This window comes from Pseudomonadota bacterium, assembly GCA_016711215.1.
Lineage (GTDB): Bacteria > Myxococcota_A > Polyangia.
Map to the genome: position 1 here is coordinate 172,494 of JADJTL010000004.1, position 57,671 is coordinate 230,164.

Sequence of the window (57,671 nt, forward strand, 5' to 3'; positions counted from 1 at the left end):
CTGGCAGCCGCGCTCAGATCTCCAGCTCGACCTGACGCTCCGTGGCCGCCTCATCGGCGATATGCCTGATCTCGGCGGTGCGCTGGGGGTCAGCTTCAAGCTCTAGCTCCGGCCCCACGTAGATCCAGTCGCGCAGCCGCGCCGTGTCGCTTCCCGAGCCCCCCGCCATCCCCTCCTGATCCACCGCGACGAAGGCGATCAGCGCCAGCTCGCGCAGGATGCGTTCGGTTTGCGCCGGGCCGCTGCCGGCGGGCACCTCCACGGTATGGCTGACGAGGGCCAGCGGATGGCCCCGCGCGCCATAATGCGTCGCGAGCGAGGCGGCGCGACTGACCGCCCTTTCCTGCAGCGCGTCGTTGGCCACGTTGGCCGGCAGCAGCCGCCGATTGTCGAGGAAGACGGTGATGCGTCGCGCGCGTGGGCTCTCATGCTCGCGCACGACGGCTCGGCCCAGCCCGGCGCTCTTGCGCCAGGCGATGTCGCGCGGGTCGTCGCCGGCGCGGTACTCACGCAGCGCATGGAACTCGCCCGCGCGGTCGCGGTGGGCCGCAGCGCCCTCGCCGCGCTCGCGCAGCGGGCGTTCGTTCGCGACAATCGGCGTGACCGCCGGGTAGACGAGCACCTCCTGCGCCGCGCCGACCTGCCGTGCCTTATCGAAGAGGCCAAAGGGGAAGCGCGTGCGCGCGACGAGACTGGGCAGCGTTTGGCGGCCGCGCCGGGGAAAAACGCGCCGATAGGCCGCCTGGCGAGCGGCGCCGGGCTCGAGCTTGAGAAAGTAGCAGCGCTGCGCTGCCGCGCGCTCCGCCGCTGCCGGCTCGGCGACGCTGAGCGCGTAGGAGGCGAAGCGGTGCTTGCCGTTCTGCGCGACCAGCTCGATCAGCGCCGGTTGGCCGGCGTGCAGCCGCTGCGGCAACTGGCGTCGAACCTGAACCCGGCGCAGCGTCAGCTCGGAGAGCACGCCGCTGGCGACGATCAACGCCAGCAGCAGGCCGAGCACGAGGAAGAGCAGGTTGTTGGCGGTGTTGATCGCGGCGAAGCCCACGCCCAGCGTGATCGCTACGAAGTAGGCGCCGTCGCGGGTGAAGCGCAGGCGGCGTAGCCCTGGCGCTGGCGCGGGCGCTGGTGCGGGGCGCGCGGTGCCCTCGGTCATAGCGGGACGGGGACGCGCTGCACGAGCTCGAGGATCACCCGCTCGGCCTCGCCGCGGCTCGAGGCGCCGCCCTCGGGTTGGCCGGCCAGGACGACGCGATGCGCCAGCGCCGGCACGGCGAGCCCTTTGAGGTCATCGGGCACGCAGTAGTCGCGTCCGTCGGTCAGCGCATGGGCCTGCGCGGCACGATACCAGGCGATCGCGCCGCGCGTGCTGACGCCGAGCGCCAAGAAGGGCGTCAGGCGTGTCTGGGCGACCACGGCCATCAAATAGTCGAGCAGCGCCTCGTCGACGCGCACGCCGTCGACCTGGCGCTGAAGCTGGCGAATCCACCCCGTGTCGACGACCGGTGCGAGCTGGGCGATCGGGTCGAAGCCGCCGCGCTCGGCGACCACGCGCCGCTCGTCGTCGGCCTCGGGGTAGCCGACCTGGAGCCGAAGCAGGAAGCGGTCCATCTGCGATTCGGGCAGTGGGTAGGTGCCGAAGTGCTCGACCGGGTTCTGCGTGGCGATGACGAGGAAGGGATCGTCGAGCGGGTAGGTCTGCGCGTCCACCGTGACCTGACCCTCGTTGAGGGCCTCCATCAGCGCGCTCTGCGTGCGCGGCGCGGTGCGGTTGATTTCGTCGGCGAGCACGACGTTGGCGAAGATCGCGCCGGGCTTGAAGGTCAGCGCACCGTCCTGCTGGTTGAGGACGGAGAGGCCGAGGATGTCCGAGGGCAGCATGTCCGAGGTGAACTGGATGCGCCGGAACGAGCCGCCGAGGCTGGCGGCGAGCGCCCGCGCCAACGTCGTCTTGCCGACGCCCGGCACGTCCTCGACGAGCACGTGCCCCCGCGCCAGCAGCGCCGTGACCAGCAGCCGCGTGACGTGGTCCTTGCCGCGGATGGCGCGCGCCACCGCTTGCTCGAGCTGCCGTACGACGGCCGCTGCGTCGGCCGCTGTGGCGCTGCGCGGCTCGGTGGCGGCGCGGGCAGCAGCGCCAGCCGCAGCGGCGCAGCCAGTGTCGGAGCTGTTGGGCACGATGAACCTGCTTTGGTGCAATGAAGAAGCTCGGCACTATAGCACGCGCTCGGCCGCGCTATTCGCGGTCTATCGGCGCTGATATAGTGCCGTGCCGTCGGCGGGCGCTTCGCGACCCGCGCGCAAGGGATCGATCGAGGCGATGGGCACGCGCGGCGACGGAGCAGGGAGAGGGCGACCATGAGGCGGATGCGTCGAGGTTCGGGGGCGTTGGCCGCGCTGGGGCTCCTGCTGGCCAGCGCATGCTCAGATAACGTGTCGCCGGTCGACGCGACGGTGCGCCACGATGCTGGCGTCGACGCAGCGCGCACCTGCGCGCTCGCGATCACGCACATCAATGGAGCCGCCGCCGCGTCGGTGGCGGTGATCGGGCCCGAGGACGATCGGGATCCGGCTCGGAGCGGCATCCAGCTCGACCTCGACCTGCAGGTCATCGGTAGCGCCATGCCGCGGCAGGCGCGCCTAGCCGTCACTGAGCTCACCCCCGAGCTCGTCGGCGACGTCGTGGGCGGGGGCGTGGCCTGGCGTGGCGTGACGGTGTCCAGCACGCTGACTCAGGTCCTGCTGGTCGCGCGCGCGGATGGCTGCAGCCCCGACCAACGCACGATCAGCGTCCAGCCGCTCGCCGAGTGCGTCTTCGAGAGCCCCGTCGACGGCGCCAGGCTCGGCCCGGAGGACGATCGCGATCCGGCGGCGGAGCGCTACGCGATCGATGTCGTCGTGCGCACGACCCATGCGCTCGGCGGTCGCGTCGTCTTCCGCGTGGATGGCTTCGCTCAGCCCGAGCAAGGCGTGGGCGACGACGGTCGTGCGCGCATCGCGGGCCTGGTGGTCCCGACCTCGCAGTCCGTGCAGCTCGCCGCCGATCTCACGGTGGCCGGCGTGAAGCGCACCTGTCGCGCGGGGATCGCGGTGATCACGGATGCGCCGAGCTGCGCGATCCGGCTGACCCCGGCCCCCGTGACGACGCTCGCAAACGGCGATGGTCTGGGGCTGGCGCAGGACGCCGACACCGAGGCGGCCGGCGTGCAGACGACGGTGCTGGTGCAGACGGAGGCGCGCGCCGATCGCGTCGACTTGTTGGTCGATGGCGCGCTGCGGGCGGTGGCCTTTCCCGCGGCTGGCGTGGCGACCTTCGCGCGCGAGACGTTGCTGGACGGCGGGGCGCGCAGCCTGCAGGCGATCTGCACCGACACTGACACCAAGAGCAGCGGCAGCAGCCTGGAGGTGACCGTCGAGGTCGACGGCGTGGCGCCGGGCCCGGTGGAGGGGTTCCAATGCAGCCCGCTCCGCACGCGCGCCGGTGATCTGCGCTGCGGCTGGACCGCGGCAGCGAGCGGGGTCGCCCGCTACGAAGTGCGCTTTCGCGCCGACGGCGCGCTGAGTGGCGGCGAGTGGGCTTCCGGCACCGCGCGTCCCGCGGCAGGGGTGGCCTGGCCGTCTGCACAGGCCGACCTCCTCGGTCTGCCGCTCGGGCAGGTCTACAGCCTCGGCGTGCGCGCACGCGATGGCGTCGGCAACCAGTCGCCCACCGCGCTCGCACTGCCGCAGACGCTCGACTACCGCCAGCAGGTGCTCGATCCGGTCGCTGGTGGCCCCGTCCTCTCCGGGGCGCTCGCAGCGGGCGACTTCGATTGCGACGGCTTGACCGACCTGGCCGTCGGCGACCCCGCCTTCAACGGCGGTCGCGGCCTCGTCGGAATCTTTCTCGGCACCGGCAACGGCTACACACGGGCGCCGGTGAAGACGCTGACCGGCACCGTCGTCGGTGGCGGCTTCGGCGCGCGGCTGGTCGCGCTGACCAACTTCGACGGCGATGCGGGGCACTGCGCCGACCTCGCCGTGCAGGCGTCCTTCGCGGATTCCCCGCTGAGCAAGGTCTACATTTTCCTCGGCCGCTCTCCCTTCGCCGATCGCGTCGATATCGGAAGGTCCGGCGACGCGCGGCCGGGCGCTGAGCTCGTGCTGCAGCTCGGTGCCGGCGCTGGGGCCGATGAACGCGTGGTGGCGCTGGCGGACGCGGGCTCGTTCACGGGCAGCGGCCTCAGCGATCTGGCGCTCACGCATCAGGACCTCGCCGCGTCCGCTGACGCGGCGGCGATCTGGGTCGTGCGCGGCGACGCTGCGTTGCGGCCGCTGGCGGCCGGGCTGCCGCCGAGCGCGCGCACCTTGCCCGACGCGGCCAGTGTGCGGATCACGGGGGGGCATGCCAGCGAGGGCTTTGGTCTCGGCCTGAGCGGCGGCGTGTCGCTCGATCAGGACGCGTACACCGAGCTGCTGGTTGGCGCGGCGGGCGCGCCGGGCGGTGGTCGCGTCTTCGTCATCCGCGGCGCGGTGGCCCCGCAGGCTCCCGCCCAGGCCTTCGAGCTCGACGACCCCCGGGTCGGATCCATCGCTGGCCGCGCGCCAGGCGGGCGGTTTGGCCAGCAGGTCGCGGTCGTCGGTGATCTCGACGGCGACGGGCTGGTGGAGTTCGCGGCCTCCGATCCGACCCTTGCGGGCGATAGTGGGGCCGTCTACGTCTTCAACCTGGCCGCGGACGTCGTCCCCGAGAGTGTCGCGGCGGCCCGGCTGGTCTGGGGCAATGATGCGGCCGGAGCGGCCGGCGATCGCTTCGGTGTGGCGCTGGCGCGCGTCGGGACGCTCGGCGCTGCCGGCGGCGATCTCGATGGCGATGGCCTCGCCGATCTGGTGGCCACCGTGGAGTCCTCCGGGGCGAACCTACCGGGGGTCGCGTATCGCCTGGCCGGGCGGCGCGACTGGCCGCAGCCGGCGAGCCTGGTCGTCTCGGGGGCCGACTACGTCTTTCGCGGTCCCGCGACGGGGTCGGTGCTCTTCGGCAGCCGGGCCCTCTGGCTCGCCGACGTCAACGGCGACCAGTTCAACGAGATCGTGATTGCCGATCCGCAGGCCAACCAGGGCAGCGGCCGGTTGGTCCTCTTCTACTGATTCTGCTGAGCGAAGCGATGCGAGGCTCACGCCGGGTGGGGCGCGCCGTCGGGGTCACCGCGGCGCTGCTGCTGGTGGCGGCGGGGTCGTTGTCCTGTTCTCGGGCCGACGGGGCGCCGGTCGATGGGGTCGCGTCGCAGTGGCCCGACGACGAGCCCCTGACCAAGGTCCTCGAGGCCACACGCCTGCGCGGCGGTCGTTTGCTGGTCCTCCTCGTCGAGGACGAGTGGCAGCGCTGCGCCACCCTGGCGCGGTGGCGCCGTGCTGGTGCGCGCCTGGCGACGACGGTCGGGCGCTTTGACCGCTTGCTCTATCGCGCTGACAGCCGCGAGGGGGCCCACGTCGCCGAGCGCTTCCACGTCGTCTCGCGCCCCACTGTGTTGATCCTCGACGGTGCTGCGCAGGAGCTCGGTCGCGTGGGGCCGCCCTTGGCCGCGGCCACGCTCCTGCTGGAGCTCGAGGGTGTCGAGGACGGGACGAGCGCCGAGCACGCGCTCGAGGGCCAGCTCAGCGCCACGCCCGGGGATCTTTCGTTGCAGCTACGGGCGGCGGCGCTGTGGGCGCAGCGTGGGGCGTTCACCCGCGCCACGCCGCTGCTCGAGGTCGCGCTCGCGGCCGACCCGGACGATGCGCAGGGTTGGGCCAGCCAGGCGCTGCTGCTTCGCGGCGATCTGCTGTTGCTGCGCGGCCTCCATGATGCTACGGGGGCCCTGCGCTGGTTGTCGGAGCTGCGGCGGCGCTTCCCTCGGGCTGCGGCGGCGCACCGGGCGGGCTATCCGCTGGCGCGAGCGCTGCACCGGCTCGGTCGCCGGCAGGAGGCGCGGGCGTTGCTCGACGGTTGGGCCAAGAGCGCTGTCGAGCACCATCAGGCCGCGCGGCTGGTCCTCGACGAGCCGGGCTGCCCCGCGCCGTGGGCCCTGCGCCACGCCCGTCGGGCGTTGGCGCTGGACGCCCAGCAGGCCCGCTATTGGGCCCGCTTGGCCGCCGTGCAGCGCCTGGCGAGGGATGCGGCGGGCGCCAGGGCGAGCGAGGCGCGCGCCTTCGCGCTCTCGGGATGTGGCGCGCAGGTCCGCGGGTCGCTACAGCCCGGGCATTAGCTGGAGAGGGCAGGCATGCGGGTGGACTGCGGGCAGGGGTGCGGCTGATGGAAGCGCAGCTGTTGGAACTGATCCACCAGAGCCCCGCCTGGGCCTATCTGGGCGTCTTCTTCGTGCTCTTGGCCTGCGGTCTGGGCCTGCCGATGCCCGAGGACATCACCCTCGTCGCCGGCGGGTACACCGTCTACCTCGCCGAGCGCAACGGGCTCACGCAGCCGATGCTGCTGCCGATGATCGCCGTCGGCCTGGTCGGTGTGCTTACCGGCGACATGATCCTCTTCGGGGTCGGCCGCTGGTTGGGGCCGCGCGCCGCGCGCATCTGGCCGCTGCGCTGGCTCGTGCCGCCGCGGCGGATGGAGCGCGTCTACCGCTTCTTCGCGCGCTACGGTACCTGGACCGCGTTCATCGCGCGCTTCGCCCCCGGCCTGCGTTCGCCGACCTTTCTCCTGGCTGGAACCGCGAAGATGTCCTTTCGGCGTTTTGCGCTGGCTGACGGCGCGGCGGCGCTGATCAGCGCGCCGCTGTGGGTCTGGCTCGCGTATCACTTCGGCGCCGAAATCGACCAGGTCAAGCTGTGGTTGGCACGCAGCCGCTATGCGCTCTTTGCCGTGGCGGCCGGGCTCTTGGTGCTCTTGGCGGTGCAGCTCGTTCGCGGTCGGCTCGAGGCCCGCCAGCGCGACCGCTGAGCCACGAGGCGCCTGCGCGCCGCCCTCGCGCGCGCTGTCCTGGAAATTGGGTCGGTGCTCGAGCCGAGTGCTAGCATCCCAGCATCCGTGGCGACGGGAGGGCCCGTCACTCGCCCTCGCCGGAGCTGCCGATGCCAACAGCCGCAACGCAACCCGCCCTTTGCAAGCGCCCGATGGCGGTGGTGCGCCAGGTCAGCCTCTTCGCGCGTGAGGTGATCGAGCGCCTCAGCACGACGGGCACCGAGCTGCTGCTCGCCGATCTCTCGCGCCTAAGCGAGGGCCAGCGTGTCGACGGGCGCTACTTTGGCAGCACGATGCTGACACTCGATCTGCGCCGCCTGGAAGGGCGCATGCGTGATAGTGGGGATGTGGGCACGGCGCTGCGCTTGGCGCGGCAATGGGCGACCAGCGAGCTGGTGATCGGGCGCCTGAGGACGCTGGCCTTGGCCGAGGCGGAGCGCATCGCCGGCCAGCCGCTGCAGGCCGATGGCATCGACGTGCGCGTGCGAGCGGAGGGCAGCTGGCTCTTCGTTGACATCGACCTCGAAGCCGAGGCAGACGAGGATGCTCAGCGCGTGGCCGACTGCGCGCATGGCTGACGGCGCCGCGTTGGAGTGAGCGATTCGGTGAAGCGATGACAGTGGGCGGAGTCACTATCGAGACGACGCGCGAGCGGGCGGCGACCGGCGACGAGGGCTGCTTCTCGCTGCGGGATGCGGCGCGCATCTTCGGGCTCAAGGAGGCGCGGCTGCGCTACTGGGCGCAGACCGGCTTCGTCAACCCGAGCCGGCGCTCGGCGGGCAAGCCCGTCTACAGCTTCGCCGATCTGGTGGAGCTCAAAGCGGCGAAGGAGCTGCTCGAGCGGGGCATTCCGCTGCAGCGCGTGCGAAGACACCTGCAGGCGCTGCGACAGGCGCTGCCGGGCCAGGCGAGCCCCTTGGCGCGGCTGCGTGTGCTCAGCGATGGCGACCGACTGGTGGTGGTCGAGGGCCAGGCGCTCGCCGACCCGCTCTCCGGCCAGCTCTTGCTCGATTTCGCGATCGGCGAGCTGACTCAGCACGTCGCTCAGGTGCTGCGCCTCCCGCTCGGGGGATCCCTGCCGTCTGGGGCTGGCGACCGGCGCCCGGCGTCCGGAGGGTCGCGCGCCTTCAGGGTCTCGTCGGGCGCACCGAGCTTGGCCGCGGAGGCGCGGCCTGCTTCGGCGCAGTCGACGACCACGCGTTGCGCGGCGTCGCTCGCAGAGGCGGGCGCGGCGGCAGCGCCACGCAGCGCCTACGACTGGTTTATGCGCGGTCTGGCGTGCGAGAGCGAAGGTGATGAGGGGCTCGCCGCGGCGGCGGCCTACGAGCAAGCGATCGCGCTCGACCCCGGCCTCGCGGCCGCGCAGACGAATCTCGGCACCGTGCTCTATCGCCGCGGCGATAAAGTAGGTGCCCTGCGCTGCTATGCCACGGCGCTGGCGCTCGATCCCGATCAGCCGGAGTCGCACTACAACCTCGCCAACCTCTATGAGGAGGACGGTGAGGTTGAGTTGGCCTTGGCGGAGTACCGCTGCGCGCTCAAGCTGAACGCCGACTTCGCCGACGCGCACTTCAATCTCGCCCTGACGCTGGAGCGGTTGGGGAGCCGGTTGCAGGCGACCGAGCACTGGCGGCGCTTCCTGGCGCTGACGGAGGCCGAGGCGGCCGAGCACGCCACCTGGCGCGCGGTGGCCCAGGAGCACCTGCGTCGGCTCCAGGTCAGCTAGAACCTCGCCGAGGCGCCGCGCCGGTCCTTGGGCGCGTGTCTAACCCAGGACCTCCTCTGGCAGCTCACCGGCAAAGAACTGGCGCTCCATCTCCTCGACCAGCTCGCCGAAGCGCGTGCGCTCCGCGGCGGCTGGGAAGCTGAGGCTGATTCCCATCCCGCGATCCGGCCCCTCCTCGATCAGCCGGCAGACGCGCCCCAGCAGGTAGACGGGTGGCTGCTTGGTCGGCGGGGCAAGCACGAGATCGATCGGCGTGCCCACCGGCAGCAGCTCATGGGAGCGAATGAAGACGCCCTCCTCGTTGAGGTCGCGGGTGAAGTTGACCCGTCGGCCGGTGCGCCCGCTGTAGGTCACGCGCAGGCGCAGCGGCAGCCGTCGGAGCTGGCGCTGGTCGGACGCTGTGCCGCTAACCCAACGGTTGAGGTAGCTGACCTTGGCGCGTTGCGTCGGATGGAGCTGGATCCCGACGCCCGCGCGCGCGCGCGCATCGTTGCGCCCCGTCCGCCGCCAGGTGGCCACGCCATCGAGGAAGCAGCGTGGGCCGCCGATGAAGGTCACCTCCAGCCGCACCGGCGTGCCCACCTGGGGCGGGACGCCGACCGGACAGAAGATGCCGCCGCCGGCGAGATTGGCATCGTAGTAGCGCGCCCAATCCTCGCGCGCGGGAATGCGCAGGCGCAGGCGCACGACCTCGCCGCCGCGCCGAGGGAGCTCCGGATCGGGGTCGGAGCTCCGTTCCGGTGGCGAGCTCTGGAGCTCGTGGAGCAAGGCCGAGCTGACGGGGCGCGCGCTGCTGCTGCGACGTGCTCGGGGCAAGGAGTGGCCCGCCGCCCCCAGCCCGCGACCCATCGACGGGGGTGCCAGCGCTTGCGACACGGCCGGCCCGTACTCGCCGCTCGGCGACGGCGTCGGCGTGGCACCGACGACGGATCCCCGTGTCGGCTCTCGCTGTGGCGCAGACGTGGGGGTGTGCGGCTGCGGCGGCGCCCGGTCGAAGGGGCCACCGAGGTCGCCCTCGAGCTCGAGGTCGGTGAAGGCGGGCAAGGTGCCGGTCGGACCATGCCGAGCCCGCTCGAAGGACCCGCTGCTGGGCCGCGCGGTCCGGGCGCCCGCCGCCTTCGCCGCGGCCAGGGAGTCGTGCTCGGCGGTCGTCCGCGCTACAGGCACGGCCGCCAGCGCGCGCGCCATCTCGCTGACGTGGGCGAAGCGGTCGTCGGGGTCCTTCTCCAGCGCGCGCAGAATCAACGCCGCGAGCTCGTCGGGCAGGCTGGGCTCGAGCTCCTGCGGCGGCGTGGGCGGCAGCTGGACGTGCGCCAACATGATGTCGAAGGCGCTCTCGGCGAAGAAGGGGACCATGCCGGTCGCGAGCTGATAGAGCGTGACGCCGAGCGAATAGACGTCCGCGCGCCGATCGACGGTGCGCAGCGCCTTGCACTGCTCGGGCGACATGAACAGGAGGGTGCCCAGCATCGCCCCGGGCGCCGTCATCGTGTCACCCTCGGCGACGACCTTGGCGATGCCGAAATCGACCACCTTGGGCAGCTCGCGATTGCCCATTTGCGCGATCAGAATGTTCGAGGGCTTGAGGTCGCGATGCACGATGTCGTGTTGGTGCGCGTAGTCGACCGCGTCGAGCACGGGGAGCATCAGCGCCTTGATGCGCTCGACCGACATCGGCCCGCCGAGCTCGTACATCACCTGGTCGAGTCCCGGTCCCTCGACGTACTCCATCGCGATGGCATGCAGCTCGCCCTCGCGGATGAAGTCGTAGATCGTGACGATATGTGGGTGATGGAGCTGCGCCTGCACCCGGGCCTCGGCGGCGAAGCGCGCCAGTTGGGCGCTGTTGGCGAGCAGCGGGCCAGCGAGGATCTTGATCGCGAGCGGTTGGCCGAGACGGAGGTGAGTTCCGCGGTAGACGAGGGCGGTGGAGCCGGAGGCCAGCAACCGGTCGATCCGGTAGAGGCCGCCGAGCACCTGTCCAATCAGGCCTTCGCTGGTTGTCATCGACGAGCTCCCCCCGCGGATCCCACTGGCCGCGTCGCCTCGGCTGGTACCGTCGCTCAGTCGGTGAGCGCGACGACCTGCCAGAAGCGTCCCTTGCGCGAGAGCACCGCAACCGCGCCCATTCGGTTGAAGCGCGCCACGGCCAGCAGATCCCGCCGCCCGACGCTGGCCCGCAGGCGGGCCGGCGGTGGCCCATAGCGGCCGACCATTTCAGCGTAGCTCAGGAGCTGCAGCCCGCGCAGGATCAGTGTCTCCGAGCGGGCGCGCTGGATCAAGGCGTCGAGTGCCCGCTGCAGCTCCGGGCCCGCGGCGACCCGCTGGCCGTCGAGGTTGAGCTGCTCGCCGCAGAGCGGCAGCAGATCGCTGACGCGTCCGTCCAAGAGCGCCCGAAAGAAACCCCGAGCCACCAGGGCGGCCGTCTCGTCGCCGGCGGCATCCCCAGGCGCTGCGTTAGCGACGGGGGCGGCGGCGATGGCGCCCAGCAGCGCTGCCGTGCCGATCAGGAGCAGCCCTACGCGTCGTCGCTGGTGGTGGGCGCGCGCGCTCAACCCATCCACTTGCCGACCTGGACCTTGGCTGCGCGCACGACGCGGCCGTCCAGGGTGAAGCCCGCGCTCAGCTCGGCCTCCACGCAGTTATGACGTGTTTGCTCGCGCACCGGGATCACGGCGACGGCCTCATGGACGCGCGGGTCAAAGGGCTGGTCGACCGTGTTGATGCGCTCGAGGCCGAGCAGGCCGAGGCGCTGAACGAGCATGCTGCGCACCAGCTCGACGCCGTCGTAGATTGTCTTGACGTCGGAGTGCGTCTGGCTCGCCGCCAGTGAGCGCTCGAGTGCGTCGAGCACCTCGACCATCGGTTCGGCGATCTGGGCGCGCAGCGCCTTGGTCTGCTGCTCGGCGTCTCGCGCGAGGCGCTGCTTGGTCTGCTCGAGGTTCTCGACCACTTCCTTCTTGTAGGCGGCGATGTACTCGCGGAGCTGCGTGTCCTTCTCGTTGAGTTGTTGCCGTAGCTGCTCGACGTAGGACGGGTATTGGACGGGCTCCGTGCCCCTCGCTAGATCATCGGAGGACGCCTGCGCCGAGCAGCGACGGTCGAAGACCTTGAAGCCGGCCTCCTCATCCTCGTCCTGCGGCGCGCGGCCGCCGCCATCGCGGTTGCTGCCGCTGGTCCCCCATGGTGTGTCGGTCTGCATCGCTCTCCCCCCAACGCAACGGTCCACCCGGGCGAGGCTCGCAAGAAGCGGGCTTCAGCACAGTATTTTGCCGCTGAGCCTGGCCTGCCCTGTCGCCGTGGCGCCACATTATAGGTTCGCTCGCCGCGCCGGCAAGGGCCCTCATCGCCCCTCGCCTCCCCAATGGGGCCTGTGATGCGCCCCGTCGGCCACCTCGTGAGTGTGTCCGCGATGCTGTACACTGCGGGCCCAGACGATGCTGCCGCTCGCTTTGCTTTCCGGGGCCCTCGCGCTCGCCGCCTATGTGGTGACGGCGGGGCCGACGATTTACTGGCTCGACTCGAGCGAGTTCGTCGCAGCGTCGTGGTGGCTCGGCAACGCGCACCCACCCGGGCATCCGCTGGTGGCGCTGCTCGGGCGGCTCTTCTGTTACCTGCCGGTCGGGACGATCGCCTTTCGCGTGACCCTGGCGTCCGCCGTGCAGAGCGCGGCCGCCGTCGGGCTGCTCGTCGTGATCGCCGGCGAGCTGGGCGCGCGCTTGCGTCAGGGGAGCGCGGTGGCCCGCGGCCTGCCGGGAAGGCCAACGCCGCCGGCGCTCACCCTGGCAGCGACCGAGGAGTTTGCGCTGCTGGCCACCGCGCTGACGAGCGGCTGGGCCTACGCCCTCTGGTTTCAGGCCGTGCGCGCCGAGGTCTACGCCCTGCACCTGTTGCTGGTGCTGGCCGCCAGCGCCGGGTTGCTGCGCTGGGAGCGGACGCGCGATCTGCGTTTGCTGCTGGTCGGCGTCTTCTGCGGCGCGCTCGCGCTCTGCAACCATCACTTCCTCGCCCTGCTGGCGGCCCTGCCGGCGGCGATCTTCATCGCCGTCGTTTGGCGTCAACGCGCAGGCGCCTTTGGGCGCGTGCATGGTCGGCGCGTGCTCGTCGCGGCCGTGCTCGTCGCCTCGGTGGCGATGGCCGCCTGGGCATACCTGCCGCTGCGCTCGCAGCGCGCACCGCTGGTCAACTGGGGGGCGCCGCATAGCTGGCAACGCTTCGGCTGGGTCGTCTCGGCGCGCGCCTTTCAGAAGGCGCTGCCGCGCGCCGCGCAGCAGAGCCGAGAGGAGCGGGGACTCGGCGCCGTCTTCGCCGTGCTCGGCGGACCGCCCACGGGCCTCGCGCCCGCCCTGGTAGGTAGCCTGCTCCTGGCGCTGGCGCTCGGCGGGCTCTATCGGCTCTGGCGCGAGGCGCCGACCCGGCCAGCGGCGCTCTTGGTGACGGCGCTCTTGCTCGGCAACCTCGCCAGTCCGCTGCTCATCGGCATCGATCCCTTCAACGCGGACGCCCACGGCTATCTGGCGCTGAGCGTGGCCCTGCTGGGGCCGCTGGCGGCGTTGCCGCTCCTGGCGTCCTTTCCCCGGCTGCTCGCCGGCGCTGGGCGGCGCCGGACCGTGATGGTCAGCGCGGGGCTGCTGGTGCTGCCAGCCCTGCAACTGGCGGTCAACGAGCCGCGCTGCAGCCTGTCGCAGCATTGGGCGGCCGAAGAAACCGGGCGCGCAGTGCTCGACCAGCCGGCTGGATCGGTGTTGATCACCTCCTACTTCCAGACCGTCTTTCAGGTCTGGTCGCTCCAGGCGATGGCCGATCTGCGACCGGAGCTCGAGCTGCTACACCGCAACTTCCTCACCCAGCCGGGCTACCTGGTGACGCTGCGGGCGAACGCGCCGGAGCTTGCCCGCTGGGGTGCGCGGTGGCGGCGCAGCGGAGGCGAGCGCGTCGCCGATCTGGACTGGCTAGCGCGCCGCCGTCCGGTGTTCGTCGAGTACGACCTCAATCTCGGCGCCGACGTCGTCCAGCGCTTGTGGCCGGCGGGCATGCTCCTGGCCTATCGCCCACCGCGCGCGGCGCTGCCGGACGCTAGCGCCCACGAGCGGCGCATCGCGCGCTGGCTGCGGCAGGTCGGAGAACCTGACGAGCTGGAGACGCGGCGTGCCCTGAGCTGGTGGCAGTACCTGCTCGCACGCTTCGCCTGCCGTCGAGGCCTGGTGCCCTTGGCTCGTTTTCACCTGGCGCAGGCGCTGACGCTGGCGCCGCAGGCGCGCACGCTCTTGGCCCTGCGGGCGCGCTGCCTGCCGCTGCTGCGCTGAGGGCGCGGTGCCGACCGGCGCGGCGCGGGGCGCGGCCCTCGAAGGGGGCAGCGAGCAGCCCGTGACTTTCGCGGTGCTCGCGCCTTGGTTGCGGTGTGAACGGCGTGCGTGACGCGACCTTGTGGTGGGTGATGGCGAGGTGGAGGCGGGCGCCTCGGCGCTGCGCTCCACGGTTCCCGGGCGCCCAGCTCGCGGCCCCCAGGGCCACGCTGTTGTGGTCGCCAGCCCTGCCGGTTCTCCCCCAATTTGAGGCTATCGTGAGGCTATCGTGAGCCGTCGCGTGCCGTCGTCAATCTTCAGACCATTGACCGGCAAGGAAGAGCCGCTTGATTGACCTGCTTGGTCCTCTAGAGCCCGAAGCGGGTGAGCTTCTTGTGGAGGCCTTCGCGGGTGATGCCGAGCGTGGCCGCGGTGCGCGTCTTGTTATGGCCATGGGCGGCCAGTGCGGCGACGAGCAGATCGCGCTCGAGGTGCTCCATCATCTCCTTCAAGGTGCCGCTCGTCGGCAGCTCGGACGTTGGGAGGAGCGCGCCGCCCTGGAGGGCGGGTGAGAGCTGCTCGGGCTCGACGCATGCGCCATCGTCGACGAGGATCGCCAGCCGCTGCATCTCGTTTTCCAGCTCGCGAATATTGCCCGGCCAGCGATAGGCGCGCAGCAGCGCGAGCGCTCGTGCCGAGATCGTCGGCGCCGGCTTGCGCAGCTCCGCCGCATAGCGTTCGAGGAAGCGCTCGGCGAGCAATGGAATGTCGTCGCCGCGCTCGCGCAGCGGCGGCAGCGTGACGGGGAAGACCACCAGGCGATAGTAGAGGTCCTGGCGGAAGCGACCGCTCTTGACCTCCTCCTCCAGGTTGCGGTGGGTGGCGCAGACGATGCGCGCGTCGACCTTGCGGCTGCGCGTCGCGCCGAGCGGGCGAACCTCACCGTCCTGCAACACCCGGAGCAGCTTGGCCTGGAGCGCCGCCGGCATCTCGCCGATCTCGTCGAGCAGGAGCGTGCCGCCGTCGGCCAGCTCGAAGAGGCCCTTCTTCTCCTGCTCAGCGCCGGTGAACGCGCCCTTCTTATGACCGAAGAGCTCACTCTCGAGCAGCGTCTCGGGCAAGGCCGCGCAGTTCTGGGCGACGAAGAGCTTGTCGCGCCGGCGGCTCTGCTCGTGAATGGCGCGGGCGACGAGCTCCTTGCCGGTGCCCGTCTCACCGCCGATGCAAACGGTGACGCGCGTGTCGATCACGCGCGTGAGCTGCTGCAACACCTGCTGCAGGGCGGCCGACTGACCGAACATCTGCTCGAAGGTCGGCCGCGGCTCGCGCGTACGCAGATAGTGATTCTCCTGCTCGGCGCGCTCGCGGGCCAGGCGCAGCTGCTCGTAGAGTCGCGCATTCTCCAGCGCCAGGGCGGCCGGCTCGCCGAGCAAGAGCAACAACTCGAGGTCGCGCTCGCTGAAGATGCCGCCGCCGCCGCCGCCGCGGTTGTCCGCCGCGATCACGCCCATCAGCTGCTCGCCGCGCCACAGCGGCGCCGCGAGGGTCGAGCGGATCTGGGCGCCCATGATGCTCTCGCTGCGACCGAGGTCATCGGCCGCATGCGCTGCCAGCACGGCGCTGCGTTGCTCGAGCACACGCTGCAGCAGCGCGCGGCTCGTCGCGACGACCTCGGTCGCGGGCTCCGCGCCGCGTGTCCGAGCGCAGGCGGGGACCAGTCGCCCTTCGCCGGGGCGCCCCTCCTCGAGCAAGATCGCGATGTGCGTGGCGCGAGGCAGCAACGCGAGCGTTGCCTGCGCGGTGGCCTCGAGTACGGCGCTGAGCTGTGGTTGGCTGTCGAGCAGCCGCACGGCCCGATAGAGCGTCGCGAGGTCGCTGCTGCGTGCGACCTCGCCGGTGAGGCGCCCGAGCTCCGACAGCGCGCGGGTGGCGTGCACGCGTACGGTGTGGTCGGGCCCAGGCGCGGCGGCCGCGGCGATCGTGCAGCGCAGGATCACCGGCGCGCTGGGGTCACCGAGCAGCAGCTCGTCGCCATTCTGGAGCAGCACCTCGCGCTGGCCGGTCCCGTCGAGCGCGATGCGTTCGCTGCCGCGCGCCAGCGACGAGCCGTTGGTCGAGCGCAGATCACGGTAGATGTAGCGATCCTGCTCGCGGAAGATCAGCCCGTGCTCGGCAGAGAGGTGCGCGTCCTCCAGGCGAAGATCGGCCTCCGGCGCGCGCCCGATCAAGAGCTGCCTGGTGTCGGCCTCGTGTACCCGGCCGCGTTCCGCGCCGTCCAGCACCTCGAGGCGGATCATCGGATCATCGCAGCCGCCAGACCAGCTCGGTGTCGCCGAGCGGGCCAGACATGCTGAGTTTCAAAGCCCATGTCTCGGCGGCGACCAGTGGGCGCCCATCGGGCAGCGTCCGGGGGAACTCGACGCGATAGAGCTGGTAGAAGGCGCCGAGGTGCGGAAGCATGGCGCGCTCCGTGCTGAGGATGCGCCGCTCAGCAACGATTCGGTCGGCGTTGACCTGCTCGCCGCGATCGTTGCTCAACGCCAGGCGCCACTGCGAACGTGGGCGGTCGAAGTCGTTCCACGTGCGGTCGTGGGTAGCGGCGACGACGAAGAGGCTGTAGCCGCGCGCGCGCTGCGCCGCGAACTCCCGCTCGAGTGCTCGGCGTGCTGATGCGGGGAGGCGAAAGAGCGCCGTCCATCGGGCGAGATAGGCGGCGTCGAAGTCCTTGGATCGCAGCGTCGCGTAGACGCGCAGGGTCGTTCCCAACTCCTGCAGCACGGTGATCGCCTGATATCGTGTCCAGCGCTTCAGCACCGCGCGGTACTCCGCCGCGGTGTAGGGTTTGTCGGGGCCGCTGCGCAGCGAGACGATCGGACTGGGCGCTGCGCAGGAGCTGAGGGCGCTGAGGCTCGCCAGCAGCCAGAGCGTGCGCAGCGCGGCCGACGAGCGCCGGGGCTGCCGCACGAGCTTGAGCGGGTGCGTCAACGGCGCTTGACGCGGCTCTTCTTGCCGGCCGCGGTCGGGGGACGCGGGACCTTGACCTGGGTGGCGCTCGCGCCCGTGCTGCGGCCGGCCTCGACGGCGGGGGCCGGCGTTGCGGGCGCGGCTGGGCTCGGTGCCGCCGTGCGGCTCGGCGCCGCCGTGCGCTCGGGCTCGGCATTGCGCTCGCGTCGCAGCGCGGTCGGCGTGACGGGCACTGTGGCGATACCGACACGGTGCCGCGGCGGCGGGCTCGGCTGCGGCGCCAGTGGCGCCGCACGGCTGCTCCCGAGCCCCGGTCGTGCGCGGCTGTCGCTGCCCGTGGTCGCGCCGGGGCCGGCCGTCACGTTGCCGCGCAGCGCCGCACCATCGGCCATCACGAGCTGCGGACAGCTCACGTCGCCGAGCAGCTTGCCCTGCTCTCCGATGCGGACGGACTCGCTGGCGCTGACGTTGCCCACCAGCGTACCGCCGACCAGCACACGAGCAGCCTGCACGTCTGCGACCACGACCCCCCCGGGTTCGATCACCAGCTCGTCACCGAGCCGGACCGCACCCTCGAGGTGTCCGGCCACGATGAGGCTGTCCTGGCACTCGACCTCACCCTTGATCCGCGTCTGGGCGCCGATCACCGTTGCCTGTGCTTGGTTGTTCATTGGGCTGCTTCCCCTGTACCCGCGCGTGGTGAGGCCCTTGAGCACGACTACGCGCCCATCTCGATCGTGCCACGGAAGGTGGCGCCCTCAGCGATCACCACGCGCGCAGCCTTGATGTCGCCGATCAGGCAGGCGTTCGGTCGCAGCTCGACCTTCCGGCGTGCCACCACGTTGCCCTTGACCTGTCCGCTGATCACCGCGGAGTCAGCCTCGATCTCGGCCTCGACCCTCGCCGAGGCCTCGACCACGAGGCCTCGACTGAGCTGCAGCGCGCCGCGGATCGTGCCCTCGACGACGAGGTCTTCGTCGGCGCTGAGCTCGCCGTCGATCACCAGGGCAGGGCCGATTACCGTGGTCGCCATAAGAAACCCCTCTCGATCGTCGCTGCCGCGGGCGCAAGGCCAACGCAGCTTCGGCCCGCCGCCTCTGCCGTCCGCGATACCGCGGCGCCCAATCGCGCGCTTGCGCGCAAAGGCAGTCGCGCGCTAGCGCGCGGTGAGACCCGGCGGTAAGTCGATGTCCATCTCGAGGCGGCCGGTGAAGGCGGCGCCTTCCTCGATGACGATCCGCGCCGCCTGCAGCGACCCGTCAAAGCGCGCGCCGGCCGCGATCGTCACCGGGCCGCGGGCGCGGACCTCGCCCCGTAGGGCGCCACGCAGGGTCAGCTCACCGACCTCGACCTCGGCCTCGACGATGGCCGCCGCTTCGATCAGCAGCGAGCGCTCGAGCGCGATCGCGCCCTCGACCCGCCCTTCGACGATTAGATCCTCACCGCCCGAGATCGTGCCGCGAACCGTCACTGTCTTGCCGATGACGCAGGGTTGTTCCGCCATGCTCGCTCTCCGCTCGCTCTCCGCTCGCTCCCGGTTCGTGCCCGGTTCGTGCCCGGTTCGGTCCATCGTCGCCCTCTGCCGGGCCGCGGCGCCGCGCGGAGGGGCGCGGACTCGCGAGCGGCCTTTGCCGCGTTTCGCCGGGCGAATGGAGGCGTCGGAAGCTAGCAGCGGGCCAAAGCGACTGTCAAGCGCGCGCCAGCGCAGGGGCGCTAGAAGAGGTAATTCGCACCGAGCGAGAAGATATCCCAATGGCTGCGATAGCTGCCGGCGTTGATGATGCGCCCCGAGCCATCGGCGGACATCTGGGCCAGCCGCGCCCCACCCGGCTGGTCGGCCGGAGGAACCTCGAGGCGCTCCTGATAGAGGTGCGCATAGGCCACCGATAGGTCGACCCGCTGACCGAGCCGCATCGTGCCGCCGAGGTGCAGCCCGAGCCGGCGAACGGGCAGGAAGTCGATGTTGGCCAGCGCCGGATCGAGACCGCGGGTTTCGTACGAGAGCCCGCCGCGCAGCGCACAGCGATCGCGCGCCACGGTGTAGTCGCCGCCGAGGCGCAGCGAGAGCTGATCCCGCCAGCCGCGCGGCACTCGGAAGGCGTTGTCCACAGGAACGTCGAGCGTCAGTACCTTCCCATCGGTCAGTCTCTGGCGGGTCGTCAAGGTCAGATCGGCGGGAGGCCGGAGCACGACCTCGTCGACGCGGCCGTTGCGCTCGAAGACGGCGTCAAGCTCGAGGTCCCAGCGTTCGTCGTGCAGTGCATCGCGCGTCCGCCGCGCCTCGCCTCGCAGGGGCGCGGTCGCCCGCCGCGCAACATAGCGGATCGCTGCGGTGGCCTGCCAAGGCAAGGGGAAGTGCAGGCTCAGATCCTCGAGGCGGTCGTCGGTCGGGATACTGCTGCCGGGCTCGCTAGAGCCGTAGTCACCGAAGCGCATGTCGATGTTGGCCGAGCCGCGCAGGTCGTCCGACCAGCGCAGGGTCGCCGCCAGCTCGATGTCGCGCCTCGGCGTCGCGTGGACCCCGGCGATCACTGCGGGCACGAAGCGATCCGCTCCGCGAATGCGCGCGCGCCCGTCCAACGACGGGTTCTCGCCCCCCGTGGTGACGCCGTAGCTCAATCCATCAAGGCTGAAGATCCCCCACTGCAGCGTGGCGCCGACGCGAAGCCAGGGCGCGGCCTGCCAGCTCAGCCCGGCGCTCGGGCTCAGGGCGAAGCCGCCCGCGCTCAGCGCCAGATAGCGCAGGGGGTTGGGTCGCGCCGCGCCGGAAGGAGAGCGCACGGTGCCGTCGCGATCACCCCACTGCACCGAGCCGGTGTTGGCGGGCAGCAGCAGCCCGAACCCGAGGCCGAGGCGCGGTCCGAGGGCCAGGCTGGCGACGATCGCTGGGGCCGGAATCGGCGCGCCCGTGTTGCAGACCCGCGGGAAGGACTCGAGGGCGTAGCCGCCCTGCGACGGCAGGCGCTCACTGTCGCCAAAGCGACTGAAGTCGCGGACCGTGACGTTGTCGGTGTAGCTGCCGCTGCGCTGCACGCAGGCGTCGAAGAAGGCGAGGTGGCTATTGATCAGCAGGGCACGCTGCCCGGTGCTGCCGATCAGGGCCGGGTTGTAGCTCAAGGCCATGGCGTCGTCGCCGCGGGCGGCGAAGGCTGCTGCGCGGCCGAGTGCCCGCGTGCCCGGTCCCGGATAGTCGAGCCCTCCAGCGACCGCGCGCCGCGCGGCGACGCAGGCGACGAGCCCAGCGAGGGCGAACCGGATCAGCCGGATCAGCCGGATCAGCCGGATCAGGGCGCTGGCGGACCGAGGTGGGGGTGACGGCATCATCGAGTGGAACCGGGCCGCATCGTAGCAGAGCCCGTCGCGGCGCGATGCAAGCGCGATGCAAGGCAGCTTGCGAGCGGCGGGTCTGTGCTAGGGTCCGGCGCTATGAACTCCTTCGCGCTGCAGCATCGCGTCGCCCTCCGACGCCGGTATCACTCGCCGGCCCCGCGGCACGCCGCAGGCGGTGGGGCGCGGCCGAGCCTGGGCGCCCTGGCGCCGGCCCTGTCGGCCGCCGCCGCGCTGGTCCTGCTGCTCTCGCTGAGCGGCTGCAGTGGTGACGCCAAGCTGCGCGCGGATGCGAGCACGACGCTGATCGACCAGGGCCCGACGCTGCGCTGCCCGAGCGCGGGCCCGACGCCGCTGGCGCAGCAACATGGTGCATGTTGCTACCGCCGCGCCAACGCCGACCGCCAAGCTCGGCCCGAGTATCGGGTGGCAGGGCTGCAGTTCAACCAGCCGCAGAGCCTCGCGAACACGCTGCTGACCAGCATCACCACCAATTCGATCGACGAAGAGCGCTTCAACTGGCTCTTTGCGCTCGAGGGTGCCGACGATGACGGCCCGCTCACGATCCGCACGGGGAGCGCGCGCAGGCAGAGCGACGGGAGCTTCAGCTTTACCCACGGGACGGGTGGCCTCGGCGGGGGCATCGACTGGGAGCCGATCACCATCGAGGGCTCGCTGCTCGGTGCAACCTGGCAGGGTGGGCCGGCGTCGCGGCCCGTGGCGCTGGTGATCTTCAACCCCGACGGCGAGCACGTCGATGCCGAGCTGCCGATCCGCGAGCTGCGCATCATCCGCGCCGTGATGGCCGCCGACCGTGATTGCATCGGTCGGCGGCTGCTGACGAGCTACGACACCGAGGACGGCGAGATCAGCGGCTATCTGACCTTGGAGGACGCGGGCAAGGTCTTCGTCGGCATCGGCGGTCTCGACCCGATTCGGCTCTGCATGGTGTTGCTGGGTAGCCCGGCTGCCAGCGGCGAGTGCACGGCGCTTCCCCGCAAGGACTGGACCTTCCCACCCGATGCGCGCTGCGACGCGGGCGGCTGCCAAGCCGGTGGTTGCGATCCGCTCAGCGACTGCAACGCCTGGGTCGTGCGCGGGACCTTCGCCGCGCAGGGCGTCGAGGTCGAGTGAGCGCGCTGGGACGGGGCGTCGGCGCGCTCGCCGTGCTCGCCCCGCTGCCTGGCTTCGCGGAGACGGCGTTTCGCCGCGCCCTGCTGCTCGAGCTCGTGCTCGCCGCCCTCACCTATCTAGCCCTGCGGCGTGTCACGGCGCCTTACGGACGCCACGCGCGACCGGGCTGGGGCCCCGTGCTTGCGGCGCGCCTCGGCTGGACGCTGATGGAGCTGCCGGCGCTGCTCGGCTTTCTCGCGGTCTTCGTTGCGGGAAGCCAACGCGGCGAGCTCATGCCGCTGCTGCTCGCCGCGCTCTGGACGCTGCACTACGCCCAGCGCAGCCTCGTCTTTCCCTGGCGTCTGCCGCCGACGGCGCGTCCCCTGCCTGTCCTCGTGGTCGCGCTCGGCCTGCTCTTCAACACGCTCAACGCGCCGATCAACGCCTACTGGCTCGCCGAGGTCGCGCGCTATCACGCACGCTGGCTGCTCGACCCGCGGCTGATCTTCGGCGTCGTGCTCTTCTTCGGCGGGTTGGCCATCAACTGGCATGCGGACGCCGCGCTCTTGCGCTTGCGTCGCGCCGGCGGCTACCGAATTCCCCAGGGCGGGCTCTTTCGCTGGGTCTCCTGCCCCAACTATCTCGGCGAAATCGTCGAGTGGTGGGGCTGGGCGCTGGCCGCCTGGTCGCCGGCCGGCGCGGTCTTTGCGCTCTACACCATGGCCAACCTGCTGCCGCGGGCCCTCGCGCATCATCGTTGGTATCGCGCACGCTTCGCCGACTACCCGCGCCAGCGCCGGGCCCTCCTGCCGCTGATTTGGTGAGCTGCCCCCGCGGGGTCGCCCAGCGCCACGCCCAGCGCCAGAACTGGCGCGCTGGCGCAAGCGGCGGCTAGCATGGGCGCGTCGCCTCGCCGGTCCTGACGGAAGGCGGCTGCCCGTAGCCGCTCGACGCGCGCTTGCGCCGAGCCGAGGAGCTTCGATGCTATCACTGGCGCTGGCGGCTAGTACCCTGGGCTCGAGCCTGGGTTCGGGCCTGCTGCTCGGGTTATTGGGCTGGGTGGTGCTCCGGGTCGTGCTGCCCGGCTTCTACACGGTCGATCAGAGCGAGCGCGCCGTGCTCACCACCTTTGGGCGGGCCCGGCGGCTCCCGGGACCGACGACCGCCGACCTGCCGATCGCCGAGGCGCTGCGTCCCGACGAGCGCGAGCGCTATCGCTATCCACAGGTGCAGGTGATCGGTCCCGGGGGCCCCTACTTTCGCTGGCCCTGGCAGAGCGTCCACAAGGTGTCGGTCGCCGTGCAGACGATGAACATGGCGCTCGACCCCGAGGATCCCGGCGCCAATCACGGCGGCTCGGTGCTCGAGGCGGTGACCAAGGATCAGCTCAACACCGGGCTGACCGGCGACGTGCGCTTTCGCGTCAGCGAGCAGAACCTCTATGCCTACCTCTTCGCGATCAAGCGGCCGATCGCCCACGTGATGGGCTACTTCGTCTCGGTCTTGCGGCAGAAGATCGCCTCCTTCGAGGCGCCGCAGCACGCGCTCGGGCAGGCCGAGAACGGCGCGGCGCTCGACCTGGCGCAGGCCGAGGGCATCTCGATCAACGACCTGCGCAAGAACCTGCGCGACATCAACCAGCACATGGATCTTGAGTGCCGCAGCTCCGAAGCGCGCTACGGCGTGGCGCTCGATGCCTCGCTGATCACCAGCATCGACCCGCCCTCCGAGGTGGAATCGGCGCTGGCCGCGATCAACACCGCCCATAATCACGTCTCGTCGGATATTTCGCTCGCGCGCGCGACCGCCGACCAGCGCATCGTGCAGTCGCGGCGCGCGGTAGAGATCGAGACCTTGCGGGCGCAGGCCGAGGTGCAGCCGCTGCAGGCGCTGGCCACCGAGCTGGAGCTGCTCCAGGCCAACGGCCCCGACGCGCTTCGGGCCTATCGGCGCTTCGTGGCGCTCGAGCTGCTCGGTCGCGCGCAGCAGCACGTACGGGAGGTGCGCTCATGACCCTGATTATCGGCGCGCTCTCGCTGGTGCTCTGGTCGGTGCTGATCCCCTTCGGCTTCACCCTGCTGCGCTTGCTCGGCGTCTATGACGTGGTGCACGAGGGCCGCTGCCACGTCTACACGCTCTTCGGCAAGGTGGTCGGCGTGATGCGCGAGCCCGGGCTGGTCTGGCTCTGGCCGCAGATGGGGCCGACGGCGCTGATCGTGCGCTGGCTCGGTACGCGCTACGTCGTCGATCTGCGCCGCGACCAGACCTATATTCGCTCGCAGCCCGTCAACTCGGAGGAGGGCGCGCCGATGGGCATCGGCCTCTGGTACGAGATGTTCGTCAGCGATCCGGTGGCCTTCCTCTTCGCCAACACCGACCCGCGCGGCTCGCTGCGCTCCAATGTCTCGAACGCGGCGGTGCGCTGCCTGAGCAACATGCCGCTGGCGGCGATGCTGCAGACGCGGCATTCGATGAGCGAGAGCGTACGCAACGAAGTCTCGCCGGAATCCCATAAGTGGGGCTATCGGCTGGGCAGCGTCTATGTGCGCAAGGTCCACTTCCGCGATGTCGGGATGCTGCGGCAGATCGAGGAGAAGGTGGTCAACCGCCTGCGCCAGGTGACCTCGGCGATTCGCCAGGAGGGCGCCAACCAGGTCAGCGTGATCACCAGTGGCGCCGAGCGCGAGGCGGCGGTCGACTTCGCCAAGGCAGCCGCGCTGCGGCCGCAGATCGTCGGCGGCGCGCTGCAGCGCATCTCACGTGAGCGCGAGGTCGCCGAGACGCTCTTCGACGTGCTCGAGACGCAGCGCCTGCTCGAGTCCAAGGGCAGGCTGACGCTCGTGCCGGCGCGCAGCGCCGAGCTGCTGCCCCAGCTCCTGACCAGCGCCAGCCTCGAGCACGAAGGCGCGGCGGAGCGCTCGCTCGTCCCCGTCGCCCGCGCCGCGCGCTGAGGCCGCCCTGGCGCGGTGACGCCCGGGGCGCTGAGGCTTGCCGGCCCCGCGTGGCCCATGCGATAGCTCCCCGGTGGGGGCCCTGATGTTCCTTTTGCCAGCTAGCGGTTGCTCACGTCGGCCCCGGGTCGCGCTGCGGCGCGGCTGCGTCGTCTCGCTCTTGCCGCTGCTCCTCGCGGGGCGCGCCTCAGCAGAGGGCGCGCGCGTGCAGCCGCGCGCCTTGGAGTTCGCCATCGGTCGTCACGCCTTCGTTGTGGCGCCGCGCGGCGCGGCGACGATAGAGGTCCACCGTGCCGGCGTGCCCGGAAAGGATCGGGCGTATGCTGCCGTGGCGCAGCGCTTCGCTCCTGCTGGCGTCCGCCCGCGCCAGGGCGGGGGAGCCTTCATCGGCAACGAGACCGGCCCGGGCGGCGACGACGCCGCGCCGGCGGGGCTCTTGCTCGGGTCCGCAGGTCAGCTGGCGCGGGTCGACGTCTTCGGCGTGGAGCCCGGAGCGCGCACCCGCCCCGCGGCGCGGGTCTTCGCGGCGAGAGACTGCCTCGGCGGTGGCTGCCGATCGCGCAGCGGGCCGCTGCTGACCGCCCAGCTCCTCGAGCGCTGGCGGCAAGAGGGTACGCGCCCGTCTGCGATCGGCTTCGACGTCGATGGCACCCTGGTGGAGCGCTACGTCCCGGGGGCGGGCGGCTTCGGCCATGCGACGCTCGATGATTACCCGCTGCTCCGGTCCGAGCTGGTGGCGCTCGTAGGCGATCAGCACCCCTTCTTCTTTCTCACGCGCAGCCCCCTTGGCTCGGTGCGCGAGCGGCTGCTCGACCCCCTCGCGGGGGCGCTTTTCCATGCCTGCATCTCGGCGCCCCTGCCGACGTGGATTGTTTCCAGCAGCCTGACGGTGCTGGACGAGCTGCGCCTCGACGGGTCGGGAGGGCACGGCACGGTGCGGGCAGTGCGGGCGGTGCGGGCAGTGCGGGACGCCGAGTTCGGACGAGAGTTCCGGCTGCTGCCCGCCGAGCTCGAGGCGATCCTCGAGGTGGTGCAGGGCCCCCAAGGGCGCGGCGGGCTCTTGGCGGCGGCGTATCAGCGGGCCATTGGCTGGAAGCAGCGGCTGCAGGCGGCGGGCGCGCTCCCTGCTCGCGCGCTGGCCCGCTATCGCGGTCTTCTCGGGGCGCTCGAGCTGCCCGCCGCCGACAGCCCGAAGCTCCGCCCGGTGGTCGAGGTGCGCCCGGGTGACGTCGTGCTGAACGATCCGCTTGGGCCCGACGTGCGGGTGCTCAGCATGAACCCGATCGCTCCTGGCCACCGCGCTGCCTTAGCCAACGCGCTCGTGGGCGCCCTCGGTGGCACAGCCGCCCACCGCGGCGCAGCCCACTGATCGGGCCGCGAGGGATCGGGCTGCGAGGTGAAGGGCGTGGTTGGCGTGGCTGCGGAGGTCGCTGCGCGCGCCCTTTCTTATCCTGGTTTTGATCCTGGTGTTGATCTTGGTGCGGGCGGTCTCGCGGAGGGAGGGGGGGAGCAATCATGATCCAAGTCAGAGGAATGAGGGCAGGCAGGCCGGGACGCCTGCGGGTGGCAGCGCGGGGCGGCCTGCTGAGCGCGGTGCTCGCCGTCGCTTTCGTCGCGACGCCGGCGGCGGCGTCACGGCCGGCGCGCTCGACGCCAGCGCGAGGGAATCGCCGTGGCGCCATCCACCGCGTGTTTCCATCCGTGCGGCTCGCGCAGCCCGGCGAAGCTCAGGACGAGGCGATCGCCGTGCGCGCCGGCTCTCGGGGACTACCCGCTCAGATCACGCTCTTCGTCCCGGCGGCGCTGCTCGGGCTCGAGCGTGGACCTGCCGGCTCGCCCGTCCGATTCGAGCACGGTGGAGTCGATCGGGTCGGCGGGAGCCCGGGCGACCATCCGCGGGAGTTGCTCCGGGATGATTGGGCCAGGGGGAGCCTTCTGCGCGTCTGGCTGGAAGGCCAGGCGCGGCCGCGCGCCCGCGGCGAAGGGGCGCGCAAGACGAGGCACCAGAGGCCGGCGACGAGGGACACCGAGCAGCAAGGGATCATGTCGCGCTACTGGAGGGCGGTCATGATCGGCGTCGCGCCGGAACCGGGCGCTCCCCTCCTGCACGGGCATGCGTCGGAGGTCGCTGCGGAGTGGTCGCACCGAAGCGCAGCGGTGGCTCGCGCTCAACACAGCGTGGCCGCCGCGAGGCGCGGCGGCCAAGACACGGAGTTGCGGGGGGAGATTGCTGCGTTGGCAGCGGCGCGCGAGGGCTTACGCGCCTGGGCAGGCCTCGCCGCGCGGCTCGTCACTGAGGGTATTTCTGGGCCCGGGGTGCGGTTGCTCACCGAAGCGAAGGCGACGGCCCCGACGCGGGCCGAGGGTCTCTCGGGGCTCTTCGGCTACCCAGCGTCGGGTGCAGAGAGGCTCGCGCCCCTCTTCGATCCGGCCACGGCCAGGGCGTTCGTGGCGGTCTTCAACGACCACGGCGTCGTCTTGCCGGTTGGGGCCAGGACGAGGATCAATCGGGCCTTGAAGCAGGCGAGGCAATGGGGCTCGCGCGGCAAAGCCGCCGTGGCCGCCCTGAGCGCGCTGAAGGAGCTGAGGTTTGAGGATTGACGTGGCGCCTGCATCGGCGCCGCGCTGAGCCCTGCGAGGGAGCGCGCTGGCCCACGCATCAACCGCCGTTGAGCACGCGGCGCAGCTCGCGCTGGAGCTTGCCGACCTGCAGTCGGGCGCTGCGTAGGTCTGCCGGCGCGTCGGAAGCGCTGGTGGCCACGAAGGCCGCGCCGAACTTGCGCTGCGAGGGCTCGTCTACGGTTAGCGCGCCGAGCAGGGCCGGGACGATGCCCTGGCCCCGCGCGGCGTCGTAGAGCAGCCCGTGCTGCTCCAGCAGGGCAAGGAGCCTGTCGGGCTCGAGCGCCTCGACCGCCCTTCCGAGCGCCAGACGGTCGAGGTTGTCGGTCTGGCGATAGACCACGACGCTTCCCGCCTGCGTGCGCAGCAGGCCCTCTTCGAACTTCGCCCCGGTCGCGCCCTTGGCGAGCTGGGCCGCATAGCGCGTCGCGGGCGTCCGCAGGTTGATCTCGCAGGCCTTGAGCGCCAGCTCCGTGCCGCCGCCGGGCAGGCGCGTACGCTGGCCAAGGACATCGATTCCGACGGGTCCGACGACGCCGGCGCGTGCCAGCGTGCCGCCCACAACCCGACCGATGCGGCTCAGCTGCGCCGCGAGGGCTGGCTCCAGCGGTTGCTCGCAGCCGAGGTAGTGGCCGTGCCGCGTCAACTGGTGGTGGCAGGACTCGACCTCAACGCCCCCGTCAGGGTGTAGCAAGAGCTGCACGCTGAGCTCGCGCGGCCGTGGCAAGTATTCCTCGACCACGACGCCAACCCGGGCCAGCTCTTGGCCGAAGCTGGCCCAGGTCTCTCGCGTCGGATCGTCGGCGGCCTTGCCGCGATCGCTGGCGAAGGCGAGTTCGGTCCTGTCGGCGAGGCGCTCTTCGATCGCCGTCGGGCGCTGCGCGGCCGGCAGTCGGGCCAGGCCGGGGAGGTTGAGGAAGGCGATACCCTCGCCGGAGGCGCCGTCATTATGCTTGATCACGATGCGCCGGCGACGCGGGTGCGCTGCTACGTACTCGCTGACGGCCGCCACCACCGCGTCCGTGCTGCGCAGGGGCTCGAAGGAGCCCTCGAGATGGGGCACCTCGGCCTCGGCGAACCAGTGACGCGACGCGGCCTTGGTGCCGAGCGCGCGCTGTTTCGGCGTGGCGCCCCAGATCGGCACCTCGAGCAGGCCGGCGATCCGCGCCACGTCAGCATCGACGCTGTAGGCCGAGAGCCTGACGTCGTCGGAGCGGTCCCGCGCGGCGCCGACAGCGTCGACGAGCGCGTCGTATGCAGGCCGATCATGCCGCAGCGCGCGCAGCAGCGACTCTCCCGGCCTTCGCGGCGAGGCGATCACTGACAGGCGCTGCCTGGCGTCGGAGCGACCCGCCTCGGGCAGGCCGCGAAAGAGCGCGTTCAGCTCCAGCGCCGAGGGCCGACGCGTCAACACGACGATCGAGTGCGCGTCTGGGTCGGCGAGCGCCGCGACGGCCGCGGGCAGCGCGCGCTCGTCGTAGAAGGGCACCGTCGCTCCCGCGGCCTTGGCCATCACCCAGCCGTTGAGGTTGAGGGTGTGCAGGTAGAGGGTCGTGCGGCCCCGCGTGGGCGCCGCGGCCGAGCGGAGGGCGGTGAATCGACGCTGTGTACGCTCGTAGTTCTTCTGGAGCTCCCTGTCGTCCGGAAGCGCTGCCCGCGCCCGTAGAGACCCGGGGCCGTACGCCTGCGTGCCCCGTCGGAGCTCGGCGCTGGCTCGCGGGCTCCCACCAGAGACCAGGCCGAGGCAGAGCAAGAACGCGAGACGCTGCGAGCAGCGTCCCACCTGAGGATGCGATCGGAGCGCCTTGAGCTGGGCCGCCTTGAACATCGGGGCTGCTCCCTTCCGGCGCGTGGGCGGGGATGACGGGGCGTCCAACCCCGACGCTCGCTTACGCGCCCGGCGCGGAGCTGTCGGCGATTGTGCTCGCGATGTCAAGACCCGGCCCGCGCACCGGCGCGCGATCGGGCGAGACGCGAAATCTCCCGGAAGCGAGAAGCGGGTCCCACCTGCTGGCGCCCGCCCAGCCGGCTAGAGGGACGGACTCAAACGTCGCCTGGCCACCCTGCTCCGCGCGCCCGCCCTGAGAACATTTCGCGACCACTGGAAGATTGAAAACCAGCGGCATCACTGCCTCGACGTCTCCTTTGCCGAGGACAGGTTCCCATGCGGCATCTCGAGGAACGTCGAAAGCCACCTCTCGTTGGCGTCGCCCCAAACCTCCATGGATTCGGCGTCGTCACAGCCGCAAACCATCGCCATCAGCGCCGTGACGATGACCGTCCGCAGCGGATACCGCCGACCCTGCCCACGCCGCGAATCGCCCAGGCCCATGAGCGCCTCCTCGAAATGCCCGAGCGCCACCAACTCGTTGGAAGAGGTCGGTCGCCAGGTCCACCAGATTCCGCCGGCGCCTGACGAGGCGAGTCGGACATGGAGCCCCTTGGCGCTGGGATGTCACTCGCGACACCGCCCATCTCGGCAGGTGCGGCCGCTCGGGCACGCGCACTCCACGAACGCCCCCGGGCAGCCGGCCGACTTCTTGCCGCAAACGTCGCTCCTGCAGACGTCGCGTGGACCGATCGGATCGCAGGCCTGGTGTGGTGGCATACAGATCCCACCTTGGCAGCTCAAACCCCAGTCGCAACCGCAGGAGATGGTTGTTCCGGGACAACCAGAGGGGATGTCGCCGCACAGGCTTCCGTTGCCGTAGCGGCAGACCTCACGACGCTCCTTGGGGACGCACGTTGGCTGTTCGGCCTGCGCCCTGGAGTAGCGCGGGGGCTGATACGACGTGTGGGCGACAAGCTCCGTTTGTTGTAGGTGGCCTTCTCGTGACGTGACGCGCAGCGGGTACTCTCCGGCCTCGGAGGTACCGTCCGTCCGGAAATGGGGCAGAGGTTCTTTAGATTCGAGGTCGAAGACGAACTCCTGGTGCGGGACGGCCCAGCAGATACCGCCCCCAGGGCCGTCCGGCATGCACTCCCGCTGGCATTCGGCGACAGAGCTGAACTCGCGCAACGCACCGCTCGTGGAGGTCACCATCGTGGTCAGATGAATCTGGCCGCAACCGGACACGGTCTGACCGAGCCTGAGAACGATGCGTAGGTGGTACATGTCGAGCACCTCGGCGCGGCCCGCGACTGGGTTGCCGGCAAGCGCGCACTGCTCCCTGACCTCCGACGTCACATCCTCACAACGCCGATCGACGGCGAATCGCGGTGTGGGCGGGCGCGTGCCGTGATCGCCGCCAAGATGCCGACTTGGCCCAGCGCAGTTGATGATTCCGGCAACCACTATGGCAGACGGGAGGGTTCGCTGCCGGATCCTCCTAAACGCGTGCATCTACTGTGGGCTCCTCTCGGGCCGGTCCGGGGGGTCGAGCTCCGGGACCTTCTCGCGAAGGCCGCACAGAATGCCATAGATCTTCGCCAGCTCAAGCCCCCATCCCTAAAGAAAAGGCGCCGCTCCTCCTGCAGCGTCTCGCGGCAGTCCTAGGCTAACCTCCGGATGGTTTTGCGGAAGGTGTCGCGCACCAACCAAGGGACAAGACCAAAGGCCCCGAGGTTGATGACCCACTATATTTGATGACCCACGATATGAGGTGGACCCCATTGTTCGGACCACGGGGCGGGTCGGCGAAGGTGGAGCCTGCGAGGGGTGAGAGACCTCCGCCGCCGAGGTGTTGTTGTACGTCGTCGAGGCCGCTCACCCTGTGTATCACCCTGAGTCTTTTGTGCCGTTGGCACAAGTTCATGATGACACCTTGCACCATCTGCACACGGATCATTTGGGTACGCCGTTGGAGGCCAGCAAGACGAACAAACGAGGAAATCACCGATCGAGGCAAGTATTCGCTGGTGCTGGGCGGAGGAAGTGATCGTGCAGGGACGGCAGCGGTCGTCCAGGAGTGTTTTGTGCGATACGGGAAAGAAGATGAGTGTTGGGCCTGGGAACGAAGCGGTTTGGATGACACCGCGATCGAGCGACGGTCAGGCGTCGGCGTCGATCATCGACAGATCGCCTATCTTCGTGCCAGCGTTGCGCCATGAGAATCCGTCACGTTTCTGGGGTGGTCCTCCTACTCGCCGGCTGCGGCGCCGCGACCGCTCGCCTAGCCCAGCGCTCGCCGTTGGCTGGCAGTCGGGAGCCCGACACTGGCCTGACGGCCGCCGGAACGCGCCCACCAGCCGCACGTCCGGTCTTTGCGCCGCCTGCTTCGATCGGAGACTGTCGCGCCGATCGGCTCGAGATTCTCGAGCAGGAGGTTGACCTGGGTGCGCCCTATCCCCCGTGGCAGTACCAGCCGCTGGAGATGTCGGTGTCGCACCACTCCCACCGTGTCGGTGGCCTGATCGTGCTCATCGTCCTGAGGGCTGACCCGCAGGCGCAGGTGACCGGATTCGACGCTCGGCGATTCGACGTCGCGGCCGGCCGTTGGCTGCCGACTGTGCCTGATCCCTCTCCGCCGCAGCGCGGCCTCGAGCCTCAGATAACCGGGGTGGCGAGCGGGGTGATCGGCGAAGCCGTCTATGTGCAATGGACGGACCTAGCCCGAGGAACGCACGTGCGCCGCTTCGCCCCCGCGACCGGCACCTGGAGCGAGGCCGACCCAGCTACCGTGGTCCCCAGCTTCAACGGTCTCGCGACCCACGGAGCGTATCCGCCGAACCCCGAACCGACGACATCGGTGAAGCTCGAGGTCTCGACCGAGCGGCGCACCGCGACCTTCACGGGTATCGACGGTCGTGTGTTGGGCACCCTCATCTTCACGTCGCGGCCGGGCACCTACGTCGGCGCCTTTGCCAACCGGCGCACGGCGTTCCTGTGGAGCAACGTGCCGGAGGCCACGCAACGTGAGCTTCCCACGGCCGAGCGCATCGACAGCTTTCTGGTCGGCCTCGAGACGGGGTCGGCCTGTCGCATTCCGCGCGAGATCGTGATCCCGGGCACCACGTTCTTCCGCCTGCACGACGCCATCGTCATGCTCAACGTCCTGCAGACCCCTGGCGAAGAATCCCGCTGCCCGGAAGGGAGGCCCTGTGCCGCGCCGAAACAGCAGCACTTTCGCGGCGTCTCCATTGCCACGCTGCGGGACCGCGGCGAGTAGCGGGTCCCGGACCCGGGGTGATGGTGGGCGGACGCTTGGTGCCACGGCCCCGCGCCGGTCGAGCTCCCAGTCGAGCTCGTCCAGCACGATGTTGCTGAGCAACGGGGAGAGCGGACCACCCTGTGGGACGCCATCTCCCCTCGGGCGCTCGACTCGCGAGGTTGAGATCGCCTTTCGACGACCTTGCGGTAGTGCCGGCCTCTCCTTCCTCTGCCGGGCCATCGGTCCTTTGTCCTTTCGTCCGCTGGCCTACCGCGTGCCGATCACGCGGAACCCTGCAGAGGGCCTGGGGTAAGAACATCGAGCTTCAAGACAATCCCGTCGCCAGTAGAGGACGAGGAGCAACGGATACAGGGCGTCGCTGCTGGGGACCAGATCGCTCTTTGCAGCCCTACGAGCCGACTTCTGCCCCTACACTGCCCGCCCGAGCGGCTGACTCACCGCCGCGAACCGCTGGCCCCGACCGGCGATACTCGCCTCCGCAGGCGAAAACGTGGATTAAAGGCCTTACCCTTGCACCCTTGGTTGGAGCGCCTACCCTTGGGTTGCGCGAGAAGGCAGAAGAATTCCGCGAACGCCGCGATACGCAGGCCTAACATGCTGCGTGATTGTGGGATCGTCTCCGTTTTTGGGCGAATCCCGCTTGCAGGACTGTCCCCTGGTCACGCTATTCGGCAATGATGAGATCGGCGACGTTGGAGGTGATCGTGCCGAGGGGGGGATCATCGGTGTTGGGTGCCGTGATGGTCAAGGTCGCGGTTTGATCAGCGACAGCCGTGTTTCTCGCGCCGACTTTGAAACCGCAGTAAGCCGTTGTGCCACTTACTAGAGTCGATCCTTCGCAGGGTGAGATGGAATCGTCCAAAACGAAGTGCGTGGTGTTGGTCAGCGTGATCGCGATCATCACCGACGCCGGTCCATCATTGGCGGTGTAGGTGACGGTGAATACCGGGGCCGCGGCGGGTCTTGTCTTCGAGATGGCCAACGGGCTGTTTGGCGTGGTTGGGGTTAGCAACAACACTGGCCAGCCTCTCGAGGCGCCTGACAGGGCTAGCGGTGTCGCTTCGATGCCTGTGCCGGCATTGACGTCGAGGTTGGCGCCGTATGCGGTTACGTTGTCCGTAACCGTGGGTCGCACTTGGAACGTGCAGTTGCTGTCAACGCCGCTGGTGGTCAAGACCGCGTTGCAGGTGTTGTTGGCGATTTCGAAGTTGTCAGTGCTGCTCAAGCTCGGTGTTGGCTTGACCGGGGTGTCGGCGAAGCCGGTGTTGGTAACGGTGAACGTGATCGCGGTTCCGAGCGGTCCCGGGTAACGCACGTCCATCCCGTCGAGCGCGGCGCCGACCTCGGCGGTCAGGGCCAGGGTGGCGACGAAGCCGGAGGCGGTGACGCGTAGGCCTCGCGTCTCGCTGTCCACGCCGTCGGTGACGGTGAGCGTCGCGTCGTGCGTGCCGTCGGCGGTGAGCGCTGTGGCGTCCGGTGCGACGGTGACGGTGCAGGTGTCGGTCGGCTCGAGCACTGCGTCTTCGCAGGTGTCCGCGGTGATCGTGAACGCAGCGGCGCCGGTGCCGGAGAGGCCCGCGGCGAGCAGCGCGAGCGTGGGCCCCTCGCCGCTGTTGGTGATGGTGAACACCTGCGTCTCGGGGCTCGAGGGAGGCGCCCCGCCGGCGGTGAACGTGAAGAGGAATGGATCAGGTATGTCCGGGGTCATCACCAGGACAGGATCGAAGCCGCTTGCGTCGGCTGTGAGCGAGGCGACCGCCGTGATGTCGTCGTTGGTCGTGTCGGTCACGGTGAGCTTGGCCGTGTGGTCGCCATTCTCGGCGATGTTCCGGGTCGAGACGGTGACCGTGCAGCTGTTGCCAGGCGACGATGCCGCGAGCGCGGTTCCCGCGCAGTTATCTGTGACGATGGAAAACTTGGCCGAGTTCGTTCCCGACAGCGCTGCGGGTTTGAGCGCATTGGTCGGGATCCCCGTTTCGTTGGTGAAGGTGAAGGTGAAGGTCGGATCGGCCGTGGGCGTCACGGCCAGCGTGTCGCTCAGCGGATCAACCGAGATATTCGTAGGAAACCCGGAAGCCGTTCCTTCGAGCGTCAGCTCGTTCGAGCGGACGTCGTTGGCGTCGCGGATCGTTAGCGTCGCCGTGTAGCCCCCGGGGATGTTGGTGTTTGCCACGGGTTCGACCTGGAACGTGCACTCCGCGCCGGCCGCGAGCACTTTGGTGCCGCAGGTATTTTGGCCAGCCACGAGTCGGAAATTCGTGGTACCGGCTCCGAGGTTCGGCGCGGTGAGCGCTGCGATGGCACCGTTGCCGAGGTTGCGCACGGTAAAGGTCACGGCTGTACCCGGTGAGGTGCCACCGGTCACGTTCATCGTCGCGTTGGCACCGGCTGGGGATACGGAGAGCCGAATCACCGGGGTTGGTGCCGTGCCGCTGTCGGGGTTGACGCCAGTGTCGACGGTGCCCGAACCTTGGTCGCGGGACACAGCTGAATCGGGAGTGACGCCGCTGTCCGTTTCTCCGACGTTGAGCGAACCGGTGTCCAACCCCGTTGAACAGGCCATCAGAAACAGGCTCATGCCGGCAACTGCGGCCAACCGCATAACCAAACGCGTCATGGAAATCACCTCCTCGGATCGTGTCGCCGCTTCGCCGAGGCGCCCATCGTGCAGCTTCGATGGTTCTCGACCAAGGATCGCGGAATTCTAACGTAATGCGAATAGGTTGTCGATCGCGCCTACCAAGCCAATGGACCAAGCCCAGGGTGAGCGCATCTGAACCTCAGGAAATCCAGTAGCGAGGATGTCGAAGACATAGCTGCTGGGCGGCTTCGACCTGAGGCGCACGCGCCGGGTCCCCGCCCAGGGTGAGCGCATCTAAACCTCAGGAAATCCAGCAGCGAGGATGTCGAAGACATAGGAGCGGCTCCAGGCGGCGCGACGGCGTTTCATGGCGACACTCATGACGGAGGGTTCGCGCTTGATCATGGAAAGAGCGTGGCGGGCGATGAGGGCGAAGTTCTGGGCGCCGTTTTCGTGATGAATGCGGCGGTTGTCCTCGGCAAAGGAGATGTCGAGGCAGTGATGCAGCTGGTTTTCAATCTTCCAGTGGTCGCGAATGCGCTGGGCCAGGAGTTTGGGGTTAGCGTCGTGACTGGTGATGTAGTAGCTGGATTCTAGGGACAAGGCTTTCGAGGTGGCGCGGACGCGCTCAACGAGGACGATGGTGCGCAGGTCGGTCCAGGGGGCGCGGATGCGCGAGGGAAGGTCGCCGATGGGCATCGCCCGGACCCAGCGGTACTCGACGCGTCCGTGAGCGTCGTCGCGCGACCGGCACTGCTTGATTCCGCGGAAGTTTCGCTCGGCGGCATCGGCGAAGCGTTGCTGGACGTGCTTGTGCAGCGCGCTGCGGTTGCCCTTAAGCGCCAGCACGAAGTCGGCGCCCGCATCGCGCACGGCGGTGGTGACGGCGGCGGTGCAGGTGTTTGCATCGGCCGTGACCGTGGCGCCGCGAACGTCGAGTATTTGCAGCAGTTCCAGGGCCGCCTCGACCTCGCCACCGGCGCCCTTGACGGCCTTCTGCCCGAGGAGCAGCCGCTGCTCGGTGGCCCAGACCTGCATCAGGTGGAAGGCACCACCGCTCCCGGCCGAGCGTGCCAACGCGCCGCGCAGCGTCTTGCCGTCCATGGCGATGGTCTGTCCTTGGAGGTTGTCGAGAAAGGGCTTGAGCCAGCGCCGGAACGCCTCCTGGAAGGCCTGCGGATCGAGCGCCTCGAAGACCCGACGGAAGGTGTCGGCGCTCGGGGTGCCCCCCTCGAGGTCGAGGAAGGTCTCGAAGAAGTCGGCGCGCTCCTTGGCGAACGTCTCGAGCGCCTCCCAACCATCGGCGCCGCAGATCGCCCCCAACAACCCCATCGTCAACACGTTGACCAGTGGATGAGCACGTGTTCGAGCCACACGTGGATCCGGAATCTCGGCGAAGACAGCGACCAACGAATCGAGCCCGCGCGACTTGGGGTAGTGTGCCATCCTCGCAATCGATCATGAAACGACACGCCCGTCGATCACCTCCTGCAAGTGATCGAAATGGATCGCGTTTAGATGCGCTCACCCTGGGCGACTACGTGAGCGTTTACGACATCCAGCGCGCCGTACAGGACGGAGCCACGGTGCCCATCTACTACGAGAGCCGCCTGGCCAAGCTCGAGCTCAAAGACGAAGAGCTTCCGGCGCTCGACGCGGACTTTGAGGAGGCCACCGAGGGCGAGGAACTCGAAGGCAAGGAGAAGCTCAAAACCAAGTGGTCTGCTCTCGAAGCGCTGGTCGGTACCGAGCGTCGCATGTCGCTCGTGGCAGAAGACCTGGTTCAACACTTCGAGCGACGCCTCGAGGCCATGGACGGCAAGGCCATGGCGGTGTGCATGAGCCGGCGCATCTGCGTCGATCTCTACCGCGCCATTGTGGCACTCCGGCCCGAGTGGCACGATGAGGACGACACCAAAGGCGGCATCAAGGTGGTGATGACCGGCTCGGCATCTGACCCCGTCGATTGGCAACCGCACGTCCGCAACAAGCCTCGACGCGAAGCCCTCGCCAAGCGATTCAAGGATCCAGCCGACGAACTCAAACTCGTCATCGTCCGCGACATGTGGCTGACCGGATTTGACGCACCCTGCATGCACTCGATGTACGTTGACAAGCCGATGCGAGGGCACGGACTGATGCAGGCCATCGCGCGGGTCAACCGCGTGTTCCACGACAAGCCTGGTGGCCTCATAGTCGACTACTTGGGTCTTGCCGATCAACTAAAACGAGCTCTGCACACCTACACGGAGAGTGGCGGTCACGGGGACACGGCCGTCGACCAGGAAGAAGCCGTGGCGCTCATGCTCGAAAAGCACGAGGTCTGCTGCGGCCTGTTCCACGGTTTCGACTGGGGCGCGTGGACGACCGGGACGTCTGCTCAGCGGCTATCGCTCCTGCCCGCCGCCCAGGAGCACATCCTTGAGCAAGAAGGCGGCAAGGACCGTATCCTCCAGATCGTGACCGAGCTATCCAAGGCCTTCGCGCTGGCGGTGCCCCACGACGAATCGATCCGCATCCGCGACGATGTCGGCTTCTTCCAAGCCGTGCGCACAGCCATCGCCAAGACAGTGACCGGTGACCGGAGAGCCTCGGGTGATCTCGACCTCGCCATCCGGCAGATCGTCTCCAAGGCCGTCGCCTCCGACCAGGTCATCGACATCTTCGCGGCCGCGGGCCTCAAGAACCCCGACATCTCAATCCTTTCGGACCAATTCCTGTCCGAAGTCCGCGGCATGCGACACAAGAACCTCGCTGTTGAGCTTCTGCGCAAGCTCCTCAACGACGAGGTGAAGGCGCGCTCGCGCCACAACCTCGTGCAGTCGCGGTCGTTTGCCGAGCTGCTCGAGAAGTCGATCCGACGCTACCAGAACCGCGCCATCGAGGCGGCACAGATCATCGAAGAGCTGATCGAGCTGGCAAGGGAGATGCGCGAAGCAGGCCGCCGCGGCGAGAAACTCAAACTCAGCGACGATGAACTCGCCTTCTACGATGCCCTGGAGGTAAACGACAGCGCGGTCAAGGTGCTCGGAGACGACACCCTCAAGACCATCGCCCGTGAGCTGGTGGAGACTGTCCGCCGCAATGTCACCATCGACTGGACTGTGAAGGAATCCGTCCGTGCCAAGCTCCGCGTCATCGTCAAGCGCATTCTCCGCAAGTATGGCTATCCGCCCGACAAGCAAGAGTCCGCGACCAACACCGTTCTGCAACAAGCCGAGCTGCTGTCGGACTTCTGGACGGAGGCGAGAGCGTGAGCATTCTTAGCGGCCTGGGTATATCGCGCGCGAAACAGAGGGTGCGCGTGGTCGAACGTCGCTTGGGTGTTGCCCAATGATCGCCCGCTGGCTCTATCCCAACCTTGATCTCCTCACGCAGGAGTATGTACTTGTCCAGGCGTGGAAGAAGACCGCAGCGCACATCCGCAGGCACAATTGGTATTCGGACACCCTCGCTCTTGACCGAGCGACTGTAAATCTGCCGCATTTTCTGGCGGCGCTTGCTGAACGACTGCAGGCACCGAGCCAATGGAACAGCGCTCCGCTCCGAATTGTCCCTGCGCCAAAGGGGCAGCGATGGGTCGTCGATCGTCGCAGGAAGCAGTGGCGACCCATCGAGAAGGGAGCAACCGCCGCAAAGCTGCGACCACTGGCACACGTCGACTTGGCAGACCAGGTTGCTGCGTCTGCCATCATGCTGTGTTTGGCAGACCGGATTGAGACGCTGCAAGGCGATCCTCGCAAGCCGCTCTCTGCTGTTGATGCGCGCAAGAGCATTGTCTCCCATGCGTGATCAGTTAAGCGAAGCGTGGGCAACACGGAGCCGTTTGGGCTGACCTGGGGAGATGCGCCAACCGCGCATTTGGTCGAGGACGGAGGGGCGGCGCCGCCAGTTGGGGTCGGTCTCGCCGTTGAATAGCTCGGCGAGGCGACGCCACTCGAGGTCGGCCTCGCGGCCGGAGAGCTCAAAGGCCCGGCCAATGGCAAAGGCGGCGACGGCGACCATACGCGCGAGGGCTTGTGGATGCAGCGGCGGCTTCGTCCGCTCGGCCCTGCCGCGAGGAGAGCGCCTCCGGCGGCGGTGATGGTGCGCAAGCATGCAAACGATGACCGAAGCGACCATCGCGGCGTGCACCAGGGCACGCACCGCAGGGAGCCTGTCTTGGCGCCGATGTCGTCCAGGCGCAAACAGGACTTGTCGAGCTTGTTGTCGAGTTCGATCTCCCAGCGCACCCGATAGAGGTCGGCGACAGCACGTGGCGCAACGTCGGGAGCGAGGTTGGTTAGATAGAAGCAGTAGCCCTTTGGGGTCGAGACGCCCACCAGCCGTGCACCGACCACGCGCGACCCATGGCCGAGCTCGACGTCGGCGTCGATTACCTTGCCGTCGAGCTTGAGCACCTCGCGTTGCAGCAGGAGGTCGAGGTCTGTTCCGGGCGCAAACGTGCGGCTGACGCTGCCACGCGCGACGTGCAACACCTTCGGCTTCCAATTCTCTTTCAGCCGCAGCACATACGAGACGCCGTAGCGGTCGCAGCTCGACAACAGCTTCAGCGAAGCATAGCCCAGGTCCACCAACAGCCCGAGGCCACGCCAGCTCTCGTCGAGCTTTAGATGCGGCGCGTCGGTATGGACCGGCCCCGCCGGTAGACCGGCCCGCCCGCCGATGCTGCGGCGTCTTCAGCAACCCGGGTGCGGCGTCCCCGGGTGCGGCGGCGTCAACCCGGGTGCGGCGTCCCCGCGGCGTCCCCGCGGGGTGCGGCGTCCCCGCGCGGGTGCGGCGTCCCCGGCGTCCCGGTGCGTCCCCGGTGCGTCCCCGTGCGTCCCCGTGCGGGTGCGGCGTCCCCGTTCGTCCCCGTCCCGGCATGCCGTCCGCGGGGCGTCCGGCATGCGGCGTCCGGCAACCCGGGTGCGGCTTTCGCTTTCGGGGCTTTCGGCTTGGTTCCTCCACCGCGGTTGACATAGGGCTGGCCCGCATGGACCGGGTCGAAACGTATCGCCGGCGGGACCTCGCTGGCCTCGAGATGAAGCGTCGAGCGCCTGGCCCAGTCGCTCCCAGCGCTGGTCTCGAAGATGCCGGAGTTGGCGCCGTCGGCGGTCAGGGCCAGCAGGTGTTGCGGACGGGACGGGTCGACGGCCAGCGCCCGAAGAACGTAGGACGCGATCGCGAGATTGCCGGCCGCGACAGGCGTCGGGGGCGGCGTCCGCGTCCGGGTGCTGCGTCCGGCGCCGCGTCCGGCATCCGCAACTCTCGCGCTCACCTGCCGAGAACCGCTTAGTCACTCCGCCGATTCGTCGCCTCAGTGACTGCCTGCTCTGGGCAACGCGGAGCACCAAATCCCAGGCGGAGCGCACCCCACGCGCCGAGGTTCACCGAAGCCGTGCGCTCTTGAGCGGCTCGCGTCGCGGCTGGGCTGCAAAAGAGGACATCATGATCGGTTTCACGATGCACGCGTACGGATTGGGGCGCTTTGTGGCTGATGCGCGCAGGTCGACAGAGGGGCGCATTTGGTTTGGCGGGCTCGCTGCGCTTGGCAGCATCGAGCCCCTCTCCCCCGGCGTAAGAAAGGCAGCGCTGCGCGCCGTCGAGCACGGATTTAAGAGGCAGGCGCAGCTCGAGGCCTACAATGCCTGCGCCCAGCAGTGGGACTGCCTGCTGACTGTGGTCGGTGACGTGAGGCTTTCCTTCCGCTTCGAAAGCGGTCCCGATCCTCGAGCGCAGTACACTCAGTTCTCGAGGATCTTGGACCAAGTGAAGCTCGGTGATCAGGTGGTGCTCACGCTCGTGCGCCTCCTCGCCCACTATCAATGGCATGTCCTCGAAGATGGCTACACGGGACCCTGTTGGTTGCAACTGTCTGTCGAGCTTTGACTTGGCTCCTGATTCATCGGCAGGCGACCACGTCGCCGCCGCGCGAGGCATGCATGGCGCGTTTCACTTCTCGTTGGTGGGTGGTCGCGCTGCTGGGCGCAGTCGCCGCCCTCATCGCCGCGGCCTCGATTCTTGCGCTCTTGAGCGCCTCCCTCGCACAGGATTGGGCGGAGGTGGAGCGCTGGGCTTCCACGGACTCCGAGCGGCCTCGGACGCCCGCGGCACGCGCACTGCTCGTGGCCGCAAAGGCCCTCGGGAGTTGCAGTCTTCCCGCCTGCAATGCGGCACGCCGCGGACAGGTCCCATCCCGCCGCGAGCGGGACGCCTCGCGCGACCACGACGCTCTCCCGCTGCCACTGCGCGACGGCTTTCGGGCCATCGATGACTTCTACCGCACGCGCAGCGACCTGGCTCCCTGCTATGCGGTCTTCACACCCATCCTCCTGCAACTCGGACTGCTGCGCCTCGGCTTCGATGACGGAGCGATCGGGAGTCGGGCAACCGACGCCGTATACTACCTGGCGCAGCGGATGAGAACGCGCGGACGAATCTCAGAGCTTGTCTTTGGCGCGCTGCTAAGCGCCAAGGCAAGCGCCTGGCTTCACGCCCAAGCAGGTCACCGCGAAGCCTACGTTCCCGGCGCCGCATCGCGGGCCCTACCAACCGAGGCTCGCGCCCATACCCTGCGCCGCGTCAAGCAGTTCGGTCCCTCGAAGGAGGAGCTCTTCTCGGGGCTGGCCCGTGCGGCCGTGTGTGACTATCGATTCATCGAGGCCGTGGACCTGGCGAGTGGCGACGGCCTCCTCGCCCGCGCGCGGCGCAGCCTCGCACGCTACGCGATCGTGGCCTCCTTCAAACGGCTTCGCCCGCGCCTTGCCGACCTCGACGCGCTCGCGGTCGAGCTGCGCGAAATCCAGGCCTCCCCCGCCGCTTTCTCCAGCTTTTCGGGAATGGAGTCAGCCGTGCGCGTCTACGCCCGCCTCCTGGCGCCGGAACACGCGAGCTGATCACCCCGAGCGCAGCCCGACCCGGGGAACCTCAGCGGTGCGGACTGGCAGCCCGTCTCGGACGCGCCTCCGCCCCGGGCCAGCCAAACCCGGAACTCGGCCAAGCCGGCCTGCGGGCGCCACCGCCGAACGACGCGTGCGAGCTAGTGAGTGCGGTCGACCAGGCAAACGCTGGCATGTTCGGCGTCGAACGCGATCTGGCAACCCTCGAGCGCGGGCAACAGGCTCTTGAAGTGTGGCGGTGGCGCGGCCAACAGCCGACCGAGCCTCTGCTCGAGCGCCTCGACGAGCCGCCTACCCTGCGCGCCCACCAGCGCCGCAGTCGCGGAATCGGCGGTCAAAGCGACAAGGGGGGCAGCATCGCCCGCTGCGGCGTCGAGCGTGTCCGCGGCGCTCGCGTCGAGTCGCAGGCCGAGGATTTCCGCCACGGGCAGGCCTGTAGCCGGAACCCAGGGCCGGAGCGCAAGACCGGCCGCCCTTCGCTCCGCGTGCTTCATGGCGCGCGCACTGCGCTGCTCGGCGAGGAGCTCGAGCACCGCCTGTAGCGCGGCGTCGAAGACCACTCGCCGGGTCGGCCCAACGGGGGGGTCACCCCAGAACCCGCGCCAGAAGCGCGGCCCGGCGCCAAGGCGCTGCCCCACGAGGGGCCGCCTGCCGTCCCAGGCATGCACGGTCTTGATGACCTCACGGTCGCCCTCGGCCCCCCCCTTGCTGTCGCTGAGACTGAAGCTCCAACGGAGATCGTTCTCGCCGGGTAAGCCGCGTGCAAGCGTATCGAGCAGTCTCAGCGCATGCCACACCGTCAGCTCATGCTCGGGACCGTAGAGTTCCGCCCTCACCCCGTAGCGCGGCTCCCGGTTTGGTTGGTGGAGCCCAGGCGTTTCGATCCCGAGCGCCAGCGCGCTGCGTGCCGGATCGGCGAGAACGTCGCCGAGTGTCCAGGCCGCCTGCTGGACGCCGACGCCGGCGGGCACCCCGAGCGCAGCGGCACGCTGCCGCAAGGCAAGGGCATCCTGCGGCCGCGCCCGGGCAACCTGCTCGAGCGCGTCGGCGACGATGCGCTGGCCCAGCAGAAGCGGCGCTTGCTTGCGATAGAGCCCGCGGTTACCCGCAAGCGCGTCGTTACTATCCTCACGCGCCAGGCGGCCGAGCCGTTCTACACCGGCGGCTGACTTCAGCGCCTCGTCGTCGGCCGGTAGCCCGAAGACGACGAAGGGGCCGCTCGCGAGGCCGGCACGCTCGAGCAGGGTTTGACACCAGGCCTGGATTGCCAGCGCCGAATCGGCTGCGCCCTGCTGGGTGCCCGCGCAGGCCGCCTCGAGGGCCAGTCGAACGCGGCCGGACTCGCACTCCGCACCCGGGGCCGTAAAGGTTCCGTGGTCTCCTTCGTCCGCCGCGCGCCCCGCCCGTGGATGGTCCTTCGAGGAGGCGGCGACATAGAGGATTCGATCCGGGAACTGCGACTGCAGGTCCCGCAGGTCCGTCAGTAGGGCCTCACCGCTCGTCGCCAAGCGCTGCGCCGCCCCATGTTCCAGGGGGCTGTGCGCCAGCAGCGCCTTCGCACCCGCGAGCCACGCGCGGGCGCCAGACCCCGCGGCGTCGGCAGCCGCCAGCGCGGGCCGCATCAACTCAAGGAAGGCGCCGAGGCTCGCCGCATTGAAGCGCTCGCCAGCGACCCCGGCCTGGAGCAGGCTCGCGAGCTCCAGCCAGGGGCTCGCGTCTTCGGGCGACGATTGACCCGCGGCGTGCTGCGTCGCCTGGGCGACTGCCACCGCGAGCGGCCGACGTTGCGAGCGAGGGTCATCTTTCGGCGGCGCGGTCGCGGCTGTCCACAGCGCCAGATACTGCTCGAGGTGCTTGACTCGGGCGTGATGCACGCCCTGAACGCGGACCACGACGGCTGGGACCCCGCCCGAGCTGTCGACCTCGCGCAGCTCGCCGAGCTTCACGAGCGCCCCGACGACTTCCAGCAGGGCGCGGGAGGTCGCTTTGGGCAACCAGGGCAGCCTCGCCGCTACGCGAAGCACCGTTGCCGCATTGCCTCTCCCGCCGGTATCGCCGTGGCCACGCCCGCCGCTGACGGCCTGCAGCGCCCGTGGCGACGCCATGAGCAGCGCGCCGACGAGCAACGCCCGACCCGGCACCCGAAGTGCACACCACCCCCCGACTCGCCCCCGCCTGCCCATCATTCCCCCCGGCCACCAAGGCGGCCCTCATAACCGAGCGCGACGAGCGGCGCAACGAGCGAGTCAGGGCTCTGCGAGCAACGACCTGAGTGCCGCGTGAAGAAAGCCCGGATCGCGAGGCTGCAACACCACGGGAGCTGAACGACCGCCGCGGCGCACCTGCAGCCCCGTCGTGTCGGCATTGAGCATCGCCATGACCAGCTCCCAAGGGCCGCCGTCCACAAACACCGGCTCCGAGTCACCTGCCTTCAGTTGCGCCCCCTGGAGCACGTCGCCCGGCTGCAGGCCCGTCGCTCCGGCGACGTCACGCCGAAGCTCCCGAATCGTGACGGGGCCAGCGGTCGAGTCGGTCGACGCCTCGACGCCGATTTCCTTCAGCAAGAGCGCCGCATAGGCATGGTCGGTGAGCTGGCCGCTCAACGCCTGCCGCCTTAACTGAAGTCCCCCCTGCTTGTCTGGTCGCAGCAGCTCGAACGTGATCGTCGAGTTCGGCGCCTGCATCAGCCGGACGGCCCTCAGCTCTGCGGGACCTGCCGGAAGTAGCTTCGCACTTCTCCCCTCGATCCAGCTCATTACGGCCTCATCGCTGTGTGCGAAGCCGAGCAGCAAGTCGCCCGCCTTCAGGTTGCCAGCGGGTCCAGTCTTGAGGCTCGCCGTCACCCTGGAAGCCTGGAGCGGCAGGTGCCCGCCCATCCCCGCAGCGTGCAGCGCTTGCTGGATCTCATACATGCGCTGATTGGAGAGCGGCTCGGCCATCACCCCGAGCGGTACATGCGCAAGGAGACGATCGGGGCCATCGCCTTCACCGCGGAGAAGGCGCCGCGCGATGGCAGCCAATACCCACGACGGCAAGGCCAGACCGTCCACGCGCTTGGGCCCAAGCCCCGGCCTGAACCAACTTTCATCCGGGCCGGTGACCATCGAGCTGTTGAGCCCGACGACGGCCAAGGCGCCGTCGCGTTCGACCACGCTGGGGCCGCCCGAATTGCCGTGGTCGATGTTCAGGCTGGTGCGCAGTCGATCCGATCTGACGTCGAGAATCCGACCCTCATCGACGCGCGGCCGACCCCAGGGGTAGCCGAGCGCGACGTCGGGCTCGCCCGACCTCACGTCATAGGCCAGGGGCAGGGGGTCGAGGCCGAGCGCGCGCACGAAGTGGCTATCGGCTGCGCCTGCCCACAGCACCGCGAGGTCGCCGTGTCTGGTGGGCGACATGCCTGGCCACCCCGGCCCGAAGGGCTTCAGGCGTTCGAAGGCGGGACGACCCGTATAACTGCCTGCGCCGCGTAGGACGGTCGCGACCACGTCGGCCGGTTGCGCTCCCTCGACGGCATGCGCATTCGTAACCAGCGCGAGGTCGCGGCCCGGGACCAGCGGCGCGCCTCGGGGATCGTTCAGGCGAATCAGGACCGCCGTCGCCATCGTCCTCGAGCCGGCAGTCTCCCGTTCGATCAAGCAGGTCGAGCGGTCCAGGGCCAAACGCGCGGCCTGCATCAGCCCGAACTCGCCCGGCGGCAAGACGCGCAGCGAGGTACATCCCCCGAGGAGTGCCGGCCAAAGCGCCGCCGCACCGGCACCCGCCATCGCCCGCCGCAAGAACTCCCGGCGCGCCGGCGACTGAGGGCCTGACTTCCCGGCCGAAATGATAGGCAACGCGATCGCTGTCGGCAGTTCGTGGCCGAGACCCGCCTGGATCAAGGCAGCCAGCAGGAGTCGCGCGACCGTCGTTCGCATCGGTTATCCCTGATCCTCGAAGGCGGCCAGGCCGCCGGCTGCCTCCAAAGCGAGCCTCGGCCGAACTTGCCCAGCGAGAGTGGAGCGTGACCTCGCCGCGCCGAACGCGCTGAACGCGCCCTCGGCCCGCATTGGCCCCGGCGCAAAGCAAACCATGTGCCGCGAACCCCTGCGGCGGCAGCCGCGCTCCACAACCGGAGACCGCCGAGCTATTGCGCGCGGATCGCGGGGTCTTGGCGCCGCTGCGAGCTGCGCAGCCCTATCGTCGCCCGTCGCGAGACGCCTCACTGATTCTCGGAAGCGCCGGCCTCAAGCGCGCCCCCCGCCACGCTCGCGCGCAGGGCGAGGGAGCCAAAGCAATCGCTCGCGAAAGCTCAGGGTAAGCCAGGATCGACGCTCCCTGGCGGGTGGGGCGGCACCGGAGAGCTGTGAGTGAGCGCTGGGGGACGATGACTGGGACGACCGCTCAAGACCTTACCAGCACCTGCGGCGACCTGCGCGTGCGGCCGTTGGCCAGCGGCCGTTGGCCAGCGGCCGTTGGCCAGCGGCCGTTGGCCAGCCCCAGGCGGCTTGCGCAGCGATCCGTCGCCTTGGCTGCGCGCTAGCCTCAGAGCGGGATACCGGGTTCGAACCGGCGACATTCAGCTTGGGAAGCTGACACTCTACCAACTGAGTTAATCCCGCACGCAACGCCGTCGTCTCGCTCGTTTTCGTTCTCATGTCAAGGCCCTGCGCTCCGCGCGCGGCGGCAGGGCGAGGGCCTCTAACTCCGAGGAAATCCGCTGCCGCGGACCGCGACCACGTCTCGCCTATCCCCAGCGGCCTTTCGGCGCTTCATCGCAAAGGTCAACGCTGCGCGCTCGCGATTGGGCGCGGAAGACGCCAAGCGAGTGACCATCTCACCTGGCGCTCTTCCAGGCCTTCCCGCGCGCGCCGCGCAGGTCGCTGACCCTGGCAGCGCCCAGTACAGGTCATTGTCGACCTCCGGCATTCGTATTTGGCGTTCTACACACCAGGCTGGCTGCCCTGGGTCAACCAGCGTGCAGACCCTCTTGTCGAGCAGGGCTTCGGCATCCCCCAGGCGCACCACCGACAGCGGCTCGCTCGCCCAGAGGTTTTCCCCCAGCGTTCCCAGTGCGCGCTGAGGCACTTCGCCGTGAACGCGAAGGGCCAGCGGCCGAGCTCCGCCCACGTCCCGCGAGCGTCCGTGATCACGAGATGGCCTCGATAGGAGAGCAAGCGGAAGGCAGGCACCCTCACCCCGTAGCGTTCCGGGTGGGTGGGGCGAGCGCGAGGATCGTGTTGGCCCGGCGCGCGCGGATGGATGTAAGACTGCGGCGAGGTTTCTGCCGCCGACGGCTCTGCGGCCCCTGCGCTTCCGGCGTCTGCGCTCTGCACCGTCTGCTGCTCGAGGTCCTGCATGCCACCCACCGCCTTCCCGCCAGCGCCGCCACGCCCCTTCGTGCGCCCGGCCGGCGCGGGCAGTGCGGCGCTCGGCGTCGTCCTCTCGGCCCTCGCCGCCGCGCCGCGCCCCGCCCGGGCGGCGACGGTGACGCCGCCAGTCGTCGAGGTGCTGGCGATCGCCCCCGGTCCGCAGCTCTACGCGCATTGGGGGCATAACGCGCTGCGCATCCGCCTCGAGCCTGGGCCGCGCGGCGAGGCCGACTACGACCGCGTCTTCGACTGGGGTCACTTTCGCTACGGGCGCGCGTTTCTCTGGCGCTACGTCACGGCGCAGCCCTATTACCGGCTGAAGACCGAACCCTTCGCCGACGTCCTGGAGCGCTACCGCCGGCGCCAGCGTTGGATTGCCGCCCAGGCGATCACGATGTCGCGCGAGCAGGCGCTCGGGTTGGTGCGAAGGATCGACGCGGCGCTCGCCCTGCGCGAGGGCGAGTTCCCCTACGACTCGCTGATCAACAACTGCACGACGAAGCTGCGCGACCTGCTGGACAGCGAGCTCTTCGCTGGCGCCCTGCAGCAGGCGATGGGCCCCGCGCGCGACGGCCGCACCTTCCGCGAGATTTCCGACCTCCACCTGCGCCACGTCCCGCTGACGCGTTGGGCCGTCAATCTGGTCTACAGCGCCTTCGCCGACCGGCCGCTTTCGCGCTGGGACGCTGCCTTCCTGCCGATCGCGCTCTTCGACCTGCTCGAGGACGCGCGCGGCGCCGGCGCGACGTTGGGACTGCCGGCGGGGGTGACCATCGAACGCGGGGCGGTGCGCGGCGAGGTCCCCTTCGATCGCACGCCCCCACCGCTCGACCGCGGCTGGCGCTGGATTGCCCTGGCGCTCGCGAGCTGGGTCGCCTTCCTGCTGCTGCCTGCGCTGCGCCCCCGTGGGCGCGCGACGCTGCTGCTGGCCCGGCTCGGCCTCGCGCTCTGGACCATGAGCGCCGGCACCTGCGGCACGCTGCTCGTGCTCTTCGCGCTCAGCCCCTCGCCCAACTACGCGCACAACCTCAACCTGATCGCCTTTCATCCGCTGCTCTTCGCGCTGCCGCTGCTGGCCCGCCGCGCGAGCCGCGGGGCCCGCTTGCCGCGCCTCGGCCTGCTGCTGCTGGCGGCCCTGCCGCTGCTGGGCCTCGGTGCCGCGGCCCTCACGGGGCAGCGCGTCTGGCCCTATCTGTTGCCCGCGCTGCTCGTGCAAGGCGCCATCGCGCTGCGCGCCGAGCGCTTGGCGCGTGACCGGCACGGCGAGCTGCGCGATCGCGGCCCCGCAGTGCCCGCCAAGAGCGCGACGGGGCCGCAGCAATGACCGTTCACGCGCCAGTGATCGCCGCCGAGCAGCTCACCCGTCGCTTCGGCGAGTTTGTCGCCGTGCGGGACGTCAGCTTTGCCGTCGAACGGGGCGAGATCTTCGGCTACCTCGGCGCCAATGGCGCCGGCAAGTCGACGACGATCCGAATGCTCTGCGGACTGCTCGCGCCGAGCTCCGGGACAGCGACGGTGGCCGGGGCCGACGTCGCGCGCGAGCCGGAGCGGGTCAAGCGCGCGATCGGTTACATGTCGCAGCGCTTCTCGCTCTATCTCGATCTGCGCGTGCGCGAGAATCTCGAGTTCTTCGGCGGCGCCTACGGACTGGGGGGCGCGGCGCTGGCGCGGCGCATCGACCACCTGCTCGAGCGCGTCGAGCTCACGGCGCAGAGCGACGTACGCACGGGCGACCTGCCCGGCGGCCTGCGCCAACGCGTGGCGCTGATCGCGGCGATGCTGCACCAGCCCGTCATCCTCTTCCTCGACGAGCCCACGGCGGGCGTCGCCCCGGCAGCGCGCCGCACCTTCTGGCGCTTGATCCGCGAGCTCGCCGCGGGCGGCACGACGATCTTTGTCACGACCCACTACATGGACGAGGCCGAGTACTGTCACCGCATCGGGATGATGACGGGCGGGCGCCTCGTCGCGCTCGACACCCCGGCGGCGTTGAAGCGCGACCACGTCGCCGGCCAGGTCTTCTTGGTCGAGGGGCCGCAGGTGGCGGCGGCCTTGCCGGAGCTGCGGCGCCAGCCGGGCGTGCTCGGCGCTCAACCCTTCGGGGCGGCCGCGCACCTGCGCGTCGATTCCGCGCTGCTCGACACCACGCGCTTGCAGCGGCTGCTGGCGGACAGCGTTCATGGAATACTGCGGGCCCGCGCCGTCGAGCCCTCGCTCGAGGATGTCTTTCTCGCGCTGGTCGAGGAGCGCTGAGCGGCACCATGTCCTTCTTTATTCGCCTCGGCGCCCTGGCCTACAAAGAGCTGCTGCACATGGTGCGTGATCAGCAGGTGGTCTACATGGCGCTGGGCATGCCGCTGGTGATGCTGCTGCTCTTCGGCTACGCCGTCTCCTTCGATGTCGAGGAGCTGCCGATCGCCGTGCTGGACCACGACCGCACGCCGGCCGCCCGCGCGCTGCTGCGCAGGCTCGAGGCCTCAGACGCCTTCGTCGTGCGCAGCCACGCGAGCGACGGGGCGGCGATCGAGACGCTGATGCGCCGCGGAACGGTGCGCGCCGGGGTCGTGATCCCTGCCGGCTTCGCGCGACAGCTCGCGCGCGGCGAACAAGCCACCTACCAGCTGCTGCTCGACGGCGCCGATGGCACCACGGCGCGCATCGCGCTGGCCTACGCCTTCGGCGCGACGGCGGCACGTGCAGCGAACGATACGGCCCACGCCGCAGCGCCGCTGCTCGAGCCACGAGTGCGGGCGCTCTTCAACCCGGCGCTGCGCTCGGCGCTCTTCATCGTGCCCGGCTTGGCGGCGGTGATCATCGGCATCCTCGCCGTGCTGATGTCGACGATCACCGTGGCCCGCGAGTGGGAGCGCGGTTCGATGGAGCAGCTCTTCGCCACGCCGGTCGATCGGCTCTCGGTGGTGCTGGGCAAGCTGCTGCCCTATGTGGCGATCGGCCTGCTGCAGCTGCTGTTGGTGCTGACCGCCGGTGCCTGGCTCTTTGGCGTGCCGCTGCACGGGTCCCTGTTGACGCTCTTGGCCGCGGCCGTGCTCTTCCTCGCCGGGGCGCTCGGCCAGGGTCTGCTGATCAGCATGGTGACGCGCAACCAGCAGGTGGCCACCCAGCTCGGGGCGATCAGCGGCGTGCTGCCCAATCTGCTGCTCTCGGGCTTTATCTTCCCGCCCGACAACATGCCGCTGCCGATGCGCGTGCTCTCGCATGCCGTGCCCGCGCGCTACATGGTCGCCGTAATGCGCGGCGTGCTGCTGCAAGGCAAGCACTGGGCGCAGCTCTGGCCGCAGTTCGTCGGCCTCGCGCTGGTGGCCGCGGCCCTCTTGACCGTCAGCACGCTGCGCTTTCGTCGCAGCCTCGACTAAGGGCGCCTGAGGCGAACGATGCGCAACGAGCTACACGCGGTCGTGCTCAAGGAGCTGCGCCAGACCTTTCGCGATCGCCGCATGCTGATGCTGCTCGTCGTCGCGCCGGTGTTGCAGCTCACGCTGCTCGGCTATGCCGTGAACATGGACGTCGAGCACGTCGCCACCGTGGTCACCGACGAGGACCACAGCCCCGCCAGTCGCGCCTTGGTGCGCGGCATGCTGGCCGATCCGACGCTGCGCCTGCGCGGCGCCGCCAGCGATCCGGTGGCGCGGGTGGTGGAGGGTTCGGCGAGCGTCGCCGTGGTGGTACCACGCGGCTTCGGCGCGCGCCTCACACGTGGCCGACCAGTGCAGGTGCAGGTGCTCGTCGACGGCACGGATACGGTTCAGGCGCAGGCAGCGATCGACGCCACGACGCGCTTCCTGCAGCGCGAGGCGCTTGGGCTCTACGCGGCGCAGCGGTGGGCGGCCGCGGGAGCGACAGCCGCGGAGCCGAGCGCGCCCCTGGCGAGCGCGCCCCTGGCGAGCGTGCCGCGCGTCAGCGCCGAGCCACGCCTGCTCTACAACCCGCGCCTGCGCAGCGCGACCTATATGGTGCCGGGCGTCGCCGCCACGGTGCTGCTGGTGATCACCTCGATCATCACGGCGATGAGCATCGCGCGCGAGCGCGAGCTCGGCACGATCGAGCAGCTGATGGTGACGCCGATTCGCCCCTCGACGCTGCTGCTGGGCAAGATCCTGCCCTTCGCGATGATCGGGCTCGTCGTCGCCGGCCTCGTGCTCGCCGTCGGAATCCATCTCTTCGACGTCCCCGTGCGTGGCTCGCCGCTGCTGCTGCTGCTCGGGACGGCGCTCTACTTGCTGAACACGCTGGGCACCGGCGTCTTCATCTCGACGATGGCCCGCACCCAACAGCAGGCAATCCTCGGCAGCTTCTTCTTCATCATGCCGGCGATCTTGCTCTCGGGGTTCATGAGCCCGATCGCCAACATGCCGGGCTGGGCGCAGTGGCTCACGGCCTTCAATCCCGTGCGCTACTACATCGAGGTGCTGCGCGCGTGCTTGCTCAAAGGAGCGGGCTTCTTCGACCTGGGCCAACCGCTGGCGGCTCTGGCAGTGCTAGGCGGCGGCATCCTGACGCTGGCCTCGCTGCGCTTCCGCAAGCGCACTGCCTGAGAGCGCAGCTCGTCACCGCGACGGCCTCAGCGGGTCGGGGGCGCGACCGCCAGCCCAAGCTTCTGGCGCAGGCGCGCGGCCTCCGCCTGCCAGCGCGGCTCGAGCGTGGTCTGAAGCGCCAGCACCGCCTGCAGCTCGCGCGCAGCCTCCGCCCGTTCATCGTTCGCCGCGAGCGCCTGCGCCAGAAAGAGCCGCGTCAGCGGGCGCGGCTCGAGGGCCAGCGCGCGCCGCAGCGTCGCCACGGCCCTTTCGACATCGCCGATGCTCAGCGGCCAGCCCGGCGCGCTGAGATAGAGCTTACCGAGGAAGACCAAGGGGCCGGCGCCGTCGAAGCGCGGGTCGAGCTCGGCCGCTCGCTTGCCCGCCGCCTCCATCGGCTTGACCAGGCTGAGCTTCGAACGCGCCTCCGCGAGCTGACCGAGACCAAGCGCCAGGTAGTAGTGCCCCTCGACGCGCTGCGGCTCGCGCCGCAGCGCCTGCCGCGCCCAGGCGACCGCGCGCTCGGCGTCCGCGGCCTGGCCCGCGTGCGTACCGGCGCGACGGCTGCAGAGAAACTCCGCACGCGCCAGGCGCCACGCCCAGGCGAACGCCGCCTCGGCAGCGCCGACGGCGTCGACGAGCAGGCGGCGCTGCGCGCGCGCCGCGTCACCATCGATGAGCGCCTGCGCCAGCAGCGCGTCGGCGCGCATCAGCGCGGCCTCGCGCGCGGCGGGTGTCGCGGGCGGTTTCGCCGCCGCCGGCGCAGGCCTTGGGGCCACCACGGAGCGCGTCGAAGCACAGGCGCTGAGCGCCACGCCGAGCAGCGCCGCCAACGGGAGAAGGCGCAGGGAGTCCGCACGCCCCGCCCGGACGGCCGGCAGGCCAGGAAGGGTCTTTCGCAAAAGGGGGCTTCTTGTCCTCTATTCGCGAGCTCTGCATCGCTCTCGCTCCTTCCAAGCTAACTGCATGGCTGCATGAGTGGTTTCGCGCATCGCCGGCCGCCGGCGAGCGGAGCACACTGGATCGAATGATCGACGGCCCTTACCATGTTCCGAGGGCCGCGTCCGCGACAAGCACTTTGCCCTGGACCCCACGGCCTGGCTTGCGCGGCGCAGCGCGATTGTTCGGCAGGCAACCACCCAAGGAGACTCGAATGCACAGCCATCGGCGCTTCCTCGTCCCGCTCGTCGCGCTCGCGTTCCTGCTCGCCGGCGGGTTCGGAGCGACCGCCCACGCAGCGAAAGACAAGCCTCCGGCCGGAAAGATCGAGATCAAGGGCTGCCAGAAGAAGAAGCCGCCGGTGAGCTTCGACCACGGGGCGCACGTCAAGCTGCTCGGAGGCGCCAAGTCCTGCGCCGACTGCCACCACAACGTCAAGGGCAACGCCGCCACGGAGCATAGCTGCACGAGTTGCCACAGCAAGCCGCAGGGCACCAAGCCGGGCACCTGCGCCGACGCCAGCCCGAGCAAGAACCCGCTGCACGTGACCTGCATCGGCTGCCACAAGAAGGAGCTCGCCGCGGGCAAGACCAAGGCCGCCACCAAATGCGGCCAGTGCCACGCCAAGTAGCGGCATAACGCGCGCACGACCCCCGCAGGCCCCACATGACCCGTAGGCCCCGCAGACCCCGCAGCAAGGGTGTCTTGAGCGCAGCCGATCACGCTTCCCCCGCGCCGCCAGCCGCAGCAGCCGCAGCGCCGCCGCCCCGCCGTCGCCAGAGGCCTCTGGCGCTGCTCTGGGTGATCGCGCTGCTGGTGTTGGCGAGCGTCGGCGTGGCCGCGACCCTGCTCTACCGCCAGCGTCCGCCAGCCGTGGTCGAGCAGCGCAACGCCTTTGGCGAGCAAGAGCGCTGCGCGACCTGCCATCCGGCTGGCAGTCGGCCGGGGCCGCAGGGGGCGCGCAAGCCACATCCGGCTTTGCCGGGGCACGCCGACCTGGCATCAATCGGTTGCACCCCCTGTCACGGCGGCAACGCGCGCGCGCGCGCCATGAAGGACGCCCATGGCCCCGCGATCGGTAGCGGCCCCACGGCGTTTCTGCCCGAAGGCCTGCGCGAGATTGGCTGTGCGCGCTGCCACCTACTCGATGCGCCGCGCGTGGCGCTGCCGACCCTCTCGACCGGGCGCCGGCTCTTCGCCAGCTCGCAATGCATCGGCTGCCACCGTCCCGGCAGCCATCCGCGGGGCCTCGGCTTCGACCTGCCCAAGCTGCCGCAACGCAGCCCCGCCGCGCTGCGCGCGCTGCTGCTCGATCCGCGGCAGCGCACGCCGCACGCGACGATGTGGCCTGTCACCAGCGCCAGCGCTCGGGGCGCCTATGCCAAGGACGCCGCGGGGCGCCGCCCGGCGCTGGAGGCGTTGATCGCCTATGTGCTGATGGTCGGCGATCAGCCGCAACGCCAGCGCCTGGCCGCCCACTGGACGCCCCGCGAGCTGCATATCGACGGACCGTGCACGGCCTGCCATGCGCTGCAAAGCGCCGCGGCCAGCGGCCTGCCCCACGCCTGCGCGCTGCTGCGCAAGCACGAGCCCCTTCGCTGCCGGCGCTGCCACGACACACCGCCAGCGGACCTGGGCGCCCTCTGCCCGCAGATCCGCGCGCATCTCTACCAATGCGGCAGCTGCCACCTCCGCGATGGCGACGGCGCCGCACGCCTGCTCGAGCAGGCGCTGACCTTCCCCGCCGATAAATGAACCGCGCCTCGCCTGGCGGCGGCGCGTGGGAGCGCTACCGCCACGCCACCGCCTACGTCAACGAGGGGCTGATTCGCCCCGGCCCTGGACCCCAGGCCGGCGCGGGTCCGGGCCCGCGCGAATGGCTGCGGCAGCGGCTGCTCCCGGCGTTAGGGCATCCCGAGCGCGCCTTTCGCGCGATTCACGTTACGGGCACCGCGGGCAAGGGTTCCGTGGCGACGATGATCGCCCAGATTCTGCATGCGGCCGGCTATCGCACCGGGCTGCATGCCTCGCCCTACCTGCAGGTGGCCACCGAGAAGCTCTGGGTCGCTGGTCGCTACGCCAGCGCCGACGCCTACGCGGACCTCGTCGAGGCGCTGCGGCCGGTGGCGGAGACCCTGCGAGCCCCTGGGCTGCCGCTCCACACGATCTTCTCCGTGGCGCTCTTTCTGGAGCACTTCCGCCGCGCCCAGCTCGACATCGGCGTGGTCGAGGTCGGGGTCGGAGGCCGCTTCGACCTGACCAACGTGCTGCAGACCGAGGTCGCGGTCCTGACCAACGTCGGCCTCGATCACGTCGAGACGCTTGGACCGACGCTCGAGGCTATCGCCTGGCATAAGGCGGGCGTGATCCACCGCGGCTGCCGTGCCGTGGTCTTCGCCGATGGTGAGGACGATCCGCTTTGGCGCGCGTCCCAACGTGAGGCCACGCAGGTCGGCGCCACTTTGCGTCGCGTCTGCAGCGGCGACCTGCGCTACGAGCAGGCTGCGGCTGGGACGGCGCGCGTCGCCCTCTTGGGCTCGCGCTACGGCGCGCTCGAGCTTTCTCTGGCGATGTCGGGCCCAGCGCAGGCCCGCAATGCGGCGCTCGCCGTGGCAGCCTGCGAGGCGTTCGACCCCAGCGGCGCGAAGCTCAGCCCCACCGCCATCGCGCAAGGCCTGGCCCGGGCGTGCCTCCCTGCGCGCGGCGAATGGATCGGCGACGTTGCGCGGCGGCGGGCCGGCACGACGCCACGCGTGCTGCTCGACGGCGCGCATAACGCGAACAAGCTCGATGCGCTGCGGGCGCTGCTGCAAGAACCGGTGGCCGCCGGTCGCGCTCGATTGCACCTGCTGCTCGGAGCACTACAGGGCAAGCGCGTCGACGAGGCCTTCGCCCGCCTGGCGGCCGAGGCCGACCAGGTGACGGTCACAGAGCCGCAGGTGTACGGCAAACCTGCGCTCCCGGCCGAGGCCCTGGCGACGCGGCTTCAGGGGCTGACGCGTCGCCCGCTCACGCGCCAGCCTGACCCCCAGGCCGCGCTCGACGAGGTCCTCGCCCAGGCCGACGCCGACGACCTCGTCGTGATCACCGGCTCCCTCTACCTGGCGGGCAGCCTGCGCGAGCGCTGGTATCCGGCGGCAGAGGTGCTCCGCGCGGGCACGAGCTGGCCGGACGCGCTGGACTGAACCTGGCGCGGGGGGACGACCCTGCATCCCTGAATTTACTCGCCGCAGATGCTGGAAATTTCCCGCCTGCAACTGCACTGGTTGGCACCACCTCCTCATGGGCGGCGGATCACAGCAGCCGAGGATGGTATAGGCGATCGCAGCCCGCTCGCCACCTGTGTCCAGCCAGCGAACAGGAAGTTCTTCCTCGTCAGAGCGACCCGGACATGGAGTCGTTCAACGGCTCCGTGGTCGATCGGGATAGCGCCATGCTCGAGGAAGCGCCGCAGTCGTCGCCCTGCACTGAACCCATAGCGGAGGCTTGAGCGGAGGCTTGAGCGGAGGCCTGAGCGGAGGCTTGAGCGGAGGCTTGAGCGGAGGCTTGAGCGCTCGCGCGCGCCTACTCGACGCGCACGCGCCAGATCTGCGCGCTCTCCGGCACGCCGACCACGGTGAAGGTCACCGTGGCGTAGCGACCGTCCGTCGGCGCCTTGCCCACCACCCGGAACTGAGCCCGTTGGTCCGTGGTCGCGAAGGGCAAGGTGCTGGGCTTCAACTCGAGGCGATCGGCGAAGGCCGCCTCGACGACAGCCTCGACGACCAATGGCCGCAGCGCGGGTCGATTGAGCCCGATCGTCAGCGAGAGCGCTCCGTTGACGACGAGGTCGGCGGTGGGATCGAGAAAGGGCTGAATCGTGATCAGCGGATCGTCAGCACCGCAGCCGCCGCCAAGGGCTGGCGCGAGGGTCAGCCAGCTCGCGAACAAGAGGCGCCACGCAGGGCACCATGAGCGACGTGGATTGGACAGCATGAGTGCCGCCAAATGGACCACGAAACGCCCCCCGCGTCAAAAAGGCCGGTGGGAGCGACGAAGCACCATGAGCGCGCCACGAGCGCTTCCCTTGACAGCGGGCGCACCCGAGCGCTAAAGACGCTTTTTGCCAGCATTTTGGGGTATCAACATGGGTCGTGGCGATCGGCGTAGTTCATGGAAATCGCGGCGTCATGCCGCCAAGCGTAAGCAGAAGGTCCGCGTCAAGCGCCAGCGCTTGGAGAAGAAGCAGGGCGGCAGCGCCGGCTGAGCGATCGCTTCGAACTCGTTTCGATAGCGGTCGGTGCAGGCTTCACGGCAGGCATGCAGGGCGGGCTACGCGGCAGGCGCGTTCAGGCGTGCTCAGTGTCCTGAGGTCCTGAGGTCCTGAGGTCCTGAGGTCCTGAGGTCCTGATCGGGGCGCGACGGGCGCGACGGGCGCGACGGGCGCGACGGGCGCGACGGCGTCGGTGCGTCGCGCGCTGCGTGCCTTAGGCTGCGTCCCTCAGAGCTGCGTCCCTGACTGGGGGCGCAACGCGAGCCAGGCTGGACACGGGCCGACATGGAGTCTTCGCGATGGCGCAGCAGAGCTTTCGGGTGGTCGCAGCGGTGATTCAGCGTGATGGCAAGTACCTGATCACCCAGCGGCGCGAGACGGCCTCCCTGCCATTGCTCTGGGAGTTCCCCGGCGGGCGCGTCGAGCCCGGTGAGAGCGACGCGGCGGCGCTGCAGCGCGAGCTGAAAGAGCGACTCTCCGCCACGGTCCGCGTCGGTGCGCCGGTCGCCTTCCGCCGCCACGACTACGAGGGCTACAGCGTCGAGCTCGTCCTCTACGAGGCGGAGCTCGAGTCGGCCGACCTGGAGACCCTGGCGGTCAAGGAGTACCGCTGGGTCGAGGCGCACGAGTTCTCGCAGTATCCGCTGCCACCAGCCGATCGGCAGACGCTCGAGGACGTGCAGACCTTCGTCGGGCGTGGCAAGCCGAAGAAGCCGCCCCAGGCCTGAAGAGGGATCGGGCGCGCCGATGGCGACGCCAAGACCACCCCACAGCGCAGCCGCCAGCCGCCAATCGGCCAGCGATCCGCTTTGGCATGCGCTAGACGCGGACATGCTCGTCGCGCGGCTCGCGGTCGTCCCGAAACTCGGGCTGACGCAAGCGCGCGCAGCGGAGCTGCTGACCGTCCACGGTGCCAACCGCTTGGCCGAGCAGGCCCCGCCTTCACTCAGCGCTCGCTTGCTCGGCCAGCTCCGCGACATCACCGTCGTCGCCCTGCTCGTCGCGGCCGTGATCGCGGCCGTCATAGCGTGGCTCACCGGGGACCCCGCGGAGCATGGGCTCGCGCGCTACGGCGACACCCTGGCGATCCTGATCATCGTCGCGCTCAACGCGG

Annotated in this window: 46 protein-coding genes and 1 tRNA gene (2 of these 47 cut by a window edge); 26 read left to right on the top strand and 21 right to left on the bottom strand. The window is 70.0% G+C overall.

The genetic code is table 11. The features are described 5' to 3' along the window. Nucleotides 1-106 carry the 3' portion of a transporter gene (locus tag IPL40_12755; protein MBK8482021.1) on the top strand. The gene continues 701 nt to the left of window position 1, outside the view, so the window shows 106 of its 807 coding nt (coding positions 702-807); its start codon lies off the left edge, out of view; the stop codon is at nucleotides 104-106. Here IPL40_12755 and IPL40_12760 read toward each other — a convergent pair. Together IPL40_12760 and IPL40_12765 are read right to left on the bottom strand one after the other, a co-directional pair. Next, nucleotides 14-1,150, bottom strand: coding sequence for a DUF58 domain-containing protein (locus IPL40_12760; GenBank protein ID MBK8482022.1), 1,137 nt, complete (start codon nucleotides 1,148-1,150; stop codon nucleotides 14-16). The genes IPL40_12755 and IPL40_12760 overlap by 93 nt on opposite strands. Next, nucleotides 1,147-2,172 carry a MoxR family ATPase gene (locus IPL40_12765; GenBank protein MBK8482023.1) on the bottom strand — a complete coding sequence of 342 codons (1,026 nt, stop codon included), beginning with the start codon at nucleotides 2,170-2,172 and terminating at the stop codon, nucleotides 1,147-1,149. Before IPL40_12765 ends, IPL40_12760 begins: the two co-directional genes overlap by 4 nt. Before the next feature lie 189 nt (nucleotides 2,173-2,361). On the opposite strand from IPL40_12765, the gene IPL40_12770 reads away from it, so the two are divergent. The 5 genes from IPL40_12770 to IPL40_12790 all read left to right on the top strand — a co-directional run bounded on the left by IPL40_12770 (nucleotide 2,362) and on the right by IPL40_12790 (nucleotide 8,651). Beyond that, a complete protein-coding gene (locus tag IPL40_12770) occupies nucleotides 2,362-5,121 on the top strand; it encodes a hypothetical protein (GenBank protein ID MBK8482024.1) in 2,760 nt (919 codons plus the stop codon). A 17-nt stretch (nucleotides 5,122-5,138) separates the two neighbouring features. Beyond that, a complete protein-coding gene (locus IPL40_12775; protein MBK8482025.1) occupies nucleotides 5,139-6,218 on the top strand; it encodes a hypothetical protein in 1,080 nt (359 codons plus the stop codon). Nucleotides 6,219-6,265: 47 nt separating this feature from the next. After that, the gene (locus IPL40_12780; GenBank protein MBK8482026.1) at nucleotides 6,266-6,904 is read left to right on the top strand and encodes a DedA family protein; all 639 of its coding nucleotides are present in this window, start codon (nucleotides 6,266-6,268) and stop codon (nucleotides 6,902-6,904) included. Between the two features lie 131 nt (nucleotides 6,905-7,035). Further along, nucleotides 7,036-7,503, top strand: a complete 468-nt coding sequence (locus IPL40_12785) for a hypothetical protein (GenBank protein MBK8482027.1) — start codon at nucleotides 7,036-7,038, stop codon at nucleotides 7,501-7,503. 41 nt (nucleotides 7,504-7,544) lie between these two features. Then, nucleotides 7,545-8,651 (top strand): tetratricopeptide repeat protein, encoded by a 1,107-nt coding sequence (locus tag IPL40_12790; protein ID MBK8482028.1) that lies wholly within the window; start codon nucleotides 7,545-7,547, stop codon nucleotides 8,649-8,651. 39 nt (nucleotides 8,652-8,690) lie between these two features. Here the strand turns inward: IPL40_12790 and IPL40_12795 are convergent, their stop codons facing one another. Genes IPL40_12795 through IPL40_12805 form a run of 3 tightly spaced genes read right to left on the bottom strand, consistent with a single transcriptional unit; the run spans nucleotide 8,691 to nucleotide 11,853 of the window. Further along, the gene (locus tag IPL40_12795; protein MBK8482029.1) at nucleotides 8,691-10,658 is read right to left on the bottom strand and encodes a protein kinase; all 1,968 of its coding nucleotides are present in this window, start codon (nucleotides 10,656-10,658) and stop codon (nucleotides 8,691-8,693) included. A gap of 56 nt (nucleotides 10,659-10,714) precedes the next feature. After that, a complete protein-coding gene (locus IPL40_12800; GenBank protein MBK8482030.1) occupies nucleotides 10,715-11,206 on the bottom strand; it encodes a hypothetical protein in 492 nt (163 codons plus the stop codon). After that, a complete protein-coding gene (locus IPL40_12805; GenBank protein ID MBK8482031.1) occupies nucleotides 11,203-11,853 on the bottom strand; it encodes a nucleotide exchange factor GrpE in 651 nt (216 codons plus the stop codon). Before IPL40_12805 ends, IPL40_12800 begins: the two co-directional genes overlap by 4 nt. Before the next feature lie 235 nt (nucleotides 11,854-12,088). Between IPL40_12805 and IPL40_12810 the strand changes: the two genes are divergently transcribed. Further along, the gene (locus IPL40_12810) at nucleotides 12,089-13,957 is read left to right on the top strand and encodes a DUF2723 domain-containing protein (protein MBK8482032.1); all 1,869 of its coding nucleotides are present in this window, start codon (nucleotides 12,089-12,091) and stop codon (nucleotides 13,955-13,957) included. Nucleotides 13,958-14,304: 347 nt separating this feature from the next. Here the strand turns inward: IPL40_12810 and IPL40_12815 are convergent, their stop codons facing one another. From IPL40_12815 to IPL40_12840, 6 genes are all read right to left on the bottom strand, one after another. Beyond that, nucleotides 14,305-16,233 (bottom strand): sigma 54-interacting transcriptional regulator, encoded by a 1,929-nt coding sequence (locus IPL40_12815; protein ID MBK8482033.1) that lies wholly within the window; start codon nucleotides 16,231-16,233, stop codon nucleotides 14,305-14,307. A gap of 4 nt (nucleotides 16,234-16,237) precedes the next feature. After that, on the bottom strand, nucleotides 16,238-16,921 hold the full coding sequence (locus IPL40_12820) for a hypothetical protein (protein ID MBK8482034.1): 684 nt from the start codon (nucleotides 16,919-16,921) through the stop codon (nucleotides 16,238-16,240). Beyond that, complete coding sequence (locus tag IPL40_12825; protein ID MBK8482035.1) at nucleotides 16,918-17,571, bottom strand: polymer-forming cytoskeletal protein; 654 nt, start codon at nucleotides 17,569-17,571, stop codon at nucleotides 16,918-16,920. Before IPL40_12825 ends, IPL40_12820 begins: the two co-directional genes overlap by 4 nt. 47 nt (nucleotides 17,572-17,618) lie before the next feature. Further along, nucleotides 17,619-17,933 carry a polymer-forming cytoskeletal protein gene (locus tag IPL40_12830; GenBank protein MBK8482036.1) on the bottom strand — a complete coding sequence of 105 codons (315 nt, stop codon included), beginning with the start codon at nucleotides 17,931-17,933 and terminating at the stop codon, nucleotides 17,619-17,621. Between the two features lie 123 nt (nucleotides 17,934-18,056). Further along, nucleotides 18,057-18,404: a polymer-forming cytoskeletal protein gene (locus IPL40_12835; GenBank protein ID MBK8482037.1), complete on the bottom strand. Its 348-nt coding sequence runs from the start codon at nucleotides 18,402-18,404 to the stop codon at nucleotides 18,057-18,059. 209 nt (nucleotides 18,405-18,613) lie between these two features. After that, a complete protein-coding gene (locus tag IPL40_12840; GenBank protein MBK8482038.1) occupies nucleotides 18,614-20,224 on the bottom strand; it encodes a hypothetical protein in 1,611 nt (536 codons plus the stop codon). Between the two features lie 102 nt (nucleotides 20,225-20,326). On the opposite strand from IPL40_12840, the gene IPL40_12845 reads away from it, so the two are divergent. From IPL40_12845 to IPL40_12870, 6 genes are all read left to right on the top strand, one after another. Then, nucleotides 20,327-21,361, top strand: a complete 1,035-nt coding sequence (locus IPL40_12845; GenBank protein ID MBK8482039.1) for a hypothetical protein — start codon at nucleotides 20,327-20,329, stop codon at nucleotides 21,359-21,361. Between the two features lie 44 nt (nucleotides 21,362-21,405). Continuing rightward, a complete protein-coding gene (locus tag IPL40_12850) occupies nucleotides 21,406-22,164 on the top strand; it encodes a DUF1295 domain-containing protein (protein ID MBK8482040.1) in 759 nt (252 codons plus the stop codon). A 157-nt stretch (nucleotides 22,165-22,321) separates the two neighbouring features. Further along, on the top strand, nucleotides 22,322-23,353 hold the full coding sequence (locus IPL40_12855; GenBank protein MBK8482041.1) for an SPFH domain-containing protein: 1,032 nt from the start codon (nucleotides 22,322-22,324) through the stop codon (nucleotides 23,351-23,353). Continuing rightward, complete coding sequence (locus tag IPL40_12860; protein MBK8482042.1) at nucleotides 23,350-24,291, top strand: SPFH domain-containing protein; 942 nt, start codon at nucleotides 23,350-23,352, stop codon at nucleotides 24,289-24,291. Before IPL40_12855 ends, IPL40_12860 begins: the two co-directional genes overlap by 4 nt. An 85-nt stretch (nucleotides 24,292-24,376) precedes the next feature. Beyond that, nucleotides 24,377-25,660 (top strand): hypothetical protein, encoded by a 1,284-nt coding sequence (locus IPL40_12865; GenBank protein ID MBK8482043.1) that lies wholly within the window; start codon nucleotides 24,377-24,379, stop codon nucleotides 25,658-25,660. Between the two features lie 146 nt (nucleotides 25,661-25,806). Next, nucleotides 25,807-26,892 (top strand): hypothetical protein, encoded by a 1,086-nt coding sequence (locus IPL40_12870; GenBank protein MBK8482044.1) that lies wholly within the window; start codon nucleotides 25,807-25,809, stop codon nucleotides 26,890-26,892. A 58-nt stretch (nucleotides 26,893-26,950) separates the two neighbouring features. Here the strand turns inward: IPL40_12870 and IPL40_12875 are convergent, their stop codons facing one another. Continuing rightward, nucleotides 26,951-28,738: a hypothetical protein gene (locus tag IPL40_12875; protein MBK8482045.1), complete on the bottom strand. Its 1,788-nt coding sequence runs from the start codon at nucleotides 28,736-28,738 to the stop codon at nucleotides 26,951-26,953. Nucleotides 28,739-29,035: 297 nt separating this feature from the next. Next, the gene (locus tag IPL40_12880) at nucleotides 29,036-29,272 is read right to left on the bottom strand and encodes a transposase family protein (GenBank protein ID MBK8482046.1); all 237 of its coding nucleotides are present in this window, start codon (nucleotides 29,270-29,272) and stop codon (nucleotides 29,036-29,038) included. Between the two features lie 1,951 nt (nucleotides 29,273-31,223). On the opposite strand from IPL40_12880, the gene IPL40_12885 reads away from it, so the two are divergent. Further along, a complete protein-coding gene (locus IPL40_12885) occupies nucleotides 31,224-32,018 on the top strand; it encodes a hypothetical protein (GenBank protein ID MBK8482047.1) in 795 nt (264 codons plus the stop codon). Between the two features lie 667 nt (nucleotides 32,019-32,685). Here the strand turns inward: IPL40_12885 and IPL40_12890 are convergent. Together IPL40_12890 and IPL40_12895 are read right to left on the bottom strand one after the other, a co-directional pair. Beyond that, entirely contained in the window at nucleotides 32,686-34,638 is a 1,953-nt protein-coding gene (locus IPL40_12890) for a hypothetical protein (protein ID MBK8482048.1), read from the bottom strand. A gap of 258 nt (nucleotides 34,639-34,896) precedes the next feature. Continuing rightward, a complete protein-coding gene (locus IPL40_12895) occupies nucleotides 34,897-36,012 on the bottom strand; it encodes an ISAs1 family transposase (protein ID MBK8482049.1) in 1,116 nt (371 codons plus the stop codon). Nucleotides 36,013-36,062: 50 nt separating this feature from the next. Here IPL40_12895 and IPL40_12900 point away from each other — a divergent pair, with 50 nt between their 5' ends. Continuing rightward, entirely contained in the window at nucleotides 36,063-37,859 is a 1,797-nt protein-coding gene (locus tag IPL40_12900; protein ID MBK8482050.1) for a DUF3387 domain-containing protein, read from the top strand. A 93-nt stretch (nucleotides 37,860-37,952) separates the two neighbouring features. Here the strand turns inward: IPL40_12900 and IPL40_12905 are convergent, their stop codons facing one another. Beyond that, nucleotides 37,953-39,176 (bottom strand): transposase, encoded by a 1,224-nt coding sequence (locus IPL40_12905; GenBank protein MBK8482051.1) that lies wholly within the window; start codon nucleotides 39,174-39,176, stop codon nucleotides 37,953-37,955. 856 nt (nucleotides 39,177-40,032) lie between these two features. Between IPL40_12905 and IPL40_12910 the strand changes: the two genes are divergently transcribed. Next, on the top strand, nucleotides 40,033-40,473 hold the full coding sequence (locus tag IPL40_12910) for a hypothetical protein (protein MBK8482052.1): 441 nt from the start codon (nucleotides 40,033-40,035) through the stop codon (nucleotides 40,471-40,473). 53 nt (nucleotides 40,474-40,526) lie between these two features. Further along, complete coding sequence (locus tag IPL40_12915; GenBank protein MBK8482053.1) at nucleotides 40,527-41,480, top strand: hypothetical protein; 954 nt, start codon at nucleotides 40,527-40,529, stop codon at nucleotides 41,478-41,480. A gap of 143 nt (nucleotides 41,481-41,623) precedes the next feature. On the opposite strand, the gene IPL40_12920 is transcribed toward IPL40_12915, so the two are convergent. From IPL40_12920 to IPL40_12930, 3 genes are all read right to left on the bottom strand, one after another. Continuing rightward, the gene (locus IPL40_12920; GenBank protein MBK8482054.1) at nucleotides 41,624-43,477 is read right to left on the bottom strand and encodes a hypothetical protein; all 1,854 of its coding nucleotides are present in this window, start codon (nucleotides 43,475-43,477) and stop codon (nucleotides 41,624-41,626) included. A gap of 252 nt (nucleotides 43,478-43,729) precedes the next feature. After that, nucleotides 43,730-45,400, bottom strand: a complete 1,671-nt coding sequence (locus IPL40_12925; GenBank protein ID MBK8482055.1) for a trypsin-like peptidase domain-containing protein — start codon at nucleotides 45,398-45,400, stop codon at nucleotides 43,730-43,732. A gap of 611 nt (nucleotides 45,401-46,011) precedes the next feature. After that, nucleotides 46,012-46,084, bottom strand: a tRNA-Gly gene (locus IPL40_12930). Nucleotides 46,085-46,820: 736 nt separating this feature from the next. Here IPL40_12930 and IPL40_12935 point away from each other — a divergent pair. The 4 genes from IPL40_12935 to IPL40_12950 are packed head-to-tail and all read left to right on the top strand — an operon-like array spanning nucleotide 46,821 to nucleotide 51,387. After that, the gene (locus IPL40_12935; GenBank protein ID MBK8482056.1) at nucleotides 46,821-48,158 is read left to right on the top strand and encodes a DUF4105 domain-containing protein; all 1,338 of its coding nucleotides are present in this window, start codon (nucleotides 46,821-46,823) and stop codon (nucleotides 48,156-48,158) included. Further along, nucleotides 48,155-49,087 (top strand): ABC transporter ATP-binding protein, encoded by a 933-nt coding sequence (locus IPL40_12940; protein ID MBK8482057.1) that lies wholly within the window; start codon nucleotides 48,155-48,157, stop codon nucleotides 49,085-49,087. The genes IPL40_12935 and IPL40_12940 overlap by 4 nt, the downstream gene beginning before the upstream one ends. A gap of 8 nt (nucleotides 49,088-49,095) precedes the next feature. Further along, nucleotides 49,096-50,208 carry an ABC transporter permease gene (locus tag IPL40_12945; GenBank protein ID MBK8482058.1) on the top strand — a complete coding sequence of 371 codons (1,113 nt, stop codon included), beginning with the start codon at nucleotides 49,096-49,098 and terminating at the stop codon, nucleotides 50,206-50,208. Between the two features lie 18 nt (nucleotides 50,209-50,226). After that, on the top strand, nucleotides 50,227-51,387 hold the full coding sequence (locus IPL40_12950; GenBank protein ID MBK8482059.1) for an ABC transporter permease: 1,161 nt from the start codon (nucleotides 50,227-50,229) through the stop codon (nucleotides 51,385-51,387). A gap of 26 nt (nucleotides 51,388-51,413) precedes the next feature. Here the strand turns inward: IPL40_12950 and IPL40_12955 are convergent, their stop codons facing one another. Next, nucleotides 51,414-52,268, bottom strand: a complete 855-nt coding sequence (locus tag IPL40_12955; protein MBK8482060.1) for a hypothetical protein — start codon at nucleotides 52,266-52,268, stop codon at nucleotides 51,414-51,416. 251 nt (nucleotides 52,269-52,519) lie between these two features. Here IPL40_12955 and IPL40_12960 point away from each other — a divergent pair, with 251 nt between their 5' ends. The 3 genes from IPL40_12960 (at nucleotide 52,520) to IPL40_12970 (ending at nucleotide 55,490) form a co-directional block, all read left to right on the top strand. Next, nucleotides 52,520-52,936 (top strand): cytochrome c3 family protein, encoded by a 417-nt coding sequence (locus IPL40_12960; GenBank protein ID MBK8482061.1) that lies wholly within the window; start codon nucleotides 52,520-52,522, stop codon nucleotides 52,934-52,936. A gap of 74 nt (nucleotides 52,937-53,010) precedes the next feature. After that, entirely contained in the window at nucleotides 53,011-54,060 is a 1,050-nt protein-coding gene (locus IPL40_12965) for a hypothetical protein (protein MBK8482062.1), read from the top strand. Next, the gene (locus IPL40_12970; GenBank protein MBK8482063.1) at nucleotides 54,057-55,490 is read left to right on the top strand and encodes a bifunctional folylpolyglutamate synthase/dihydrofolate synthase; all 1,434 of its coding nucleotides are present in this window, start codon (nucleotides 54,057-54,059) and stop codon (nucleotides 55,488-55,490) included. The genes IPL40_12965 and IPL40_12970 overlap by 4 nt, the downstream gene beginning before the upstream one ends. A 95-nt stretch (nucleotides 55,491-55,585) precedes the next feature. On the opposite strand, the gene IPL40_12975 is transcribed toward IPL40_12970, so the two are convergent. Further along, entirely contained in the window at nucleotides 55,586-56,074 is a 489-nt protein-coding gene (locus IPL40_12975) for a transposase (GenBank protein ID MBK8482064.1), read from the bottom strand. Nucleotides 56,075-56,856: 782 nt separating this feature from the next. Here IPL40_12975 and IPL40_12980 point away from each other — a divergent pair. Together IPL40_12980 and IPL40_12985 are read left to right on the top strand one after the other, a co-directional pair. After that, a complete protein-coding gene (locus IPL40_12980) occupies nucleotides 56,857-57,285 on the top strand; it encodes a (deoxy)nucleoside triphosphate pyrophosphohydrolase (GenBank protein MBK8482065.1) in 429 nt (142 codons plus the stop codon). A 103-nt stretch (nucleotides 57,286-57,388) separates the two neighbouring features. After that, on the top strand, nucleotides 57,389-57,671 hold the 5' portion of the coding sequence (locus tag IPL40_12985) for a cation-translocating P-type ATPase (protein MBK8482066.1). 2,459 nt of this gene lie beyond the right edge of the window; the window shows 283 of its 2,742 coding nt (coding positions 1-283); its start codon is at nucleotides 57,389-57,391; the stop codon falls past the right edge of the window.

Bases quoted from the DNA above. Each gene is read 5' to 3' on its own strand.
- IPL40_12950 (MBK8482059.1), top strand. From the start codon at position 50,227: ATGCGCAACGAGCTACACGCGGTCGTGCTCAAGGAGCTGCGCCAGACC.
- IPL40_12810 (MBK8482032.1), top strand. From the start codon at position 12,089: ATGCTGCCGCTCGCTTTGCTTTCCGGGGCCCTCGCGCTCGCCGCCTAT.
- IPL40_12940 (MBK8482057.1), top strand. From the start codon at position 48,155: ATGACCGTTCACGCGCCAGTGATCGCCGCCGAGCAGCTCACCCGTCGC.
- IPL40_12795 (MBK8482029.1), bottom strand. From the start codon at position 10,658: ATGACAACCAGCGAAGGCCTGATTGGACAGGTGCTCGGCGGCCTCTAC.
- IPL40_12885 (MBK8482047.1), top strand. From the start codon at position 31,224: ATGTCGGTGTCGCACCACTCCCACCGTGTCGGTGGCCTGATCGTGCTC.
- IPL40_12780 (MBK8482026.1), top strand. From the start codon at position 6,266: ATGGAAGCGCAGCTGTTGGAACTGATCCACCAGAGCCCCGCCTGGGCC.
- IPL40_12875 (MBK8482045.1), bottom strand. From the start codon at position 28,738: ATGTTCAAGGCGGCCCAGCTCAAGGCGCTCCGATCGCATCCTCAGGTG.
- IPL40_12945 (MBK8482058.1), top strand. From the start codon at position 49,096: ATGTCCTTCTTTATTCGCCTCGGCGCCCTGGCCTACAAAGAGCTGCTG.
- IPL40_12835 (MBK8482037.1), bottom strand. From the start codon at position 18,404: ATGGCGGAACAACCCTGCGTCATCGGCAAGACAGTGACGGTTCGCGGC.
- IPL40_12860 (MBK8482042.1), top strand. From the start codon at position 23,350: ATGACCCTGATTATCGGCGCGCTCTCGCTGGTGCTCTGGTCGGTGCTG.
- IPL40_12925 (MBK8482055.1), bottom strand. From the start codon at position 45,400: ATGCGAACGACGGTCGCGCGACTCCTGCTGGCTGCCTTGATCCAGGCG.
- IPL40_12910 (MBK8482052.1), top strand. From the start codon at position 40,033: ATGATCGGTTTCACGATGCACGCGTACGGATTGGGGCGCTTTGTGGCT.
- IPL40_12980 (MBK8482065.1), top strand. From the start codon at position 56,857: ATGGCGCAGCAGAGCTTTCGGGTGGTCGCAGCGGTGATTCAGCGTGAT.
- IPL40_12760 (MBK8482022.1), bottom strand. From the start codon at position 1,150: ATGACCGAGGGCACCGCGCGCCCCGCACCAGCGCCCGCGCCAGCGCCA.
- IPL40_12870 (MBK8482044.1), top strand. From the start codon at position 25,807: ATGATCCAAGTCAGAGGAATGAGGGCAGGCAGGCCGGGACGCCTGCGG.
- IPL40_12855 (MBK8482041.1), top strand. From the start codon at position 22,322: ATGCTATCACTGGCGCTGGCGGCTAGTACCCTGGGCTCGAGCCTGGGT.
- IPL40_12865 (MBK8482043.1), top strand. From the start codon at position 24,377: ATGTTCCTTTTGCCAGCTAGCGGTTGCTCACGTCGGCCCCGGGTCGCG.
- IPL40_12900 (MBK8482050.1), top strand. From the start codon at position 36,063: ATGAAACGACACGCCCGTCGATCACCTCCTGCAAGTGATCGAAATGGA.
- IPL40_12970 (MBK8482063.1), top strand. From the start codon at position 54,057: ATGAACCGCGCCTCGCCTGGCGGCGGCGCGTGGGAGCGCTACCGCCAC.
- IPL40_12770 (MBK8482024.1), top strand. From the start codon at position 2,362: ATGCGTCGAGGTTCGGGGGCGTTGGCCGCGCTGGGGCTCCTGCTGGCC.
- IPL40_12825 (MBK8482035.1), bottom strand. From the start codon at position 17,571: ATGAACAACCAAGCACAGGCAACGGTGATCGGCGCCCAGACGCGGATC.
- IPL40_12785 (MBK8482027.1), top strand. From the start codon at position 7,036: ATGCCAACAGCCGCAACGCAACCCGCCCTTTGCAAGCGCCCGATGGCG.
- IPL40_12890 (MBK8482048.1), bottom strand. From the start codon at position 34,638: ATGACGCGTTTGGTTATGCGGTTGGCCGCAGTTGCCGGCATGAGCCTG.
- IPL40_12815 (MBK8482033.1), bottom strand. From the start codon at position 16,233: ATGATCCGCCTCGAGGTGCTGGACGGCGCGGAACGCGGCCGGGTACAC.
- IPL40_12840 (MBK8482038.1), bottom strand. From the start codon at position 20,224: ATGATGCCGTCACCCCCACCTCGGTCCGCCAGCGCCCTGATCCGGCTG.
- IPL40_12830 (MBK8482036.1), bottom strand. From the start codon at position 17,933: ATGGCGACCACGGTAATCGGCCCTGCCCTGGTGATCGACGGCGAGCTC.
- IPL40_12805 (MBK8482031.1), bottom strand. From the start codon at position 11,853: ATGCAGACCGACACACCATGGGGGACCAGCGGCAGCAACCGCGATGGC.
- IPL40_12775 (MBK8482025.1), top strand. From the start codon at position 5,139: ATGCGAGGCTCACGCCGGGTGGGGCGCGCCGTCGGGGTCACCGCGGCG.
- IPL40_12915 (MBK8482053.1), top strand. From the start codon at position 40,527: ATGGCGCGTTTCACTTCTCGTTGGTGGGTGGTCGCGCTGCTGGGCGCA.
- IPL40_12845 (MBK8482039.1), top strand. From the start codon at position 20,327: ATGAACTCCTTCGCGCTGCAGCATCGCGTCGCCCTCCGACGCCGGTAT.
- IPL40_12960 (MBK8482061.1), top strand. From the start codon at position 52,520: ATGCACAGCCATCGGCGCTTCCTCGTCCCGCTCGTCGCGCTCGCGTTC.
- IPL40_12935 (MBK8482056.1), top strand. From the start codon at position 46,821: ATGCCACCCACCGCCTTCCCGCCAGCGCCGCCACGCCCCTTCGTGCGC.